The sequence below is a fragment of the Ensifer sp. R1-3 genome, assembly GCF_056739175.1.
The window spans coordinates 2598639-2656309 of the sequence record NZ_CP096515.1; the positions used below are offsets into that span (position 1 = coordinate 2598639).

50 protein-coding genes (2 of these 50 cut by a window edge) are annotated in these 57671 nt (G+C 64.0%); 20 read left to right on the top strand and 30 right to left on the bottom strand.

Translation table 11 applies throughout. The features are described from left to right. From M1D43_RS12555 to M1D43_RS12565, 3 genes are all read left to right on the top strand, one after another. Positions 1–951, top strand: partial view of an efflux RND transporter periplasmic adaptor subunit gene (locus M1D43_RS12555; protein WP_481133378.1) — the 3' portion only. The gene continues 261 nt to the left of window position 1, outside the view; the window shows 951 of its 1212 coding nt (coding positions 262–1212); its start codon lies off the left edge, out of view; it ends in the stop codon at positions 949–951. Positions 952–961: 10 nt separating this feature from the next. Then, a complete protein-coding gene (locus M1D43_RS12560) occupies positions 962–4108 on the top strand; it encodes a multidrug efflux RND transporter permease subunit (protein WP_153320546.1) in 3147 nt (1048 codons plus the stop codon). A 61-nt stretch (positions 4109–4169) separates the two neighbouring features. Then, the gene (locus M1D43_RS12565) at positions 4170–4820 is read left to right on the top strand and encodes a TetR family transcriptional regulator (protein ID WP_003531892.1); all 651 of its coding nucleotides are present in this window, start codon (positions 4170–4172) and stop codon (positions 4818–4820) included. Here the strand turns inward: M1D43_RS12565 and M1D43_RS12570 are convergent. From M1D43_RS12570 to recF, 3 genes are read right to left on the bottom strand one after another with little or no spacing between them, the layout of a single operon-like run. Beyond that, on the bottom strand, positions 4813–5283 hold the full coding sequence (locus M1D43_RS12570) for a GNAT family N-acetyltransferase (RefSeq protein ID WP_153314040.1): 471 nt from the start codon (positions 5281–5283) through the stop codon (positions 4813–4815). The two genes, M1D43_RS12565 and M1D43_RS12570, sit on opposite strands and share 8 nt — an antisense overlap. A gap of 7 nt (positions 5284–5290) precedes the next feature. Continuing rightward, a complete protein-coding gene (locus M1D43_RS12575; protein WP_003531896.1) occupies positions 5291–6067 on the bottom strand; it encodes a molybdopterin-synthase adenylyltransferase MoeB in 777 nt (258 codons plus the stop codon). A 26-nt stretch (positions 6068–6093) separates the two neighbouring features. After that, positions 6094–7218: a DNA replication/repair protein RecF gene (gene recF / locus M1D43_RS12580; protein WP_153314039.1), complete on the bottom strand. Its 1125-nt coding sequence runs from the start codon at positions 7216–7218 to the stop codon at positions 6094–6096. A 234-nt stretch (positions 7219–7452) separates the two neighbouring features. Here recF and M1D43_RS12585 point away from each other — a divergent pair, with 234 nt between their 5' ends. From M1D43_RS12585 to M1D43_RS12600, 4 genes are all read left to right on the top strand, one after another. After that, on the top strand, positions 7453–8097 hold the full coding sequence (locus tag M1D43_RS12585) for a DUF47 domain-containing protein (protein WP_003531900.1): 645 nt from the start codon (positions 7453–7455) through the stop codon (positions 8095–8097). Then, the gene (locus M1D43_RS12590) at positions 8097–9101 is read left to right on the top strand and encodes an inorganic phosphate transporter (RefSeq protein WP_153314038.1); all 1005 of its coding nucleotides are present in this window, start codon (positions 8097–8099) and stop codon (positions 9099–9101) included. The genes M1D43_RS12585 and M1D43_RS12590 overlap by 1 nt, the downstream gene beginning before the upstream one ends. Positions 9102–9214: 113 nt before the next feature. After that, a complete protein-coding gene (locus tag M1D43_RS12595) occupies positions 9215–9850 on the top strand; it encodes a DUF1326 domain-containing protein (RefSeq protein ID WP_003531903.1) in 636 nt (211 codons plus the stop codon). Between the two features lie 4 nt (positions 9851–9854). Then, positions 9855–10739: a DUF2182 domain-containing protein gene (locus M1D43_RS12600; protein WP_153314037.1), complete on the top strand. Its 885-nt coding sequence runs from the start codon at positions 9855–9857 to the stop codon at positions 10737–10739. A 171-nt stretch (positions 10740–10910) separates the two neighbouring features. Here the strand turns inward: M1D43_RS12600 and dnaJ are convergent, their stop codons facing one another. From dnaJ to M1D43_RS12615, 3 genes are all read right to left on the bottom strand, one after another. Further along, positions 10911–12050: a molecular chaperone DnaJ gene (gene dnaJ, locus M1D43_RS12605; RefSeq protein ID WP_003531907.1), complete on the bottom strand. Its 1140-nt coding sequence runs from the start codon at positions 12048–12050 to the stop codon at positions 10911–10913. A gap of 274 nt (positions 12051–12324) precedes the next feature. Further along, entirely contained in the window at positions 12325–14250 is a 1926-nt protein-coding gene (dnaK, locus tag M1D43_RS12610) for a molecular chaperone DnaK (protein WP_003531910.1), read from the bottom strand. Positions 14251–14467: 217 nt separating this feature from the next. Continuing rightward, positions 14468–16729 (bottom strand): transglycosylase domain-containing protein, encoded by a 2262-nt coding sequence (locus M1D43_RS12615; protein ID WP_192923458.1) that lies wholly within the window; start codon positions 16727–16729, stop codon positions 14468–14470. Between the two features lie 502 nt (positions 16730–17231). On the opposite strand from M1D43_RS12615, the gene M1D43_RS12620 reads away from it, so the two are divergent. Beyond that, positions 17232–18155 carry a DMT family transporter gene (locus M1D43_RS12620; protein WP_318853522.1) on the top strand — a complete coding sequence of 308 codons (924 nt, stop codon included), beginning with the start codon at positions 17232–17234 and terminating at the stop codon, positions 18153–18155. Positions 18156–18254: 99 nt separating this feature from the next. Further along, positions 18255–18746: a hypothetical protein gene (locus M1D43_RS12625; RefSeq protein WP_153314035.1), complete on the top strand. Its 492-nt coding sequence runs from the start codon at positions 18255–18257 to the stop codon at positions 18744–18746. A gap of 72 nt (positions 18747–18818) precedes the next feature. Here the strand turns inward: M1D43_RS12625 and M1D43_RS12630 are convergent, their stop codons facing one another. The 3 genes from M1D43_RS12630 to M1D43_RS12640 all read right to left on the bottom strand — a co-directional run bounded on the left by M1D43_RS12630 (position 18819) and on the right by M1D43_RS12640 (position 22065). Beyond that, a complete protein-coding gene (locus M1D43_RS12630; protein ID WP_153314034.1) occupies positions 18819–19766 on the bottom strand; it encodes a lysylphosphatidylglycerol synthase transmembrane domain-containing protein in 948 nt (315 codons plus the stop codon). Between the two features lie 363 nt (positions 19767–20129). Next, complete coding sequence (locus M1D43_RS12635) at positions 20130–21524, bottom strand: M20/M25/M40 family metallo-hydrolase (RefSeq protein WP_153320545.1); 1395 nt, start codon at positions 21522–21524, stop codon at positions 20130–20132. A 97-nt stretch (positions 21525–21621) separates the two neighbouring features. Further along, positions 21622–22065, bottom strand: coding sequence for a MarR family winged helix-turn-helix transcriptional regulator (locus tag M1D43_RS12640; protein ID WP_003531925.1), 444 nt, complete (start codon positions 22063–22065; stop codon positions 21622–21624). A 472-nt stretch (positions 22066–22537) separates the two neighbouring features. On the opposite strand from M1D43_RS12640, the gene polA reads away from it, so the two are divergent. Continuing rightward, complete coding sequence (polA, locus tag M1D43_RS12645; RefSeq protein ID WP_153314032.1) at positions 22538–25552, top strand: DNA polymerase I; 3015 nt, start codon at positions 22538–22540, stop codon at positions 25550–25552. 141 nt (positions 25553–25693) lie between these two features. Here polA and M1D43_RS12650 read toward each other — a convergent pair whose 3' ends face one another. Continuing rightward, positions 25694–26698 carry a 2-hydroxyacid dehydrogenase gene (locus M1D43_RS12650; protein WP_003531928.1) on the bottom strand — a complete coding sequence of 335 codons (1005 nt, stop codon included), beginning with the start codon at positions 26696–26698 and terminating at the stop codon, positions 25694–25696. Between the two features lie 252 nt (positions 26699–26950). Between M1D43_RS12650 and M1D43_RS12655 the strand changes: the two genes are divergently transcribed. Beyond that, positions 26951–27454 (top strand): SH3 domain-containing protein, encoded by a 504-nt coding sequence (locus M1D43_RS12655; RefSeq protein ID WP_227692134.1) that lies wholly within the window; start codon positions 26951–26953, stop codon positions 27452–27454. A gap of 20 nt (positions 27455–27474) precedes the next feature. On the opposite strand, the gene M1D43_RS12660 is transcribed toward M1D43_RS12655, so the two are convergent. From M1D43_RS12660 to M1D43_RS12670, 3 genes are all read right to left on the bottom strand, one after another. After that, positions 27475–27990, bottom strand: a complete 516-nt coding sequence (locus M1D43_RS12660) for a P-loop nucleotide/nucleoside kinase family protein (RefSeq protein WP_192923457.1) — start codon at positions 27988–27990, stop codon at positions 27475–27477. 37 nt (positions 27991–28027) lie between these two features. Next, positions 28028–29020 (bottom strand): adenosine kinase, encoded by a 993-nt coding sequence (locus M1D43_RS12665; protein WP_010968402.1) that lies wholly within the window; start codon positions 29018–29020, stop codon positions 28028–28030. Positions 29021–29160: 140 nt separating this feature from the next. Further along, positions 29161–29586 (bottom strand): VOC family protein, encoded by a 426-nt coding sequence (locus M1D43_RS12670; protein ID WP_153314031.1) that lies wholly within the window; start codon positions 29584–29586, stop codon positions 29161–29163. Between the two features lie 67 nt (positions 29587–29653). Here M1D43_RS12670 and M1D43_RS12675 point away from each other — a divergent pair, with 67 nt between their 5' ends. Continuing rightward, the gene (locus M1D43_RS12675) at positions 29654–30247 is read left to right on the top strand and encodes a TetR/AcrR family transcriptional regulator (protein WP_003531933.1); all 594 of its coding nucleotides are present in this window, start codon (positions 29654–29656) and stop codon (positions 30245–30247) included. Between the two features lie 76 nt (positions 30248–30323). On the opposite strand, the gene nth is transcribed toward M1D43_RS12675, so the two are convergent. Then, the gene (gene nth, locus M1D43_RS12680) at positions 30324–31115 is read right to left on the bottom strand and encodes an endonuclease III (protein WP_102903160.1); all 792 of its coding nucleotides are present in this window, start codon (positions 31113–31115) and stop codon (positions 30324–30326) included. A 22-nt stretch (positions 31116–31137) separates the two neighbouring features. Here nth and M1D43_RS12685 point away from each other — a divergent pair, with 22 nt between their 5' ends. Continuing rightward, positions 31138–31635: a DUF2244 domain-containing protein gene (locus M1D43_RS12685; protein ID WP_003531937.1), complete on the top strand. Its 498-nt coding sequence runs from the start codon at positions 31138–31140 to the stop codon at positions 31633–31635. Positions 31636–31711: 76 nt separating this feature from the next. Further along, positions 31712–32584, top strand: a complete 873-nt coding sequence (locus M1D43_RS12690; protein WP_003531939.1) for a methylated-DNA--[protein]-cysteine S-methyltransferase — start codon at positions 31712–31714, stop codon at positions 32582–32584. 429 nt (positions 32585–33013) lie between these two features. Here the strand turns inward: M1D43_RS12690 and M1D43_RS12695 are convergent, their stop codons facing one another. The 6 genes from M1D43_RS12695 to mepA all read right to left on the bottom strand — a co-directional run bounded on the left by M1D43_RS12695 (position 33014) and on the right by mepA (position 39082). Next, the gene (locus M1D43_RS12695; RefSeq protein ID WP_003531941.1) at positions 33014–33649 is read right to left on the bottom strand and encodes a 2,3-bisphosphoglycerate-dependent phosphoglycerate mutase; all 636 of its coding nucleotides are present in this window, start codon (positions 33647–33649) and stop codon (positions 33014–33016) included. A gap of 30 nt (positions 33650–33679) precedes the next feature. Next, the gene (gene dapB / locus M1D43_RS12700) at positions 33680–34498 is read right to left on the bottom strand and encodes a 4-hydroxy-tetrahydrodipicolinate reductase (RefSeq protein ID WP_010968395.1); all 819 of its coding nucleotides are present in this window, start codon (positions 34496–34498) and stop codon (positions 33680–33682) included. 17 nt (positions 34499–34515) lie between these two features. Beyond that, a complete protein-coding gene (locus tag M1D43_RS12705; protein ID WP_003531944.1) occupies positions 34516–36321 on the bottom strand; it encodes an ABC transporter ATP-binding protein in 1806 nt (601 codons plus the stop codon). A 108-nt stretch (positions 36322–36429) separates the two neighbouring features. Beyond that, positions 36430–37449 (bottom strand): glucokinase, encoded by a 1020-nt coding sequence (locus tag M1D43_RS12710; RefSeq protein WP_107607870.1) that lies wholly within the window; start codon positions 37447–37449, stop codon positions 36430–36432. A 61-nt stretch (positions 37450–37510) separates the two neighbouring features. Further along, positions 37511–37891 (bottom strand): methylglyoxal synthase, encoded by a 381-nt coding sequence (locus tag M1D43_RS12715; protein ID WP_003531955.1) that lies wholly within the window; start codon positions 37889–37891, stop codon positions 37511–37513. Between the two features lie 123 nt (positions 37892–38014). Continuing rightward, positions 38015–39082: a penicillin-insensitive murein endopeptidase gene (gene mepA / locus M1D43_RS12720; protein ID WP_027991131.1), complete on the bottom strand. Its 1068-nt coding sequence runs from the start codon at positions 39080–39082 to the stop codon at positions 38015–38017. A 292-nt stretch (positions 39083–39374) separates the two neighbouring features. Here mepA and M1D43_RS12725 point away from each other — a divergent pair, with 292 nt between their 5' ends. From M1D43_RS12725 to M1D43_RS12745, 5 genes are all read left to right on the top strand, one after another. After that, positions 39375–41234, top strand: coding sequence for an extracellular solute-binding protein (locus M1D43_RS12725; protein ID WP_107607869.1), 1860 nt, complete (start codon positions 39375–39377; stop codon positions 41232–41234). A 180-nt stretch (positions 41235–41414) separates the two neighbouring features. Next, positions 41415–42497, top strand: coding sequence for a microcin C ABC transporter permease YejB (locus tag M1D43_RS12730; protein ID WP_003531958.1), 1083 nt, complete (start codon positions 41415–41417; stop codon positions 42495–42497). Continuing rightward, the gene (locus M1D43_RS12735) at positions 42497–43630 is read left to right on the top strand and encodes an ABC transporter permease (protein ID WP_153314030.1); all 1134 of its coding nucleotides are present in this window, start codon (positions 42497–42499) and stop codon (positions 43628–43630) included. Before M1D43_RS12730 ends, M1D43_RS12735 begins: the two co-directional genes overlap by 1 nt. An 8-nt stretch (positions 43631–43638) precedes the next feature. Beyond that, entirely contained in the window at positions 43639–45267 is a 1629-nt protein-coding gene (locus M1D43_RS12740) for an ABC transporter ATP-binding protein (RefSeq protein ID WP_127597121.1), read from the top strand. A gap of 10 nt (positions 45268–45277) precedes the next feature. Further along, positions 45278–46237 carry a 2-hydroxyacid dehydrogenase gene (locus M1D43_RS12745; protein WP_153314029.1) on the top strand — a complete coding sequence of 320 codons (960 nt, stop codon included), beginning with the start codon at positions 45278–45280 and terminating at the stop codon, positions 46235–46237. A gap of 236 nt (positions 46238–46473) precedes the next feature. Here the strand turns inward: M1D43_RS12745 and M1D43_RS12750 are convergent, their stop codons facing one another. The 3 genes from M1D43_RS12750 to M1D43_RS12760 all read right to left on the bottom strand — a co-directional run bounded on the left by M1D43_RS12750 (position 46474) and on the right by M1D43_RS12760 (position 49161). Continuing rightward, complete coding sequence (locus M1D43_RS12750) at positions 46474–47328, bottom strand: C40 family peptidase (protein ID WP_153314028.1); 855 nt, start codon at positions 47326–47328, stop codon at positions 46474–46476. 8 nt (positions 47329–47336) lie between these two features. Continuing rightward, the gene (locus M1D43_RS12755; RefSeq protein WP_003537743.1) at positions 47337–47681 is read right to left on the bottom strand and encodes a MarR family transcriptional regulator; all 345 of its coding nucleotides are present in this window, start codon (positions 47679–47681) and stop codon (positions 47337–47339) included. Positions 47682–47769: 88 nt separating this feature from the next. After that, the gene (locus M1D43_RS12760; RefSeq protein WP_153314027.1) at positions 47770–49161 is read right to left on the bottom strand and encodes a leucyl aminopeptidase family protein; all 1392 of its coding nucleotides are present in this window, start codon (positions 49159–49161) and stop codon (positions 47770–47772) included. Positions 49162–49291: 130 nt separating this feature from the next. On the opposite strand from M1D43_RS12760, the gene M1D43_RS12765 reads away from it, so the two are divergent. Continuing rightward, a complete protein-coding gene (locus M1D43_RS12765) occupies positions 49292–50116 on the top strand; it encodes a tetratricopeptide repeat protein (protein ID WP_153314026.1) in 825 nt (274 codons plus the stop codon). 340 nt (positions 50117–50456) lie between these two features. Here the strand turns inward: M1D43_RS12765 and M1D43_RS12770 are convergent, their stop codons facing one another. The 7 genes from M1D43_RS12770 to cpaB all read right to left on the bottom strand — a co-directional run. Next, complete coding sequence (locus tag M1D43_RS12770; RefSeq protein ID WP_010968386.1) at positions 50457–51440, bottom strand: type II secretion system F family protein; 984 nt, start codon at positions 51438–51440, stop codon at positions 50457–50459. Positions 51441–51447: 7 nt separating this feature from the next. Continuing rightward, positions 51448–52458 carry a type II secretion system F family protein gene (locus M1D43_RS12775; RefSeq protein WP_153312943.1) on the bottom strand — a complete coding sequence of 337 codons (1011 nt, stop codon included), beginning with the start codon at positions 52456–52458 and terminating at the stop codon, positions 51448–51450. A gap of 58 nt (positions 52459–52516) precedes the next feature. After that, complete coding sequence (locus M1D43_RS12780) at positions 52517–53986, bottom strand: TadA family conjugal transfer-associated ATPase (protein WP_192923369.1); 1470 nt, start codon at positions 53984–53986, stop codon at positions 52517–52519. Between the two features lie 61 nt (positions 53987–54047). Then, on the bottom strand, positions 54048–55334 hold the full coding sequence (locus M1D43_RS12785; protein ID WP_107607863.1) for a CpaE/TadZ family protein: 1287 nt from the start codon (positions 55332–55334) through the stop codon (positions 54048–54050). Between the two features lie 22 nt (positions 55335–55356). Further along, positions 55357–56037 (bottom strand): CpaD family pilus assembly protein, encoded by a 681-nt coding sequence (locus tag M1D43_RS12790; protein ID WP_164819179.1) that lies wholly within the window; start codon positions 56035–56037, stop codon positions 55357–55359. A gap of 56 nt (positions 56038–56093) precedes the next feature. Beyond that, positions 56094–57629 carry a type II and III secretion system protein family protein gene (locus tag M1D43_RS12795; protein WP_318853523.1) on the bottom strand — a complete coding sequence of 512 codons (1536 nt, stop codon included), beginning with the start codon at positions 57627–57629 and terminating at the stop codon, positions 56094–56096. Positions 57630–57642: 13 nt separating this feature from the next. Further along, positions 57643–57671: the final stretch of a Flp pilus assembly protein CpaB gene (gene cpaB, locus M1D43_RS12800; protein WP_017269038.1), read on the bottom strand. The gene runs 781 nt beyond the window's last position; only the last 29 of its 810 coding nucleotides appear in the window; its start codon lies off the right edge, out of view; its stop codon occupies positions 57643–57645.

Below are 57671 nucleotides of genomic sequence, written 5' to 3' on the forward strand. Positions count from 1 at the left end.
GAAGGCGACGTGCTCTACCGCATCGACCCGGCACCGTTTCAGGTCAAGGTCGACAGCGCCGAGGCGACGCTGAAGCGCGCTCAGGCGGTGGTCGATCAGGCCAAGCGGACGGCCGACCGCCAGTCGCGGCTGAAGGAGGCGCAGGTCACCGCGGTGCAGCAGTACGACGATGCCATCGCGGCCCTCGCCCAGGCCGAGGCCGATGTCGGCATCGCCGAGGCAGGGCTCGCGGAGGCCAAGCTCAATCTGCAGTATACGAACGTCACGGCTCCGATCAGCGGCCGGATCGGCCGGGCGCTGATCACCGAAGGCGCGCTCGTCAACACCAACGATCCGCAGAACCTTGCGACGATCCAGCAGCTCGACCCGATCTATGCCGACTTCACCCAGTCGGCGACCGACCTGATCCGCCTGCGCAAGGCGCTGAAGGACGGCCAGTGGATGAGTGCCAAGAACGAGGCCGAGGTTCAGTTGATCCTCGACGACGGAACGCCCTACGCGCTCAAGGGCAGGCTGCTCTTCTCCGAAGCCGCCGTCGACGCGACGACAGGCCAGGTGACGCTGCGCGGCGAATTCCCCAACCCGAACAACGATCTGCTGCCGGGCATGTATGTCCGCGTCCAGATCCAGCAGGGTTTGGAAAAGGACGCGATCACCGTGCCGCAGCAGGCCGTGCAGCGCAACAATGCCGGCCAGTCGCAGGTCTATGTGGTGAATGCCGACAACAAGGTTGAATTCCGCAACGTCACGCTCGGACGCACCGTCGGCGAGCGCTGGCAGGTGACCTCCGGCCTCAAGCCCGGCGAAAAGGTCATTGTCGAGGGTTTCCAGAAGGTCGGCCCGGGCGCGCCCGTGCAGCCATCCGACTGGGACCCGAATGCAAAGCCCGCGCCCGAACAGGCCAGCGCTTCGGCAGATGCCGGCGAAAAGCCCGCCACCGAAGTGAAGTGAGACCTATATCATGCCCAGTTTTTTCATAGACAGGCCGATCTTTGCCTGGGTGGTGGCGATCTTCATCATGATCGCCGGCATCATCGCTATCCCGCTCCTGCCGGTTTCGCAGTATCCGGATGTCGCACCGCCGCAGATATCGATCAATACCAACTATCCCGGCGCCTCGTCGCAGGACACCTATCAGAGCGTCACGCGGCTGATCGAGGATGAGTTGAACGGCGTCGAGGGGCTGCTTTACTTCGAATCGTCGACCAGCTCCTCCGGCTCGGTCTCGATCGACGCCACCTTCCAGCCGGGTACCGATCCGAGCCAGGCCTCGGTCGACATCCAGAACCGGGTGCAGCGCGTCGAACCGCGCCTGCCCGATCCCGTCAGGCAGCAAGGCGTACAGGTGGACGAGGCCGGCGCCGGCTTCCTGCTGATCATCTCGCTGACCTCGACCGACGGTTCGATGGACGCGATCGGGCTTGGCGATTATCTCAGCCGCAACGTGCTCAGCGAAATCCAGCGCGTGCCCGGCGTCGGACGCGCCCAGCTCTTCGCGACCGAGCGCTCGATGCGCGTCTGGCTCGACCCCGACAAGATGCTCGGCCTCAACCTGACGGCGGCCGACGTCACGGCGGCGATCCAGGCTCAGAACGCCCAGATCGCCTCGGGCTCGATCGGCGCCCAGCCGAATCCGATCACGCAGCAAGTCACCGCACCGGTCGTCATCAAGGGTCAGCTTTCGAGCCCCGAGGAATTCGGTGCGATCGTGCTCAGGGCGAATGCCGACGGCTCCGCCGTGCGGCTGCGCGACGTCGCGCGCCTCGAGATCGGCGGCGAAAGCTACACCTTCTCCACCCGCCTCAACGGCAGCCCCTCGGCGGCCATCGCCGTGCAGCTCTCTCCGAGCGGCAACGCGATGTCGACCTCGGCAGCGATCAAGGCCCGCATGGACGAGCTCGCGGAGTTCTTCCCGGAGGGGCTCGAATATTCGATCCCCTACGACACCTCGCCCTTCGTCGCGGTGTCGATCGAGAAGGTGCTGCACACCCTCGTCGAGGCCGTCGGCCTCGTCTTCCTGGTGATGTTCCTGTTCCTGCAGAACGTCCGCTATACGATCATTCCCACCATCGTCGTGCCGGTCGCCCTGCTCGGCACCTGCGCGGTCATGCTGGCGATGGGCTTCTCGATCAACGTGCTCACGATGTTCGGCATGGTGCTGGCGATCGGCATCCTCGTCGACGATGCGATCATCGTCGTCGAGAACGTCGAGCGCATCATGTCGGAAGAGGGCCTGACGCCGAAGGATGCCACCCGCAAGGCGATGAAGCAGATCACCGGTGCGGTGATCGGCATCACGCTGGTGCTGGCTTCTGTGTTCATCCCGATGGCCTTCTTCCCGGGCGCCGTCGGCGTGATCTATCGCCAGTTCAGCCTGACCATGGTCGTTTCGATCCTGTTCTCGGCGCTGCTTGCGCTCTCGCTGACGCCGGCACTCTGCGCGAGCTTCCTCAAACAGGTTCCGAAGGGTCACCATCACGCCAAGCGCGGCTTCTTCGGCTGGTTCAATCGCGGTTTCGACCGGACGTCGCACGGCTACACGCGCGCCGTCGGAGGCATCGTCAGGCGGACCGGCCGCTTCATGGTCATCTATCTGGCGCTGCTTGCCGGTCTCGGCTGGGCCTTTCTCCAGCTTCCTTCGTCCTTTCTGCCGGACGAGGACCAGGGCTTCGTCATCGTCATGATGCAATTGCCTTCGGAAGCGACTGCAAACCGCACCACGGAGGTGATCGAGCAGACCGAGAAGATCTTCGGCCAGGAAAAGGCGGTCGACACGATCGTCGCGATCAACGGCTTCTCCTTCTTCGGAAGCGGGCAGAATGCGGGGCTCGCCTTCGTGACGCTCAAGGACTGGAGCGAGCGCGATGCAGACAACGCCGCCCAGTCGATCGCCGGTCGCGCCACCATGGCCATGAGCCAGATCAAGGACGCGATCAGCTTCGCGCTGTCGCCTCCGGCGATCCAGGGCCTCGGAACGACGGGCGGATTCTCCTTCCGCCTCCAGGACCGTGCGGGTCTCGGCCAGGCGGCACTCGCCGAAGCGCGCGACCAGCTTCTCGGCCTCGCTTCCCAGAGCAAGGTCCTGACCGGGGTCCGCTTCGAGGGCATGCCCGACGCGGCGCAGGTCAGCGTCAATATCGACCGCGAGAAGGCCAATACCTTCGGCGTGACCTTTGCCGACATCAACTCGACCATCTCGACCAATCTCGGTTCGTCCTATGTCAACGACTTCCCGAATGCCGGCCGCATGCAGCGCGTGACGGTGCAGGCGGACGAGACGAAGCGCATGCAGACCGCTGACCTCCTGAACCTGAACGTCCGCAACTCCAACGGCGGCATGGTTCCGCTCTCGGCCTTCGCGGACGTGGAATGGGTCAAGGCGCCGACGCAGACAGTGGGCTACAACGGTTACCCGGCGGTCCGCATCAGCGGCGAGGCCGCTCCCGGCTACTCCTCCGGCGATGCGATCGCCGAGATGGAGCGTCTGGTGGCTGAGCTTCCCGCGGGTTTCGGCTATGAGTGGACGGGACAGTCGCTGCAGGAAATCCAGTCGGGCTCGCAGGCGCCGCTCCTGATAGCACTCTCCTGCCTGCTCGTCTTCCTCTGCCTGGCGGCACTCTATGAGAGCTGGTCCATTCCGGTCTCGGTCATCATGGTCGTGCCGCTCGGCGTCATCGGCGCCGTGCTCGCCGTGACGATGCGCGACATGCCGAACGACGTCTACTTCAAGGTCGGCCTGATCGCGATCATCGGGCTTTCGGCGAAGAACGCGATCCTCATCATCGAGTTCGCCAAGGAACTCCGCGATCAGGGCAAATCGCTCATCGACTCGACGCTGGAGGCTGCGCATCTGCGCTTCCGGCCGATCCTGATGACCTCGCTCGCCTTCACCCTCGGCGTTCTGCCGCTGGCGATCGCGACGGGCGCAAGTTCCGGCAGCCAGCGCGCCATCGGCACGGGCGTCATGGGCGGCATGATCTCGGCGACGGTGCTGGCGATCTTCTTCGTCCCGGTCTTCTTCGTGTTCGTCATGAAGATCTTCGAACGCGGAAGAGCGGCGCCGGAGGCGGCTAAGCCCGCATCCGAAACCACCAGCCCGGCCGAGTAATATCGAAGACGGCCCGCCCACCTACGGCGGGCGGGCCGTCGCTCAAGGAGAATTTGAATAAATGCGCCGAACCAAGGCCGACGCCGAGGCTACAAGACAGAAGATCCTGTGCGCCGCCGAGCGGATGTTCTACAAGAAGGGCGTTCCCAACACGACGCTCGAGGAAGTGGCGAAGGAGGCTGGCGTCACCCGCGGCGCCATCTACTGGCATTTCGCCAACAAGACGGATCTTTTCCTCGCCCTTTACGAGGCCGTGCCGCTGCCCCACGAAGACATGATCGCACGCGAGATCGAAACGGAAGCCTTCGACACGCTCGCCATCGTCGAGAGCGCGACCAGCGACTGGCTGACGACCCTGGCCGCGGACGAGCAGCGGCAGCGCATTCTCGCGATCATGCTGCGCTGCGACTACGACAATGACATGTCCGCCGTTCTCGTGCGCCAGCGCGAAATCGAGGAGCGCCACGATGCCCTTCTCGAGCTTGCCTTCGCCCGCGCACTGGAAAGGGGTCAGTTGCAGGAGCACTGGGCGCCGCCGACTGCGGCGCGGGCCCTGCGCTGGATGATGATGGGGCTCTGTACCGAATGGCTGCTCTTCGGCCGCCGCTTCGACCTCGTGGCCCAGGGGAGCGAAGCACTCCAGTCTCTCTTTGCGGGCTTCCGGCGGGTGCCGGCTCGCGGCGATACCTCCTCCCGCCTCGGCCCTAACTGAGCACTTTGCGCATCTCGACCGAGGTCGGGCGGGTGAAGCCGGGATGGGCGGTTCGCGCCGTCTCCACGAAGCCCCAGGCCGCGAAAGTGGCTTGGTTTCCGGCGAGCTCGATGCGTGTCTGGAGCCTCAGCGCAGGCAGGCCCAGATCGCGCGCCGTTTCCTCGGCGGCGGCGATGAGCATCCTCCCTACTCCCTTTCCCTGGCGGCCGGGAGCGACGGCGAGTTTGCCGATATAGAGACAATCCGCTTCCGGCTTGCAGAAGATGCAGCCCAGGACCTCACGCCCGGCGACGGCCGCGAAGGCGATCTCGTCTCTTGCTTTCCGGTTGAGGGACGCCGCCGTCAGCGCATGGGCCGACGAGGGCGGATCGATACGGCCGTCCATATAGGCGAAGGACGCACGGATCAGCGACAGCAACTCCTCGTAACGGTCGAAGCCCTCGTCGATGCGGACGGTCTCCATGCCGTCCTCAGCGCGTGCCGCGCCGATAGCGGATCGTGTTGAATTGGGCGGCGAGCGCATCGTAGAGCAGCAGACGGCCGATCAGCGGCTCGCCGATGCCGGTGACGAGCTTGATTGCTTCCATCGCCTGCAGCGTGCCGATGACGCCGGTGAGCGCGCCTAAGACGCCCGCTTCGGCGCAGGTCGGTACGGTGCCCGGCGGCGGCGGCTCCGGGAAGAGGTCGCGGTAGGAGGGGTTCGGGTGCCCCTCCGCATCGGTCCCGTAGGGCTTCAGCACGGTGACGGAGCCGTCGAAGCGTCCAACGGCACCGGTGACGAGCGCCACGCCTGCCGCCTCGGCCGTATCGGCGGCGAGATAACGCGTATCGAAATTATCCGACCCGTCGACGACGAGATCGTATTGCCGGAAGAGCGCATCGGCATTTGCGGGGCCGAGCCTGACCGGGTGCGCCACGACCTTCACATGCGGGTTGAGGGCGTCGATCGCCGCTGCGGCGCTCTCGACCTTCGGCCGCCCGATATCGGCGGTGGCATGGATCACCTGACGCTGCAGGTTCGACAACGAGACCACGTCGTCGTCGACGATCCCGAGCGTGCCGACCCCGGCGGCCGCCAGATATTGCAGAGCCGGCGCGCCGAGCCCGCCCGCGCCGATGACGAGCACGCGCGCGGCCTTGAGTTTCTGCTGCCCCGGGCCGCCGATCTCCGGCAGCACGATGTGGCGTGCGTAGCGCGCAATCTCCGAAGGAGCGAGCGTCGCATCGGTCGTCATGTGCGTCTCCATGTAATTTTCGCGCAGGGCGCTGCATGTCACCCCGAAACGCGGCCGTTTGCAACGGCCAGATATTGAGCGCGCTCGCCAAGGGCGTCGAACATCGCCCGGTCGGTGCCCGTCATGAAGGACTGGCCGCCGAGCCCATCGACCAGATCGAAGAGGGCGGCGCGGCGTCCCTGATCGAGATGGGCGGCGATTTCGTCGAGCAGCAGCACCGGGGCGTGGCCGGTCATGTCCCCGACGAGCCGTGCATGCGCAAGCACCAGGCCGACGAGCAGCGCCTTCTGCTCGCCGGTCGAGCAACGCTCGGCCTCGATGTCCTTTTCCCGGTGGCGGATCAGGAGATCGCTGCGGTGCGGCCCGTCCAGCGTGCGGCCCGCGGCCGCATCGCGGGCACGGCCCTCGGCGAGCATTGCCAGATATCGCTCTTCGAGTTCAAAGGCGGGAATGCCGGCACAGTCATCGAGAAAGCCGGCGAGCGACAGGCTTGCGGACGGAAAGGTCCCATCGCTCCGGCTGCGCTCGACGAGGGCCAAGAGCAGGCCGAGCATCTCCTGACGGGCAAGCGCCATGGAGATGCCGAGCCCGGCCATTTCGCGCTCGATGGCCGACAGCCAGGCGGGATCGGGCCGGAAATCCGAGAGAAGCCGGTTGCGGCTGCGCATGGCGCGGTCGAACTCGCTGGCGCGGCGGCCGTGTTCGGGATCGAGCGACAGGACCAGCCGGTCGAGAAAGCGCCTGCGGTCGGCGGAAGGGCCGGTGAAGAGGCCATCCATCGCCGGAGTGAGCCACAGCACCCTGAGGTGATCGGTGAGTTCGTCGACGGTGCGGGCCGCAGTGCCGTTGATCCTGAGGCGGCGCGACTGCCCCTCCTCGGTCCCTTGAGTGCCCGTGCCGATCTCCACCGACCCTTCCATGCCGTCGACGGCGGCGAAGACCGAGAAACCATCGGGGGCGCCGACGCGGGCGACATCCGCATAGGCAGCGCGCCTCAAACCGCGCCCGGGCGAAAGAAAGGAGACCGCCTCCATCAGATTGGTCTTGCCCGCACCGTTCTCGCCGGTCAGCACCACATGGCGCTGGTCGAGGTCGAGCGCCAGCGTTGCATAGTTGCGGAAGTCGCTCAGTTTCAGGCGTGTAAGAAAGACCTTGTGGGGCATTGCAAGTCCGATATCGACGTTGCTGTCAGGTAGGATGAAAGCCCGGCCAAGGCAAGGCGGAAAGGGTGTTCTGTCCGCCTCTCCCCCGCCTGCGGCGATTCCGTATCCGGGCTGCGCATTTCCGCCCCAATCGCCTGTGGGAAAGCCGTTTTTTTCAGCCGCATCGGAACTTTCCCCGAGCGCGCAAGTACAATATGACAACTGCGTGACAATCGACAGTTGGATGGATCGCTGATGCTCGGCCTGTTTCGCAAGCTCCTCCCCCGGGAAGACCGTTTCTTCGACCTCTTCGCCGATCATTCGCGCACCGTCATGGGTGCGGCGGAGGCACTGAACGCGTTGCTTGCCGGCGGCCCGGACATCGAAAGCCATTGCGACCGCATCGTCGCGCTCGAGAATGAGGCCGACGAAATCACCCGCGAGGTTCTGCTGGCCGTCCGCCGCAGCTTCATCACCCCCTTCGACCGCGGCGACATCAAGGATCTCATCCAGTCGATGGACGATGCGATCGACATGATGCACAAGACGGTGAAGACCATCCGTCTCTACGAGCAGAAGAGCTTCGATCCCGGCATGCAGGCCATGGGTGCGGCGGTCGTCGAGGCCGCCCATCTCGTCGCCGAGGCCATTCCGCTCCTCAGCCGGATCGGTGCCAATGCTCATCGCCTCAGCGCCATCGCCGAGGAGGTGACGCATGTCGAGGATAGATCCGACCAGCTGCACGAGCAGGGCCTGAAGGATCTCTTCCGGCGCCATGGCGCTTCCAACCCCATGGCCTATATCATCGGCAGCGAGATCTACGGCGAACTGGAAAAGGTCGTCGACCGCTTCGAGGATGTGGCAAACGAAATCAGCGGCATCGTGATCGAGAACGTCTGATGGATGCGACGCTCGCCTTCCCGCTGCTCGTGGGGCTCATCGCCGTCGCGCTTTTCTTCGACTTCCTCAACGGGTTGCACGACGCGGCCAATTCGATCGCGACCATCGTATCGACGCGCGTGCTCCGGCCGCAATATGCGGTCTTCTGGGCGGCGTTCTTCAACTTCATCGCCTTCCTCTTCTTCGGGCTGCACGTCGCCGAAACGCTCGGAACCGGCATCATCGATCCGGGTATCGTCACGCCGCAGGTGATCTTCGCGGCGCTGATGGGCGCCATCACCTGGAACATCGTTACCTGGGTCTTCGGCATCCCGTCGAGTTCCTCGCACGCGCTCATCGGCGGTCTCGTCGGCGCCGGCCTGGCCAAGACCGGTTTCAGTTCCATCGTCTGGCAAGGCCTGCTGAAGACGGCCGGCGCCATCGTCATGTCGCCGGGCATCGGCTTCGTTCTGGCGCTGCTGTTGGTGCTGATCGTCTCCTGGCTGTTCGTTCGCCAGACACCCTTTGCCGTCGACAGCACCTTCCGGGTGCTGCAATTCGTTTCGGCTTCCCTCTATTCGCTCGGCCATGGCGGCAACGATGCGCAGAAGACCATGGGCATCATTGCCGTGCTTCTCTTCTCGCAGGGCTATCTCGGCTCGGAATTCTACGTGCCCTTCTGGGTGGTCATCACCTGCCAGGCGGCGATCGCGCTCGGCACGCTCTTCGGCGGCTGGAGAATCGTCCACACGATGGGCTCGAAGATCACCAAGCTCAACCCGATGCAGGGATTCTGCGCCGAGACGGGCGGCGCCATCACGCTGTTCGCCGCGACCTGGCTCGGCATTCCGGTTTCGACCACCCACACGATCACCGGCGCGATCATCGGCGTCGGCGCGGCGCGGCGCGTATCGGCGGTGCGGTGGGGGCTTGCCGGCAACATCGTCGTTGCCTGGGTGATCACCATGCCGGCGGCAGCGTTGATCTCGGCGCTCTGCTATTTCGCCGCGGGCCTCGTCGCCTGACGCTTTCGCCGGGCACCCCGTTGGCATTGCCGGCGGCGGGGAGTATATTTCCGCGATCTAATGGAATTGCATCCGGAGAAGAGTGAACTTCCATCGTATCTGGGGAGGAAACGATGACGGACGTCGAGTGGACGATCAAGGGCCGCGAATTCATCCATTGCAATTGCGCCTATGGCTGCCCGTGCCAGTTCAACGCACTGCCCACCGAGGGGCATTGCCGCGCGATCGGGATCGTCGACATCGACGAGGGGCACCATGGCGATACCCGGCTCGACGGCCTGAGGTGCGGCATGATCGTATCCTGGCCCGGTGCCATTCACGAGGGCAGGGGCGCGGTGGTTCCGATCATCGACGAGCGTGCCTCCGACGAGCAGCGGGAGGCGCTGCTGCGGATCATGAGCGGCCAGGACACCGAGCCCGGCGCCACCTTCTTCCAGGTGTTCGCGACGACTTTCGAGACCTTCCACGATCCGGTTTTCGCGCCGATCGATTTCGAGATCGACGTCGAAAGACGCTCGGCGCGGGTCAATATTCCGGGATGGATGGAGGCTCGCGGCGAGCCCATCGTCAATCCGGTGACCGGTGAGGAGCATCACGCGCGCATCAACCTTCCGCACGGGTTCGAATATGACCGCTGCGAGGTGGGGCGCGGCTGGGCCGAGACGAGCGGGCCGCTGGCAGTTTCGCTCGCCGATTCGCACGCCCACTTCGCCAGACTGCACATGACCGGAAGCGGCGTGGTTCACTGACGCCATGCCGCCCGACACCGCGCTTGAAAGCTTGCTGCGACGGGATCGGGCAATCGTGGCAGCGTCGCTCGCCGCATTGACGGTGGTCGCCTGGACATACACGCTCTGGCTGGCAGCAGCCATGAACATCGACGGCATGAGCATGTCCGCTCCCGGCATGGAAGCGGACATGAAGATGGACCCTGCCATGGATATGGATGGCATGGAGATGGGATCCGGTGGCGCCCTGTCGCTCGGCACCGTCCTCGGCATCTCGCCGCGTCCCTGGAGTTCCGTGGAAGCCGGCGTCACCCTGACCATGTGGATCGTGATGATGGTCGGCATGATGCTGCCTTCGGCAACGCCGATGATCCTGCTCTACGCCCGGGTCGGCCGGCAAAGCCGGATGGCGGGCAAGCCCTTTGCCGCGACCGGTTTCTTCGCCGGCGGCTATCTCCTTGCCTGGGCGGGATTCGCCCTCGTCGCGACGCTTGGACAATGGCTCATGGAGGGAACCCTGCTGACGCCGGCGCTGGCAAGCGCCAGTCGCATCTTCAGCGGTGTCGTGCTGGTGATCGCGGGTCTTTACCAATGGACGCCGCTCAAGGATGCCTGCCTCAGCCAATGTCAGACGCCGATCGTCTTCCTGCAGCGGCACGGCGGTTTTCGCCGCGATCCCGCGGGAGCCGTCGGACTGGGCCTGCGCCACGGGGTCTATTGCATCGGCTGCTGCTGGGCGCTGATGACGCTTCTTTTCGTCGGCGGCATCATGAATGTGCTCTGGATTGCGGCAATCGCCATCTTCGTGCTCGCGGAGAAGGTGATACCGACCGGCCGCGTTCTCTCACGCGTCGCCGGATCTCTGCTCGCGGCGTTCGGCCTTTGGCAGCTCATTTCGGCTTCGATTTAAGTGATAGCGCCGCGGCTTGGCCCCTCATCCGCCTGCCGGCACCTTCTCCCCGCAAGCGGGGCGAGGGGACTGGTAGCGCCGCCGCTTGTCCCTTCTCCACGTCAGAACGGGGAGAAGGTCGCGGCAGCGGGATGAGGGGCTGCGCGCGGCGTAATCGCCCAGAGCATTGGCTCACTCGCTCAACGTGTCGAAGAAATCCTTCATCCGGGAGAAGAAGCCCGTCGATTCGGGATTGTTCTCCTTGGACGAGATCTGCTCGAATTCCTGCAGCAACTCGCGTTGGCGCTTGGTGAGCTTCTGCGGCGTCTCGATTTGAATCTGGATATAGAGATCGCCGGTCTGGCTGGAGCGCAGCACCGGCATGCCCTTGCCCTTGAGGCGGAACTGCTTGCCGGCCTGCGTGCCTTCCGGCACGGTGACGCGCGATTTGGTACCGTCGAGGGTGGTGACGTCGAACTTGCCGCCGAGCGCCGCCGTCGTCATAGAGATCGGCACGGCGCAATAGAGATCCGCGCCGTCGCGCTGATAGAATTCGTGCGGCTTCACTGAGAGGAAGATGTAGAGGTCGCCCGCCGGGCCGCCGCGAAGGCCGGCCTCACCCTCGCCGGAAAGCCGGATGCGCGTGCCGTCCTCGATACCGGCCGGAATGTTGACCGAGAGCGTCCGCTCCTCCACGACGCGGCCCTGGCCGTGGCATTTGGTGCAGGGGTCGGCGATCGTCTGGCCGCGGCCGCCGCAGGTCGGGCAGGTCCGCTCGATCGAGAAGAAGCCCTGGGCCGCGCGGACGCGGCCGGTGCCCTGACAGGTGCCGCAGGTCTTCGGGCTGGTACCGGGCTTGGCGCCCGTGCCGGTGCAGACGTCGCAGGTGATGGACGTCGGCACGCGGATCTGCGCCGTCTTGCCGGAATAGGCCTCCTCGAGCGAAATCTCCATGTTGTAGCGCAGGTCCGCGCCGCGCTCGCGTCCGCCTGACGAGCGGCGCTGACGGCCACCCATCATCTCGCCGAAGATGTCCTCGAAAATATCGGAGAAGCCGTGCGCTCCGCCGCCGGCGAAGCCGTTGCCGAAGCCTGCGCCCATGCCGCCCTGCTCGAAGGCCGCATGGCCGTAGCGGTCATAGGCCGCGCGTTTCTGCGGATCCTTCAGCGTCTCATAGGCTTCGTTGATTTCCTTGAAGGACTTTTCCGACTCCTGGTCGCCGGGATTCCTGTCCGGGTGATATTTCATCGCGAGTTTGCGAAAGGCGCTCTTCAGCTCCTTTTCGTCCGCGTTTTTTTGAACGCCAAGCGTTTCGTAAAGATCACGTTTCATGCTTCAAAGATCGTCCTGTTATCAGCGACAGGGCTTGCCAGCGCGAAGGATCCGACGGCTGCCTGATTATCTTGCCACAGGATTTAGTAAACCTTTAAGCGCGATACCATAGCCAAGTCGGGGCGGAAGCGGTTTTTTGTCGGAAAACGGCGGTTTCGCAGCCACTTTCCTCCGCAGGGTCGGTTCGCTTCCGCGCCTTGCGACTGCAGCCGGTGAACCATCTATGAAAAAGCCCGGGATCGCTCCCGGGCCCGTTCATCGAAAGGCGAAGCCGTCAGGCCGACCGCTTACGGTCGTCTTCGTCCTTGACTTCCTCGTAGTCGGCGTCGACCACGTCATCGCCGGAGCGCTTGGCGTCGGCGGCGGCATCCGCATGGGCGGCGTCCGTCTGCTGAGCCTCATAGATCGCCTGACCGAGCTTCATGGAGACTTCCATGAGGGTATTGGTCTTGGCCTTGATGTCCTCGGCGTCCGGCTCGGAAACTTCGACGGCGCTCTTGAGCGCTGCGATTGCATCCTCGATCGCCTTACGGTCCGTCTCGGAAACCTTGTCGCCATGTTCCTGGAGCGACTTCTCCGAAGAATGGACCAGGCTTTCGGCCTGGTTCTTGGCCTCTACGCCTTCGCGGCGCTTCTTGTCGGCTTCCGCATTGGCTTCGGCATCCTTGACCATCTTCTCGATCTCGGCGTCGGAAAGACCACCGGAGGCCTGGATGCGGATCTGGTGCTCCTTGCCTGTGCCCTTGTCCTTGGCGGACACCTGCACGATGCCGTTCGCATCGATGTCGAACGTGACCTCGATCTGCGGCACGCCGCGCGGTGCCGGCGGAATGCCGACGAGATCGAACTGGCCGAGCAGCTTGTTGTCGGCCGCCATTTCACGCTCGCCCTGCGAGACGCGGATCGTCACGGCGGACTGGTTGTCGTCGGCCGTCGAGAAGACCTGGCTCTTCTTCGTCGGGATCGTGGTGTTGCGCTCGATCAGGCGGGTGAAGACGCCGCCAAGCGTTTCGATGCCGAGCGATAGCGGGGTGACGTCCAGCAGCAACACGTCCTTGACGTCGCCCTGCAGAACGCCGGCCTGGATCGCGGCGCCCATGGCAACCACTTCATCCGGGTTGACACCCTTGTGCGGCTCCTTGCCGAAGAGCTGCTTCACCGTCTCCTGAACCTTCGGCATGCGGGTCATGCCGCCGACGAGAACGACTTCGTCGATCTCGGCAGCCGAAACGCCGGCATCCTTGAGCGCGGCTTTGCAGGGCGCGATGGTCTTCTGGATCAGGTCTTCGACCAGGCTCTCGAATTTGGCGCGGGACAGCTTCATCGTCAGGTGCTTCGGACCGGAAGCGTCCGCCGTGATGAACGGCAGGTTGATTTCGGTCTGCTGCGAGGACGAGAGCTCGATCTTCGCCTTTTCGGCAGCTTCCTTCAGGCGCTGCAGCGCGAGCTTGTCGTTCTTGAGATCGATGCCCTGCTCCTTCTTGAACTCGGAGGCAAGATATTCGACGAGGCGCATGTCGAAGTCTTCACCGCCAAGGAAGGTGTCGCCGTTGGTCGACTTCACTTCGAAGACGCCGTCGCCGATTTCGAGAACCGAGATGTCGAACGTGCCGCCGCCAAGATCGTAGACGGCGATCGTCTTGCCTTCCTTCTTGTCGAGGCCGTAGGCAAGTGCCGCTGCGGTCGGCTCGTTGATGATGCGCAGCACGTCGAGACCGGCGATCTTGCCGGCATCCTTCGTGGCCTGGCGCTGTGCGTCATTGAAGTAGGCCGGAACGGTGATGACGGCCTTTTCGACCTTTTCACCGAGATAGGACTCGGCCGTTTCCTTCATCTTCTGAAGGATCATCGCGGAGATCTGCGACGGAGAGTAGCTGGTGCCGTGGGCTTCGACCCAGGCGTCGCCATTGTCGGCCTTGACGATCTTGTAGGGGACCATCCCCTTGTCCTTCTGGGTCGTGGGATCCTCGAAGGTGCGGCCGATCAGGCGCTTGATCGCAAAAAGCGTATTTTCTGGATTGGTCACCGCCTGGCGCTTGGCCGGCTGGCCGACGAGACGTTCGCCGTCTTCGGTGAATGCCACCATGGAGGGGGTCGTGCGCGCGCCCTCCGCGTTCTCGATCACCTTCGCGTCCTTGCCGTCCATGACGGAGACGCAGGAGTTGGTCGTTCCCAGGTCAATACCAATAACTTTAGCCATGTCGTTCTCTCCTTGCAGCGGACTGTCGGAACCCGGTCAGGCATTCGTGGGACAGCCCCCTAACGGGATGGTCTTTGTGTCTCATCGCAGCCGCGGCTGCATCGATGCGGCGTATATAAGGACCGGCGTTTCGGACTGCAAGGCATTCTGCGGGGGGATCGACGGCAAATGCAAGCCGTCTTCCACAAACACCCGGCGGCGGCCCGCTGCCGCTGGTTCAGCCGCCGGTCAGCAGGTCGAACAGCGTCGTTCGGCGGGTTCCACCGGTGGTCTCTCCGACGCCGGCCGGCGGGATTGGCCCTCCGGCCTGTTCTGCAGGCCGGACCTGATCGACGGCGGCCATGCCGTCCATGCTTTCGACGCCGTCCATGCCTGCCGGACGCTCGGGGAAGACATCGGGACTACCCGCGTCGAAGCCATCGGCCGGCATTTCGCCGGCAGCAGCGATGCCGCCCTCGTCGAAGACCGGCTGCACGCCCGTCGTGCCGAAGAGCGGCGAGGGCGAAAGACCCTCATGCGCCGCAACCATGAAATCGTGCCAGGCCCTGGCGGGAAGGCCGCCGCCGGTGACCTTTTTCATAAATTTTCCGTCGTCGTTGCCGAACCAGATGCCGGTCGCGAGGTTGGAGGTGTAGCCGACGAACAGCGCGTCGCGGAAGGACTGCGTCGTTCCGGTCTTCCCTGCCGCCTCCCAGCCCGGCAGGCGCGCATTTTTGCCGGTGCCGTCCGTCAGCACGCGCACCATCATACGGTTCATCTCGCTGACGATCGCCGGATCGAGCACCCGCGGCGGGTTGTCGTAGGTGTTTTCGTAAAGCACGGTGCCATCGGCGGTGGAGATGCGCCGGATGACGTGCGGCGTCGCCTTGAAGCCGCCATTCATGAAGGGCGCATAGGAGGACGTCAGCTCCACCAGCGTCACTTCCGACGTGCCGAGCGCGATCGATGCATTGGCCTGCATGTCGGAATCTATGCCCAGCCGGTGCGCGAGCTTGACCACGTTCTGCGGCCCGACCTCCATCACGAGCTGGGCGGCGATGGTGTTCAGCGAATTGGCGAGCGCATCGGCGAGCGTCACCTCGCCGCGGTACTTCTGATCGTAGTTCTCAGGTGTCCAGTTGCCGATCCGGACCGGCGCGTCGTTGCGCACGGACATCGGCGTGCGGCCGATCTCGAGCGCCGCCGCATAGACGAAGGGCTTGAAGGCCGAGCCCGGCTGGCGCTTCGCCTTGGAGGCGCGGTCGAACTGGCTCTCGGCATAGTCCCTGCCGCCGACGAGCGCCCGGATGGCGCCTGTGCCGTCGATCGAGACGAGCGCCGCCTGGGAGGCGTTGAGCTTGCCGCCTTCGGTCTCGAGCCTCTCGGCGAGCACCTCCTCCGCCTTCTTCTCGAGCGTAAGGTCGATGGTCGTATCGATGACGAGATCTTGCGTGACTTCGCCGATCATGCCGGGGACCTGGTCCATCACCATGTCGGCGACATAGTGCTCGGCGCCGGACCAGAAGCTCTTTGCCCGTGTCGGTGCCTGCGACATGGCCGTCTTGATCTCGGAATCGCTGATGAAGCCTTCCTCGCGCATTGCGCCGAGCACGAGCTGTGCGCGCTCCTCCGCCGCTTCGGGGTCTCGGGCCGGCGACAGCCGTGAAGGAGCTTTCAGAAGGCCCGCGAGCAGCGCCGCTTCGCCGAGATTGACGTCGCGCGCCGACTTGTTGAAGTAGCGCCGCGAGGCCGCCTCGACGCCATAGGCGTTCGACCCGAAGAAGACGCGGTTGAGATACATCGCCAGGATCTGGTCCTTGGTGTATTTCTGCTCCAGCCAAAAGGCGAGCAGCACCTCCTGCACCTTGCGCTCCAGCGTCCGCTCCGGCGAGAGAAACAGGTTCTTGGCAAGCTGCTGGGTGAGCGTGGAGCCGCCCTGGACCATGCGGCCGCTCATGACGTTCGTGAGCATGGCGCGCGCCAGCCCCAGCGGATCGACTCCGAAGTGCGAATAGAAGCGGCGATCCTCGATGGCGATCACCGCCTGCGGGATATAGGGCGACATGTCTTCGAGAGCGACCGCCTCGCCGCCGGTCGCGCCCCTGTTGGCGATTATGTCGCCATTCGTCGCGAGAATCTTGACGTTGGGCGGCCGTTCGGGGATCGACCAGCTCGTCGCGCTCGGCATGCGCGCGCCGTAATAGAGCACGAGCCCGCCGACGCCGATCGCACCCCATATGCCGAGCACGACGCACCAATAGGCGAGCCGCCGGACGAGGCCGAAGAACCCGCCGCCGGAACCGCTTCTCCCGGAGCCGCGGCCGCCGGCGCGCCTGCCGCGCTTTTCTCGCTTGGCGCCGCGTTCGGGCGACTTGGCGCGCCTCGGCTTGCTGCCGCCGCCCGCGACCCGATCGCTCGCATCGACGCGCAGGTCGCCGCCGTCGCCGTCGTTACCGCCGAAGGAAGGCTCAATCCGCTGTCCTGATTTGCCGCTCGCCATGCCGGAAGGAAATATCCCTTTGGGGCCGGACCGGGTGCCCATCGCCCGCAAGCGATCCCGGCCGTGCCGTTGTCGTGCGGGAGGCTCCACCCCCTCCGCTGGTGCCGATCCGTTGTACTTTAAATGCGGCAATTTAAGGGGGAGTTAAGAGCTCTCTTGCGAAAAAGGCAGATTGTTCAAAACCTTGCAGCGGCGCTGGCTTCCCGGGTCCGGACCTTTGGAAGGCTGAACGCCGTCTTGCATCCGGTGCAATGCTGCAATGCAACATTCGCACTATTACCTCAGCGAGAATGATCTATTCTTCTCCTTGTCGAAGCGCTGTACCTCCTCCCACGGCGCCCGGCATTCGGTCGGTTCACTCCTCCTCCCAGAACCGATCAAGTTTAAGACCCCGAGCCACCTCCTCCCGGCTCGGGGTCTTTCTGTATCTGGCGATGCCTAAAACGCGTGGCGTTCGCGCGACGCGCTTCGGGTCAGGCGAGATGCATAGGGCGAAAAACTCGTGGCTGCGGCCGCAAAGCGCGTGTATCACCACCCCATGAGATCCAAGGCAAACGGTTACGTCTTCGCGCTTCTGGCGATCGTCATCTTCTCGATCCAGGACGGCATCTCGAAGCATCTGGGCGCCATCTACCCGCCGGTCTTCGTGGCAATGATCCGCTACTGGGCCTTTGCCGGGTTCGCTGCGGCCATTGCGGCGCGGGCGCCGGGCGGTTTTGCCGCGACCGCGGTGACGAAAAAGCCGCTCATTCAGCTCCTGCGGGGCGTCCTGTTGCCCGTGCAGATCGTCGTGGTGATCACATCCTTCACCATCGTCGGGCTGGCGCATTCGCAGGCGATCCTCGCCGCCACCCCGCTCTTCGTGGCGCTCCTGTCGATGCCGCTGCTCGGCGAACGGGTCGGATGGCGGCGCTGGTCGGCGATTGCCGTCGGACTCCTCGGCGTTCTTCTGATCCTGAGGCCGGAAGACGGCTCGTTTGACCTGAACTTTCTGCTGCCGCTGGCCGCAGCCGTGATGTTCGCCTTCTATGTCATCACCACCAGGCTTGCCAGCCGTGAGGACTCGGCGATGACCAGCTTCTTCTACACCGGCATCGTCGGCGCCTTCGCGATCAGTCTCGTCGGGCCCTTCTTCTGGGCGACGCTTTCGGGGGCGGATTGGGTCTGGATGGTGCTGCTCTGCATCACCGGCACGTCGAGCCATTATTTTCTGATCCGCGCCTACGACATGCTCGATGCCGCCGCGGTTCAGCCGCTTACCTACCTGCAGCTCGTCTTCGCCTCCATCATGGGGGTGACCATCTTCGGCGAGACGCTGACGACTGGCATGATCATCGGCTCGGTGCTGGTGGTCGCCGCCGGCATCTTCACCCTCTGGCGCGAGCATGTCGTCGGCCGGCAGAAATCCCGCCTGCCGCCGCGGTAAGGTCTTCTCCTTCGACTCAAAATCGTCGGGTTCGTGCCGGACACTCGCGATCGCGCCGGCTTCTCGGCCGGCGGGCTCGTCCGTTCGAAAGGAGAGAGTATGAGGATTCGCTGCACCGCTCTGATTGCCCTTGCCGCCCTTGCCGCGCAGGGTATCGAGGCCAGGGCACAGGAAGAATTCCCCTATGTCGACGACCGCTCCGACGGCGCGGCGCTCGTCCGCTCGCTCTACAACGCGGTCAATCGGAAGGAATATGCCAGGGCCTATGGCTACTTCGGCGCGTCGAAACCCGTCGGCGAATTCAAGGCCTTCGCGGAGGGTTACGCGAAGACGGTGTCAGTGGAAGCGAAGTTCGGCAAGGTCCTCACGGAGGGCGCTGCCGGCAGCATCTATTCTGCCGTTCCGGTCGCGATCAAATCCATCGAAGAAGGCGGAAAGGCCCGCTTCTTCTCCGGCTGTTACGTGACGAGGATCATCAATCCGTCGCTGCAGGTGCCGCCCTTCACGCCCTATCAGATCGAGACGGCCCGGCTCGACGAAGCCGAGGGCCCCATCGAGAAGGCGATCCCCGCCACCTGCAACGTCCCCTGATGCCTCGAGCAATTCCGGGAAGAGTGCGTAGCGGTTTTCCTGGAAGTGCACGTTTCAACCTGCGCCGAAACCCTACGGCTCCTTGGCGCCCCGCTCGGCCAGAAAGCGGGAATGCTCGAAGACGAGGATGACCACGAGCGCCATCACGAAAGGGACGAGGAGGTAGAGCAGCCGGAAAATGGCAAGCGCGGCCAGAACGTCGGCCGGGTCCATTTCCGGCAGCGCCGCGATGAAGACGAATTCAAGCACACCGAGGCCGCCCGGCGCATGGGAGAGCAGCGCGGCGGAGAAGGATGCGAGGAAGATGCCCAGAATGACCACGTAGCCGGGATTGCCGGCTTCCGGCAGCGCGAAATAGATGATGCCGGCAGCGCCCAGGAGCTCGACGGGGGCGATGATCAATTGCCTCAGCACGATGGAGGGCCGCGGGTAGTGCAGCTGGAACCAGCGCGTGCGCAGCGGCCGCATGCCGACCAGGCTGCCGAGGACGTAGAGCGCGATGAGCGCGAGAATGAGGCAGCCCGTCGTCAACGACATTTCGATCGGCAGGAACTCCGAAAATCTCTCGATGATATTCGGCCTCAGGAGCAGCACGATGGCCGAGAGCATCAGCGTGCCGAGCGTGAAGGTGAAGGAGCAGAAGGCGACGAGCACGCCCACCTCTCCGGGCGTCAGGCCCTTCGACCGATAGGCGCGGTAGCGCACCACCGCGCCGGAAAAGACAGAGGCGCCGAGATTGTGCGAAAGCGCATAGGTGGTGAACGAGCAGAGGGTGATGAACCACAGCGAGATGCGGTGGCCGAGATGATCGAGCGCCAGCCGGTCATAGGCGGCAAGCGCCGCATAGGCGACAAGCGTCGAACCGATCGCGAGCAGCCAGCTTTCGAGCGATATGGCCTGGAAGCTCGCCAGGAATTCGTTGAGAGACAGGCCGCGCAGTTCATCGACGAGCGCGCGCACCGAAATCAAAATCGCCGCCAGCCCGACGACGGGCCAGAAATATGCCTTGAGCCGTTTCATGCCGGGGCTTCTGCGCGATTCCCCGGCGGAAATCGATTTACAAGCGAAGTGTCGCGGCGATGCGCGTGTCCATCAGCAGCGGCCGGTTGGAGGCACGCCAAGCGCATCGCAGTTCTGCCGAGGTGGCGATGCCCATTCTGCGTATTGAAAGAAACATGCTCGGGACGAGGTGTCCCGATCCTTGCACTTGCCAACAGCCCATTTCCCACTTTGATTTGTTTTCAAAAAGGGAAGCATCCCAAGGCAGGCAGGTCAAGCAAAGTCGACTTGATATCCGTCAAGCGGGTGCGATTTGTCATTCAGGGCTGAAGGCGGTGGACAATGGCCGAACGGTGTTCACCATAGCCCCCCGCCTGCAATGCCTTACCGCGTGCCGAGTGCGTCGAGAATGCGGACCCACGAGCGGATGCCCTTGTGGAAGGACGTGAGCTCGTATTTCTCATTGGGCGAGTGGATGCGGTCGTCGGAAAGACCGAACCCGACGAGCAGCGATTCCATGCCGAGCATGCGCTGGAAATCGCCGACGATCGGTATGGAGCCGCCCATGCCGATGACCACAGCGGGCTTCGGCCATTCATCCGAAAGTGCCGCCTTCGCCGTGGTCAGCAGCGCCGAATCATAGGGCAGATGAATAGCCGGCGAACCGCCATGCGCATGAAATTCGACGGAGCAGTCCGCCGGGATTTTCGAGCGCACATAGGCGCGGAAGCTTTCGCGGATCCTGGCCGGGTCCTGCTTGCCGACGAGGCGGAACGAAACCTTGGCGGAGGCTTCCGCGGCGATCACCGTCTTGAATCCTTCGCCGGTATACCCACCGGTGATGCCGTTGATCTCCGCGGTCGGCCGCGCCCAGGTGAGTTCGAGCACGGAGCGGCCCCTTTCGCCGGAAGGGATCGAGAGGCCGATCTCGCCGAGGAATTTCTCGGCGGTCTGGCCGAGCGTTTCCCACGTAGCCTTGATCTCCGCCGGCGTCTCCTCGACGCCTTCGTAGAAATCGTCGAGCGTCACGCGGCCGGTCTCGTCGTGAAGGCCGGCGAGAATCTCGGCCAGGATGTGGATCGGGTTCGCCGCCGCGCCACCGAAATAACCGGAGTGCAGGTCGCGGTCCGCCGCCTTGACGACGACCTCCTCGCCGACGAGGCCCCGCAAGCCTGCCGAAATCGCGGGCGTCTCCCGGTCCCACATGCTGGTGTCGCAGACAAGCGCGTAGTCGGCCTTGAGTTCCCCGGCATTGGCTTCGAGGAAGGGCTTGAGCGACGGAGAGCCGGATTCCTCTTCGCCCTCGAAGAGGATGGTGATGCGGCAGGGCAAGACACCACGGGCTTCCTTATAGGCGCGCACTGCCTCGACGAAGGTCATCAACTGGCCCTTGTCGTCGGCCGTACCCCGGCCGGTAATGATCTTGCGGCCGGGCTCGACCTCCTTGAGGGAGGGCTCGAAAGGCGGCGTCTCCCAGAGGTTCAGGGGATCGACCGGCTGTACATCGTAATGGCCGTAGAAGAGCAGGTGCGGAGCGTCCGCCTTCCCGGCAGCGTGATGGGCGACGACCATCGGATGGCCGGGCGTGTCGCGCACCGAGGCTTCGAACCCAAGCGTTCCGAGTTCCGCCACCAGCCACTCGGCAGCCTTGCGGCACTCCGCCTTGAAGGCGGGATCGGTGGAAATCGACTTGATGCGGACGAGGTCGAAGAGCCGCTCGAGGCTCTGCGAGAGATTTGCGTCGGCTCGCTCGAGAACCGGGGTGATATCTGCCATCATGCGAATCCTTTTTGGTTTCGCGGCAAAACTAGAATCGAAACCCGGCGGCTTTAAGCGAAAACTTTTGATGCAACGATAAATTGTCAGATGAAGAGAATCAGGAGGCGTCGCCGTGGCGCGCCGTATTCGCGAGCGCCATCCGCATGTATTGGAGCATCAGTTCTTTCTCGAAGCGGCGAAAGCCGGAAAGCAGCGACTGCTCCGCTGCTGCAGCAGCCTCCTTCGCGGCCGCCTCCATCTTACGGGCTCGTTCCGTCAGGAATATCTGCTGCGAACGCTTGTCGTTCGGATGCTTGCGGCGGACGATAAGGCCGTCGCGCTCCATTCGGGCGAGCGTATTGGCCATGGTTGCCTGCTCGATGTCGAGCCGGTCGAGAAGCTGTCTCTGCGTCAGCCCTTCCTCGGACCATAATTCCAGGAGGACCGGGAATTGCCCGGGAGCAAAGCCGAGTTTCTGACCGCGCTCCTGCAGGGCGCGCGAGAAACCCCTCGCCAACAAGCTGGCCAGGTAAGTCGCAGATTCCATACGATTGAAGGCCATGCCTATGCCTACGCGGGAAGGAGCACGAAGACAAGTTACAATGCCTGCAATGAAGCCGAACTGCGCCGACTTCACGGGGATTTGAGACTGCGTGGCGATACGTTTTCGACTGGCGGGCAAAGGCAACAAAAAACCGCCACGGCGCGGAGGCTGCGCCGTGGCGGCTCTTTGAAAGCGGGACAAAGGCCCGGAGAGGGGGATGAGGCCTTTGTCCTCATCTGGTGCGGGCGGGGGACAGGCCAATCACCAGACTCACGGCATTGTATGAGTGCCGCTCGACATGATTTGTGGATTGAAATGTGGCATTTCAAGGATAGGCCGACCGAATCGCGCATTACAAATGCGTAACGTTTGCGTGAGTGTTCGGCGCCCGAACTTCAGGGCTCCGGCGGGCCTCTGCCGCTCGACTTAATAGGGTAGTGCGGGAAAAGCGCAATGGACCTTTCCCCTGCCTCGCGCTATCCATGGCCGCATGAAAAACGGTGATCATCTCTTCCTCGTCGACGGCTCGGGCTTCATCTTCCGGGCGTTCCACGCCATCCCGCCGCTCAACCGCAAGTCGGACGGACTTCCCGTCAATGCGGTTGCGGGATTCTGCAACATGCTCTGGAAGCTTTTGACCGACGCGCGCGACACCTCCGTGGGCGTGACGCCGACACATCTGGCCGTGATCTTCGACTATTCCTCGAAGACCTTCCGCAACGGGCTCTACGATCAGTACAAGGCCAACCGGACAGCGCCGCCGGAGGATCTGATCCCGCAGTTCGGGCTCATCCGCCACGCCACCCGCGCCTTCAACCTGCCCTGCATCGAGAAGGAAGGCTACGAGGCCGACGACCTCATCGCGACCTATGCGCGGCTTGCCGCGGAGGCGGGCGCCGACGTGACCATCGTTTCCTCCGACAAGGACCTCATGCAGCTCGTCACGCCGAAGGTGTCGATGTACGACAGCATGAAGGACAAGCAGATCACCGTTCCGGACGTGATCGAAAAGTGGGGCGTGCCGCCGGAAAAGATGATCGATCTCCAGGCCATGACCGGCGATTCGACCGACAACGTGCCGGGCATCCCCGGGATAGGGCCGAAGACGGCAGCCCAGCTCCTCGAAGAGTATGGCGATCTGGACACGCTGCTTGCGCGGGCCGGCGAGATCAAACAGCAGAAGCGGCGCGAGTCCATCATCGCCAATGCCGATCTGGCGCGCCTTTCGCGTGAGCTCGTGACGCTGAAGAAAGACACGCCGCTCGACGTTCCGCCCGAGGACTTCAGGCTCGATTCGCAGGACGGCCCGAAGCTCATCGCATTCCTGAAGGCGATGGAATTCACCACGCTCACGCGCCGCGTCGCAGCGGCGACGGATACGGATGCAGAAGCGATCGAACCGGCTCATGTGCCGGTCGAATGGGGCGCGCAAGCGCATGGGCCGGATCTAGACGTCGGAGAGGCCGGCGGCCCGCCGCCGTCGCCGCAATCATCGAGCGCGACGCCGCCTAGGGGAAATGCGGCCAGGGCGGCTGTCTCGTTCCTCTCCTCCGGCCAGGATGCCGATACGACCGGCGCGACGCCCACCGGCCTCGCCGAGGCGCGTGCGGCCTATTTCGGCAAAGCCCCGTTCGACCATTCCGGATATCGCACGATCCGCGATATCGATACGCTCGAGCGTTGGATCGCAGACGCCCGCGAGGCGGGGCTCGTCGGCTTCGATACCCAGGCGACGTCGCCCGACGCCATGCGCGCCGACCTCGTCGGCTTTTCGCTCGCGGTCGCCGATTACGCGAACGACCCGTCGGGCTCGAGGATCAGGGCGGCCTACGTGCCGCTCGCCCATAAGAGCGGCGTCAGCGACCTCCTGGGGGGTGGACCTGTCGACAGCCAGGTTCCGGTCCGGGAGACCTTAAGCCGGCTAAAGGAGCTGTTGGAGGACCCGTCCGTCCTGAAGGTGGGGCAGAACCTGAAATACGGCTACCTCGTGATGAAGCGGCATGGCATCGCCATGCGAAGCTTCGACGACACGATGCTGATGTCCTATGTGCTCGATGCCGGCAACGGCGCCCACGGCATGGATTCGCTTGCCGAGCGGTGGCTTGGCCACACGCCGATCGCCTATAAGGACGTCACCGGCACCGGCCGGTCTTCGCTCACCTTCGACTTCGTCGACATCGACAAGGCGACGGCCTATGCGGCGGAGGATGCGGATATCGCGCTGAGGCTTTGGCATGTGCTGAAGCCCCGGCTCGCCGCCAAGGGACTGACGCGCGTCTACGAGCGGCTGGAGCGGCCGCTGATCTCCGTCCTTGCCGGGATGGAGGAACGCGGCATAACCGTCGACCGGCAGATTCTGTCACGCCTCTCCGGCGAGCTGGCGCAGGGGGCGGCGGCGCTCGAAGACGAGATCTATCGCCTCGCCGGCGAGACATTCACCATCGGCTCGCCGAAGCAGCTCGGCGACATTCTCTTCGGCAAGATGGGTCTTCCGGGCGGCTCCAAGACCAAGACCGGGCAATGGTCGACCTCCGCGCAGGTGCTCGAGGACCTCGCGGCCGCCGGACACGACTTGCCCCGCAAGATCGTCGACTGGCGGCAGCTGACCAAGTTGAAATCGACCTATACCGACGCCCTGCCCGGCTTCGTGCACCCGGAGACGAAGCGCGTCCACACCTGCTTTGCAATGGCTGCGACGACGACGGGGCGGCTTTCCTCCTCCGATCCGAACCTGCAGAACATTCCGATCAGGACCGGCGAAGGCCGCAAGATCCGCACGGCCTTCGTGGCAACGCCGGGACACAAGCTTGTCTCGGCGGACTATAGCCAGATCGAGCTGAGAGTGCTCGCCCATGTGGCCGACATCCCGCAGCTGCGCCAGGCTTTCGCCGATGGCGTCGACATCCATGCGATGACAGCTTCCGAAATGTTCGGCGTGCCGGTGGACGGCATGCCGAGCGAGATCCGCCGCCGCGCCAAGGCGATCAATTTCGGCATCATCTACGGCATCTCCGCCTTCGGGCTCGCCAACCAGCTTTCGATCGAGCGTTCGGAGGCGGGGGATTACATCAAACGCTATTTCGAGCGCTTCCCCGGCATCCGGGACTATATGGAGAACACCAAGGCCTTTGCCCGCGAGAACGGCTATGTCGAGACGATTTTCGGCCGCCGGGCCCACTACCCGGACATCCGCTCGTCCAATCCGTCGATGCGCGCCTTCAACGAGCGCGCTTCGATCAACGCCCCCATCCAGGGCTCGGCCGCCGACATCATCCGCCGCGCCATGGTGAAGATGGAACCGGCACTCGAAGCGGCGAAGCTCTCCGCACGAATGCTGCTTCAGGTCCATGACGAGCTGATCTTCGAGGTGGAGGATGGCGAGATCGAGCGGACCATTCCGGTGATCATCTCGGTGATGGAGAACGCCGCGATGCCCGCGCTCGACATGAGGGTGCCGCTCAAGGTCGATGCGCGCGCGGCACACAACTGGGACGAGGCGCATTAAGGCCTGTCGAGATTCGGGATACCCGCAGCGGCTTGTTCGATTACCTCATCCTGCGCTCGTCACAGGGATGAGGTAAGAGGAGACTGCAGTCCTCCGATACCTTTCCGATAGCGCCGCGCGTCCTATCGGACGCGCAAAGGTTTAGTCCCGCCCCGGCAGGACCCTGTCCGGCGGGCGATGGCCGTCGAAGAAGGTGCGGATGTTGATCACCACCTTCTCGCCCATGTCGATGCGGCCTTCGAGCGTCGCCGAACTCATATGCGGCAGGAGCACGACCTTTCCCTCGCCGGCAAGCTTGATGAGCTTCGGATTGACGGACGGCTCGTTCTCGAAGACGTCGAGCCCGGCGCCGGCGATCTTGCCCTCGCGGAGGCTCTTGATCAGCGCCGCCTCGTCGATGATGCCGCCGCGCGCGGTGTTGACGATGTAGCTGTCGGGCCGCATCAGCGCCAGCCGCCGGGCCGAGAGCAGATGATAGGTCGCCGGAGTCGACGGGCAGTTGACGGAGACGATGTCGACGCGGGCAAGCATCTGGTCGAGGCTGTCCCAATAGGTCGCTTCCAGCATCTCCTCGGTTTCCGGTTTGACGCGGTGGCGATTGTGATAGTGGATCGAAAGCCCGAAGGCCTTGGCACGGCGGGCGACGGCGGTGCCGATTCTCCCCATGCCGACGATGCCTATGCGTTTGCCGGCAATGCGCCGGCCCAGCATCCAGGTGGGAGACCAGCCTGCCCACTCCCCCTTGCGGTCGGTCAGCACCTGCGCACCTTCGGCGAGCCGGCGCGGCACCGCGAGGATCAGCGCCATGGTCATGTCGGCCGTGTCCTCGGTCAGGACGTTCGGCGTGTTGGTGACGGTTATGCCCTTGCGTGCGGCCGCATCCACATCGATGTTGTCGACGCCGTTCGAGAAGGCGGCAATCAGCTTCAGCTGCGGCCCGGCCTGCTCGATCAGCGCCGCATCGATCCGGTCCGTCACCGTCGGCACGAGCACGTCGGCCCGCTTGACCGCGGCGACCAGCTCCGGCTGGCTGCGCGGCGTGTCATCGATGTTCAGCTCCGCGTCGAAGAGCTCACGCATCCTGGTTTCGACGACATCCGGCAGTTTGCGGGTGATGTAGACCGTTGGCTTTTTCTTGCTTGTCATTGCTGTGAGCGGCGCCCTCGTTGACGGGTCCTTAACCAAGTCGGGTGATAGTTCTCCCCATAGCCGCAATTTCTACCAGACCCGGTGGGGAACACAATTGAAAGTCGCCGCCCCGTGCGGGGATTTGAAAAGTGCGGGGATTTGCGAGCGCCTGGCCGGTCAGCACCGCAAGGGCTTTCGCCAAGTCCTGCTTACGTTCGGAAGATGAGCTTCGTCATGCGTCACTTCATTTCACGAGTTTCCACCCTCACGATGGCAGCCTTGCTCGGAGTGGTCTTGACGGCCGGCACCGCCCAGGCGCAGGCGGCGAAGGGGCCGAGCGGCCTTCCCCTCCCCCGCTTCGTCAGCCTGAAGGCGAAAAGCGTGAACTTGAGAATCGGTCCGAGCGTCGACTATGCCGTCGCCTTCCGCTATCTCAAATCCGGCGTGCCTGTCGAGATCATCCAGGAATATGACAATTGGCGCCGTATCCGCGACGCCGACGGAACCGAGGGCTGGGTCAACCAGGCGCTTCTGTCCGGCGACCGCACGGCGCTGGCGGCCCCGTGGATGCGCAGCAAGGGAGAGGGTGTGTTCGTCAACATGCGGCGCGATCCGCAGGGGACGGCGTCGATCGTCGCGCGCGTCGAACCAGGCGTCATGCTGCACATCGGCGAATGCAACGGCGACTGGTGCCACGCCGAAACTCAAGGGGTCGAAGGCTGGATTGCCCAGAGCGAGATCTGGGGAGCCTATCCCGGCGAGGCCTTCAAGTAAGCGTTTCGGGCGGGACGGCGTCAGCTCCCTGGTTTTTGGCGTTCGAGCTTGGAAATAAGATCGGCGACGAGCTCGTCGGGGTTCTTCTTCGCGGTGTCGATGACGAGGGGTCGCGATCCCCAATCTTCGTAAACGCGATCGGTGATCTCTTCCCAGGTCGGTTTCGTCAGACCCGGTACGTCGGAAAGCCGGGTTTCCGCGCGGCGGCGATGTTCCGCCTTGTCCGAGCAGACGACCTCCAACTCGATGGCCGGCGCCGCCGACCGGTCTGCTACCGCGAGCCAGGCGGCTCGCGTCACACCCAGGCCATTGACGGAATCCGCGATGACGGTGTGGCCGAGCGTGAGGTTGTCTTCAGCCACCCCGTAGGCCGTTACATATCCTGCGGCGCCGACGACGGAACCCGGTACGCCCGAAGCCCGAATGCATTGCTCGATCGTATCGACGCGCACATGCACCGCGCGTAATCGCTTCGCCAAAGCGCGAGCAATCGTCGTCTTCCCGGATCCGGGCAAGCCTCCCAAGATGATGAGCATCAACGCGTGCTTTCGATTCGTCGCTCGGACGAGAGCCTCAGACGAGAGCTGCCTGGCGGGCGGCGGTTGCAAGCGAGACCAGCGGCCGCGGGCCGATCTGGCCAATGACGATACCGGCGGCCAGATTGCCGAGCTTGCTGCACTCCTCGAGCGAGCGGCCGCTGGTATACCCGAAGAGGAAACCGGCGGCATAGAGATCGCCGGCGCCGGTGGTGTCGACCACCTGCTCCAGAACGCTCGCACCGACGCGTACGCGCTCAGCGCCGCGCACGACGACGGAGCCTTCCTCGCTCAGCGTGACCGCCGCAAGCTTGCAGTCCCTGGCCAGCAGCTCGAGCGCGCGATCGAAGTCCTCGGTCTCGTAAAGCGCGAGCGCCTCCTGACGGTTGGCGAAGACGATATCGACCGTGCCCGAGCGCATGAGCTCGAGAAACTCGCTCCGGTAGCGATGCACGCAGAAACTGTCGGACAGCGTCATCGCCGTTTCCCGCCCATGGGCATGGGCGATGCGCGCCGCTTCGCGGATCGCATCCTTGGCGCGTGGCGGGTCCCAAAGATAGCCTTCGAAATAGGTAACCTTCGACTGGGCGACGACGTCGTCCTCGACATCCTCCGGGCCGAGCTCGACGCAGGCGCCGAGATAGGTGTTCATCGAGCGCTCGCCGTCCTCGGTCACGAAGATCATCGAGCGGGCCGTCGGGGGATGGCCGTCGAGCGGCTTCGTCTGGAAATGGACGCCCTGTGCGCGGATGTCATGGGTGAAGATTTCGCCGAGCTGGTCGTCGGCGACCTTGCCGAAATAGGCGGCGCGGCCGCCGAGGCTCGCGACGCCTGCCGCCGTATTGCCGGCGCTGCCGCCGGAGGCTTCGACTGCCGGTCCCATTCTCGAATAGAGCAACTCGGCGCGATCGGCATTGATGAGGTTCATCGCGCCCTTGATGATGCCGTTTTCTTCGAGAAAGCTGTCATCGCAGCGCGCAATGATATCGACGATCGCGTTGCCGATCGTCAGAACGTCGTATTTTGCCATGAACTCCGTCCGGGTTTCCTTAGTGACCGGTGTTCGTTAATAGCGGTTTTCCGGCCATTTGGAAGACGCAACAGCGTTATGCGTCTTTTCAAATGCAGTAAGGCTCCCGCATGCAGCGGAAATTCCGGGGATGCCGACGATCACGTCGGCAACGCCTTTGCGTCATAGGCGGCGGCGAACTCGGCGCTCGGCGGGATCGGCTTGATGATGTCGATCATCACGCCGTTCGGATCGGCCGTGATGAAATGACGCTGGCCGAAGTCTTCGTCGCAGATCGGCTTGAGGATGGGCAGGCCCGCTTCACGCATCTGGGTATAGAGCCGATCGGGATCTTCCACCTCGAAATTCAGGAGCAGGCCCTGCACCGGCGCCCGGTGCCGTTCGGGCACCGTCTCATGACGGTAATCGAGGACCGCGAGCGTCACATGTTCGTTCTCGGTCGACTGGAGGTGCATGTACCAATCGCTTACGAAAAGCGTCTCGAAGCTTAGATGCCTGACGTAGAAGTCCGCCGTCTGCCGAACGTCCTGCGTCATGATCACCGGATAATAGCTTGTGGATTTCATCCTTTCCCTCCGTTGTTCGACCACATACAATCTGCATGTATCCTTCAATAACATACAGGCTGCATGTATGCAACAGAGAGAAACAAGACGCTCCAACCGGGAGCGCTCCGATGCAACCCGCACGGCGATCCTCGATGCCGCACGCGCGCTCTTCGTCTCCAGGGGCTACGCCGAAACCGCGACGCCGGACATCGTTGCCGCAGCCGGGCTCACGCGCGGCGCGCTCTATCATCACTTCGAGGACAAGAAGGCGCTGTTTCGGGCGATCGTAGAACGGGAAGCACGCGAGGTCGCGGCTATGATCGAGCAATTGGCCGGTGCTCCCCTCCCACCCCGCGAGGCACTGCTTGCAGGAGCGGCGGCCTATTTCGACGCCATGGCCGTTCCGGGCAGGGTACGCCTGCTGTTGCTCGACGGGCCGGCCGTGCTGGGCGTCACCGAAATGGCGGCTCTCGACGCCGCCCATGGCGGCAGAACGCTGGAGGAAGGCCTCGCCGCCGCCATGGCTCCGCACCGCCTGGAGGAGAAGACGGTCAAGGCGATGGCATTCCTGTTGTCCGCCGCCTTCGACCGCGCTGCGCTCGAGATCGATGCGGGCGCTGCACGGGCCGACTATGCCTACGCCATCGACAGGCTGATCGACCGCCTGATCGCTCAATGAGGAAAGTGATTGAGATCGGATGAGGAAAAGTGTGTGCGGTTTTCCGCCCGTGATTTTAGGTCGACCCGACCTGAAATCATCGTGATCTGGCGGCGACGGAGATCGCCTGCGGCGGCAATTCCACCAGCGGGGCCGGGATATCGCAGGTCTTTTCCGGCGATTTGCAGAGGTCCGCTATCACGCAGCGCTCGCATTCCGGCCGGCGCGCCTTGCAGACATAACGGCCGTGCAGGATCAACCAGTGATGGGCATGGAACAGATAGTGCTCGGGGATCACCCGCAGGAGGTGCGCTTCCACCTCGTCCGGCGTCTTGCCCGGCGCAAGACGGATGCGGTTGGCAATGCGGAAGATATGGGTGTCGACGGCCATCGTCGGCTGACCGAAGGCCATGGAGAGCACGACATTGGCGGTCTTTCGCCCGACGCCGGGCAGCGTCACGAGCTCCTCGCGCGTGCGCGGCACCTCGCCGCCGAAGTCGGTGATGAGCTTCTCGGAGAGGGCGATGACGTTTTTCGCCTTGTTGCGGTAGAGGCCGATCGTTTTGATATAGTCGCGAACCCGTTCCTCGCCGAGCGCCAGCATCTTCTCCGGCGTATCGGCGACAGCGAAGAGCTGCCGGGTCGCCTTGTTGACGCCGGCATCCGTCGCCTGCGCCGAGAGAGCGACCGCCACGACGAGCGTGAACGGATTGACGTGCTCGAGCTCGCCCTTCGGCTCCGGACGCTGCACCGAAAAGCGGCGGAAGATTTCCTCGACTTCCGCGGTGCGGTAGGCACTGCGTGGCCCCGTGCGGCCTCCCGTGCGGCGCGTTGTCGCTTTCGCCGGCTTTGGCTCTTGTGGTGGCGATTTGAGCTTCACGTTTTTCATGCTGCATCTATAGTCAAGGGTCATGATCAAAGGCAACGCCGCGCCAAACATCGATGACGAGCCGATCTTTGCGGCCGAACTCACCCCCTACCGCTCGCTGGGATACAGGGGCTTCAAGATTTTACTGATGATCGCCGGCATCATGAGCCTGATGCACATCGTCGTGTTTCTGGTCATCGGCGCCTGGCCGATCGTCTTTTTCTTCGGCCTCGATTTGATCCTGCTCTTCGGTGCCTTCTGGCTCAACTACCACGCTGCGCGGGCCCGCGAGGAGGTCAGCGTTTCGCGCACCGACGTTTCGGTCAGGAAGTTCGCGCCGTCGGGGAGGATGATCGAACACCGCTTCAACACCTTCTGGGCGCGCTTCAGCATCAAGCGTCATCAGGAGATCGGCATCGTGTCGATGAAGATAAGTGGCGGCGGCCGGCAGACCGATATCGGCTCCTTCCTCAACCGCGATGACCGCGAAACCTTCGCCGCCGCCTTCGCACGGGCGCTGGCGACCGCCAGGTCGCGCTGAGCCGGCCGGCCGGCCGACAAGAATCGGGTGGTTATAGGATCGCCCGCATGATTATCTGTGGCACAAGGAGATGATCATGAACGTCGTTACATCCATTCCCACCGACATCACCCCGGAAGGCACCGACTACGACACGGTCCGGCGTGTGATCGCGATGCTGACCGAAGATTATCGCGAGCAGCCGTCGCTCGAGTCGCTCGCCCGGCGCCTCGGCCAGTCGCCGACGCAGCTCCAGAAGGTCTTCACCCGTTGGGCCGGTCTTTCGCCGAAGGCCTTCCTGCAGGCGGTCACCCTCGATCACGCCAAGCGCCTCCTGCGCCAGGAGGACATGCCGTTGCTCGAGACCAGCATCGAGGTCGGTCTTTCAGGTCCGAGCCGGCTGCACGATCTCTTCGTCACCCATGAGGCCATGTCGCCCGGCGAGTGGAAGGCGCGCGGCGCCGGCCTCACCATCCGCTACGGCTTTCACCCCTCGCCCTTCGGCACGGCCCTGGTGATGGTGACCGATCGCGGCCTCGCCGGCCTTGCCTTCGCCGATTCGGGCGAGGAGCGCGCGAGCTTCGAAGACATGGCCGCCCGGTGGCCGAACGCCACCTATGTCGAGGACAGCGCGGCGACGGCGCGCTATGCGGCACGCATTTTCGACCCCGACCGCTGGTGCGCGGAGGAGCCGCTCCGAATTTTCCTAATCGGTTCGGATTTCCAGATCCGCGTATGGCAGACCCTGCTGCAGATTCCGCTCGGCAAGGCCACGACCTATTCCAGGATCGCCGAAAACCTCGGCCAGCCGACGGCCTCGCGTGCGGTCGGCGCCGCGGTCGGGCGCAACCCGATCTCCTTCGTCGTGCCCTGCCATCGTGCGCTCGGCAAGACCGGCGATCTCACCGGCTATCACTGGGGATTGACGCGCAAGCGCGCGATCCTCGGCTGGGAGGCGGGGAAGGCTTGAGGGGTTGCCCTCCAGCGCCGCGCGTCTTATCAGACGCGCAAAGATCGCTGTAGCACTTTGATCTGCTGCATGTTTTTGTCCTTTAATTGGATACGATTAAAGGAAACATGCAGTAGATTGCCCCTCATCCGCCTGCCGGCACCTTCTCCCCGCAAGCGGGGCGAAGGGACAAGCGGCGCCGACTGAACCTCGCATTCTCCGCCCGCCCGAGGGAGCGAGCGGGCGCGGCATATCCCTTCTCCCCGCCTGCGGGGAGAAGGTGGCGGCAGCCGGTTGAGGGGCAATCCCTTCCCTCGAACCCGCCAGGTCTGCAAAGGGCAAATCTCGAGGATGACGACCGAGGGCGGTTGAGGCGGTTGGGTTCCCGAGGGATCCCGGGATCCATTCATCAGCAGTATCCGCCGCACCAGCCCGCAAGAGATGTGTGCCTCAATGCGCCCCGGACATATCCCCGAGCACTTCCTTCGAAGCGACGGTCGAATCCGCGTTCAGCTTGTAGACCATCGGCACGCCGGTCGCGAGATTGAGCTTGAGGATCTGCTCCTTGGTCAGCTTGTCCAGCACCATGACGAGGGAGCGCAGCGAGTTGCCATGGGCGGCGACGAGCACCTTCTCGCCCGAAAGCACGCGCGGCAGGATGTCGGTCAGGTAATAGGGCCAGACGCGCGCGCCGGTGTCGCGGAGGCTCTCGCCGCCGGGCGGCGGCACGTCGTAGGAGCGGCGCCAGATATGGACCTGCTCTTCGCCCCATTTCGCCCGCGCATCGTCCTTGTTGAGACCGGAGAGGTCGCCGTAGTCGCGCTCGTTCAGGGCCTGATCGCGGATCGTTTCGAGCGACGACTGGCCGACGGCGTCGAGGACGAGCTGGCAGGTACGCTGGGCCCGGATGAGGACGGAGGTGAAAGCGATGTCGAATTTGATGCCGTAATCGGCAAGCGCCTTGCCGCCGGCCTTTGCCTCCTCGATGCCGAGTTCGGTGAGGTCGGGATCGCGCCAGCCGGTGAAGAGGTTCTTCAGGTTCCAGTCGCTCTGGCCGTGCCGGACAAGGACGAGGGTGCCGCTCATTTCGATTTCCTCTTTGTGAATTATCGGATGTCAGTCGAGCCCGAGAACGTCGAGCATGGAGTAGAAGCCTGGCTTCCGGCTCCGCCCCCAGAGGGCGGCAGCGACGGCGCCGCGGGCGAAGATGGAGCGGTCGGTCGCACTGTGCGAAAGGGTGACCATTTCACCCTCTCCGGCAATCACCACCGAGTGCTCGCCGATGACGGAGCCGCCGCGGAGCGTCGCAAAGCCGATTGACCCTTCGGGCCGCGCACCGGTGTGGCCGTCGCGGACCCGCACGGAGTGATCCGCAAGATCGATGCCGCGCCCCCTGGCCGCCGCTTCGCCGAGAAGCAGCGCCGTGCCCGAGGGCGCATCGACCTTGTGTTTGTGGTGCATTTCGAGGATCTCTATGTCCCACCCCCCGGCCGGAAGCGCACGCGCCGCCTTTTCCGTGAGCACGCCGAGCAGGTTGACACCCAGGCTCATATTGCCCGACTTGATGACGCGGGCGTGACGGGCGGCGGCGCGGATCCTCGCCTCGTCATCCGCCGAGCAGCCGGTCGTGCCGACGACGTGCACGATGCGCGCCTGCGCCGCGAGGCCGGCGAATTCCACCGTGGCGGCGGGCGCCGTGAAATCGAGGACGCCTTCGGCCTCGACGAAGGCTTCGAGCGGCTTGTCGGTAACGGCGACCCCCATCGGGCCGGCACCGGCAAGCTCGCCGGCATCGCGGCCGATAAACGGCGAACCGGTCCGCTCGATCGCGGCATGAAGGCGCACGCCGGCGGTCTCGTGAATGATCCGGATCAATGTCTGGCCCATACGGCCGGCCGCGCCGACCACAACGAGCTTCATGTCCGTTTCGTTCATCGTGCAATTCCCTTGTGCTACAGGATCTGTGCCTCGGCGACCGTATCCGCTCCGCTGCCCTGGAGATTGTGGAGGCGAGCGTAAAGACCGTCCGGACGCCGCGCAAGCTCCTCATGGGAGCCTTCCTCGACGACGATGCCTTCCTTCATGACGACGATCTTGTCGGCATTCACGACGGTGGAGAGCCTGTGCGCGATGACGATCACGGTGCGGCCGCTCATCGCCTCTTCGAGTGCCTTCTGAACGGCCGCTTCCGACTCGGTGTCGAGCGCCGAAGTCGCCTCGTCCAGAAGCAGGACGGGCGCGTTGCGGACGAGTGCGCGGGCAATCGACAGGCGCTGACGCTGGCCGCCGGAAAGCGTCACGCCATGCTCGCCGACGGGCGTGTCATAGCCCTGCGGCTGCGCCAGGATGAAATCATGCGCGTAGGCCAGCCGCGCCGCTTCCTCGATCTCGTCATCGGTCGCATCGGGCCGGCCGTAGCGGATGTTGTCGCGGATCGAGCCTTCGAAGAGATAGGGCTGCTGCGAGACATAGGCGAGGCCGGCACGGAGCGACTGCTTTGTGACGCCGGCGATATTCTGGCCGTCGATGAGTATCTCGCCGGACAGGGGATCGTAGAAGCGCGGGATCAGGCTGATGATCGTCGACTTGCCGGCACCGGAGGGGCCGACGAGCGCAGTGGTCTTGCCGCCCTCCGCACGGAAGCTGACGCCTTTGAGGATCTCCTCGCCGGTGCCATAGGCGAAGCGCACGTCGCGCAATTCGACGGTCGCCTCGCCGAGCCTCAGCTCGGTGGCGTCCGGACGGTCGCGCTGGTGCGGCACCGTGTCGAGAATCTCGTAGATCATGCGGGCATTGACGGCCGCGCGCTCCATCGAAACCTGCAGGCGCGCGAGACGCCGAGCCGGATCATAGGCCATGAGCAGGGCGGTGACGAAGGCGAAGAACGCTCCGGGCGGCACGTTGTGATAGATCGTGCGGAAGGCCGCATAGGCAAGCACGCTGGAGATCGCCAGTCCCGCAAAGGTCTCGGTCATCGGCGCCGTGCGCTCGCTCAGGCGCGCGATGCGGTTTGCCCGGTTCTCTGCACGATCGATGATCGACTCGACCTTGCGCCGCAATTCGTTCTCCATCGTGAAGGCCTTGACGATGGTGATGCCCTGGATGGTCTCCTGCATGGCGCCGAGAACCCGGCTGTTGACCTCGACGGCCTCGCGCGTCGCCAGGCGCAGGCGCCTCGAAATGTAGCGGAGCCCGAGGAGCAATGGCGGTGCGACGAAGAAGACGATCAACGACAGGAGCCAGTCCTTGCTGAACATGACCACGACCAGGCCGATCAGTGTCAGGAGGTCGCGGGCGATAGACGTGACCGTCATGTTGAGCACGTCGCGGATGCCGCTGACGTTCTGGCTGACTTTGGCGGCGAGCTGGGCCGAGCGGTGCTCGTGGAAATAGCCGACGCTGAGCGCCATCAGATGCGCATAAAGCCGGCGCTGATAGCGCGCCACGATGTTGTTGCCGATCTTGGAAAGGGCGACCGCCTGCCCGTAGGTCGCAAGCCCCCTGAGGACGAAGGCGGCGAAGATCGCACCGCAGATCAGGAGCACGATGTCGGCGCGCCTGTTGGCGAAAGCCTCGTTGACGACCGCCTCCATGATCCAGGCGGTGAAGCCGGTCGTCGCCGCCACCACGACAAGGCATGCGATTGCGAAAGCATAGCCGCGGATGTGGTCGCGGCCGTTTTCGGCGATGACGCGCTTGAGGATTCCCGTGATCGTCTCGGAATCGACTGCGCGCTTGTTTCTATCCTTGGCGTTCAATAAGCCCGTCTTCCCTGAGCCCGCTCGCGTACCGCACCCCGGCATCGCTTTCGGGGGCTCTATAGTGCTTTGCTGCCGTTTTGGCGAGTCTCTGCGCCGGCCGCAGCGTCACCTTCTCCAACGGCGTCCCTCCATTGCAACACCGAAGTCCCTCGGCGTGCGGGCAAAGGCCGCGAGGCCGGAGAGCGCCGCCATGGGGTGAATGACGGCGAAGGTCGGAATCGTCCGCATCAATGCCGAATGAGGCGCCTTGTCCTCGAAGGCCGCGCGAAATTCGGGCTTCGTCAGTGCCGGCAGTATCTTCTGCGAAATGCCGCCGGCAAGGAATACGCCGCCGCGCGCCATGAAGATCAGCGCCATGTCGCCGGCAACGCGCCCGAGATAGGTCGCAAAGAGCGACACGGTTTCGACCGCCGCCGCATCGGCGCCGGAGAGCGCGCTCGTCGTCACTGCCGCCTGATCCGCAAGAACCGCTTCCTCGCCATTGGCGGCGCAGACAGCGCGATAGAGATTCATGATGCCGCGGCCGCACAGGATCTGCTCGCCGGCCATGCGTCCCTCGATCGGTTCGAGGAAGGGCCAGATCCGGAAGTCGCGCTCCGTCCGGGGACCTATATCGACATGACCGCCCTCGCCGGGCACGGGTATCCAGGTATGCTGCGCATAGACCAGTCCGGCGACGCCCAGACCTGTTCCCGGGCCGAGCACGACGCGCGAATGGAAGGGCCGGACGGCGCCGCCGCCGATCTGAACGACATCCTGATCGGCCGGCGCGGCGATGGCGAGCGCCTGGGCCTCGAAGTCGTTGATGACCAGCACATCCTCCAGCCCGAGGCTCGCCAGCATGTCCTTCGGGCGAATCACCCAGCCGGCATTCGTCAGCGGTATCTCGTCGCCCTTGATCGGCCCGGCCACGGCGAGGATCGCCGAGCGCGGCTGGACGGAGGTCTTGTCGAGGATGCTTTTCTGCATCGCCTCCTCGATCGTGGCGAAATCGCCCGTTCTGATCGGGGCCAACTGCTTCGGTTCGCCGTAGGCGTCGGTGAGCAGTGCGAAGCGGGCATTGGTGCCGCCGATGTCGCCGATCAGGATCGGAAAGGGAAAGCTGTGTTCACTCGCATTGGGCATGGAAGAAGTCCGTCCTGGTCGCGGTGTGCGTGTCGCGGCGTGAAGGTCCCGGGATTATGTATCAGTTGCGCCTGAAGTCGATCAACTGCTCGGCAGTCGCGCGGTTGAGCGCCATCGGGATGTCATAGACGATCGCCAGGCGCATCAGTGCCTTGACGTCGACGTCGTGCGGCATGGCCGTCAACGGATCGACGAAGAAGATCAGGCAGTCCACGTCGCCCGTGGCGATCAGCGCGCCTATCTGCTGGTCGCCGCCGAGCGGACCGCTCTTCAACCGGACGATGTCGAGCGCCGGACACACGTCGAGAACACGGCCGCCGGTGGTCCCCGTGGCGACGATCTTCCACTTGGACAGGACCGCCTCGTTCGCCTTTGCAAAAGCCGCGAGGTCATCCTTCTTCTGATCATGGGCGATCAGGGCGAGACATTTCCGATCTGCCATGCGAGAGCCCCCCGGCGAAAGATCATGGAGCGGTTCAGGGCGCGGCTCAACTGGCGCGCGCAAACGAACCGTTTAAATCGATTTGAAGGGCCTATACATGAGCACCGGGAATTTGCAAAGGCGCTATTGCAGCCCGGGCCGCGGCGAGGGTACCGGAATGTTCGCGAGCGGCGCTTCGCCGGCCGCCTCGATCACGGCCTCTATGCTGGTCGCGGCAGCGGGAATTGCGGCAGGGGCGCGATAGGCGGTGCCGTAGGTAGCCTCCTGTTCGGAAGCGGGTGCGGGGCCGTTCAGCACCAGCGCGCAGGCCTTCGGCAGATCGGCAAGCTTTGCGAATTTCGGCTTCGGCGGCTTCGCTCCGGGTTTCTGCTTCGGCTTTGCCCAGGGCTCGTCCGTGAACCACCAGGCGAGCGACTTGTCGCAGCCGTCACCCGCCGGAACCACGGCCTGGTCCTTGCAGCCCTTGGAGCCTTCGGGGCATTTGATCCGGATGTGGAAATGATAGTCGTGGCCGTAGATCGGCCGGACCTTGCCGAGTGCGGCGCGGTCGCCGCGCCAGGTGTCGCAGAGCTTCTTCTTGATGGCGGGATTGACGAAGACCCGTTCGACCTGCGGGTAACTCGCCGCCATCATGATCAGCCGGGCGTGAGAGGGTGTCCAGATGGAGGGATCGACCGTCAGGAACTTGCTCTTGTCGAGCATGGACGTCGCGGAAATCGTCTCGCGTTCCTGGTAGCTCAGCGTTCTTTGCGGCATCGGCGTCAGCCAGATATCGGCATCGAGCCCGATCTGATGCGAAGCGTGGCCCGAAAGCATCGGACCGCCGCGCGGCTGCGAGATATCGCCGAGCAGAAGGCCGGGCCAGCCGATCTTCTCGACGGCATCGTGGGAGAACCGCTCGATCAGCGCGATCATCGCGGGATGCCCCCAGCGGCGGTTTCGCGAGAGGCGCATCGCCTGCCATGTCGGGCCGTCGGTGGGGATGGCGACCCCACCGGCAAGGCAGCCCTTGGAGTAGAACCCGAACGAAGCCGGCGCCGCCTGCATCGGCAAGTCCTTGGCGCCGAAGAGCTCCTTGGCCGGGGGAGCGTCGTTCGCAGCCGCCTCGGCGGAGACGAGGCTCACCCCCATGATCAGAGCCAGGACGGTCGAACCGCAGCGCCGAAGCGCAGCACGCGCATCAAATTTCATTCCATTCCCCATGACCTTGCTTGCTGCATGTTTTCTTGCTCGTCCCGATCAAAGGACAAAACATGCAGCAACCTGAAGCGTTGCAGCGACCTCTGCGCCTCTGACAGGACGCGCGGCGTCCTCAGTCCGCTGCCCTCTCCTATCCTGATTCGCCGCGGTTGCAGCAGCCTTGCGACTCACCGGGATGTGACCGAAGAATTTCGCCTGATTTTGGGCAAGTCCTGTCAATTGCCCTGATTTCGCCTATGTTCGTTAAAAAAGAACATTGAGACAAAAAAGGGGTACCGGCCGGATGCCAAACTTCTGCAGGACCGTGAAGCCTGGCCTCGCGGCCTCGCTTCTGACAGCAGCGCTTCTCCTCCTTCCTCCTGCGTCCAATGCCGAGGAACAACCCGTCTGGCACCACGCTACGTCGTCGATCGGAGAACCCAAATACAAGGACGGCTTCGCGCGCTTCGATTACGTCAACCCGGATGCTCCAAAGGGCGGAGAACTGCGGCTCTCGGAGAGCGGGACGTTCGACTCGTTCAACCCGATCCTCGCCAAGGGCGAGGTGGCGACGGGCGTTTCTTCGCTGGTCTTCGAAACACTCCTGAAATCCGCCGAGGACGAGATCACCACCTCCTACGGCCTGCTCGCAGAGGGCATCTCATATCCGGACGATATTTCCTCCGCCACTTTTCGCCTGCGGGCAGAGGCCAAGTGGGCAGACGGCAAACCGGTGACGCCGGAGGATGTCGTCTTCTCCTTCGATATGGTGAAAGAGCACAATCCGCTTTTTTCCAACTACTACCGCCACGTGATTTCGGCGGAAAAGACAGGCGAGCGCGACGTCACCTTCCGTTTCGACGAGAAGAATAACCACGAACTGCCGAACATTCTCGGCCAGTTTCCGATCCTGCCGAAGCACTGGTGGGAAGGGCAGGACGCCAAGGGCAGCAAGCGCGATATCAGCCGCACGACGCTGGAGCCGGTCATGGGCTCCGGCCCCTATAAGATCGCCTCGTTCCAGGCGGGCGGCTCGATCCGCTTCGAATTGCGGGACGACTATTGGGGCAAGGATCTCAACGTGAATGTCGGCCGATATAATTTCCGCACCATCAATTACGCCTTCTTCAGCGACAGGAGCGTGCAGTTCGAGGCCTTCCGTGCCGGCAATGTCGATTTCTATCAGGACAACAGCGCAAGCCATTGGGCCACGGCCTACGACTTTCCGGCAATGAAGGACGGCCGGGTGATCCGAGAGGAAATCGAAAACCCGCTGCGTGCTACCGGCATAATGCAGGCCTTCGTGCCCAATATGCGCCGCGAAAAATTCAAGGACCAGCGGGTGCGCCAGGCGTTGAACTATGCCTTCGACTTCGAGGATCTGAATCGCAGCCTCGCACACAATGCGTTTCAGCGCGTCGACAGTTATTTCTGGGGCACGGAGCTTGCCTCCTCCGGCTTGCCCGAAGGGCGCGAGAAAGAAATCCTTGAAGAACTGAAAGACAAAGTTCCTGCTGCCGTTTTCACCACGCCCTACAAGAACCCTGTCAACGGCGATCCGCAAAAGGTGCGCGACAACTTGCGCAAGGCGCTCGCACTCTTCAAGGAGGCGGGTTACGAACTGAAGGGCAGCCGATTGGTGAACGCGAAGACCGGCGAGCCGTTCAGCTTCGAGATCCTTCTGTCCAATCCTACCTTCGAGCGTACGGTCACACCGTTCGTGAACAGCGTGAGGAAGATCGGGATAGATGCTCGCATCCGCACCGTCGACGACTCGCAATACACCAACCGCGTCAGAAGTTATGACTATGACATGATCTACGGCATCTGGGCGCAAACGCTCGTGCCGGGCAACGAACAGAGCGACTATTGGGGTTCGGCCTCAGTCAACCAGCCGGGATCAAGGAACTATGCCGGCATCGCTGATCCGGCGATCGACGAACTTATCCGGAGAATTGTCTTCGCGCCGAACCGCGAAGAGCTGGTCGCGACAACACGGGCACTCGACCGCGTCCTTCTCGCGCATCACTACGTCGTGCCGCTCTTCTACTCGAAGGCCTTGCGCGTTGCCTACTGGAACCACCTGGCCCGCCCGAAGGAGCTTCCCTATTACGGGTTGGATTTCCCGGATGCGTGGTGGTCGAAAAACACGGCTGCAAAATGAAGCTCTTGCGCTCAGGCGCTCTCTCGATTCCAAATGCGGGAAACGAATCACGAAACACGAACGGCTCCGCAGAGGCCGCAGCCGCTGGGAGATGCAGGATTTGAGGCACATTAGAGCAATTCCAGTCGACGCTGCGCCGGTCTGCTTCGCCAGCAATTCGTCGATCCAGAGGTTCGCCTGATGGGTGCCTATATCCTGCGCCGGCTCTTGCTGATGATCCCGACGATCGTCGGCATCATGGCGATCTCCTTCGCCGTCGTGCAGTTTGCGCCGGGCGGGCCGGTGGAACAGGTGATCTCCGACCTCACCAACGCGGCAGGCTCTGACAGGCTTTCCGGCAATGCCGGCGACCTCATGCCTGTTGGCGGTGGCGACGGCGGGCAGTACCGCGGGGCGCAAGGGCTCGATCCCGATTTCATCGCCAAGCTCGAAAAACAGTTCGGCTTCGACAAGCCGCCGCTCGAGCGCTTCGTCACCATGATGTGGGACTATATGCGCTTCGACTTCGGCGAGAGCTTCTTCCGCAATACGCCGGTCATCGACCTCATCATTCAGAAAATGCCGGTTTCGATCTCGCTCGGGGTCTGGATCCTCATATTTTCCTATGCCATCTCGATCCCGCTCGGCATCAAGAAAGCGGTCTCCGACGGTTCGACCTTCGACGTCTGGACCTCGGGCGTCATCATCGTCGGCTATGCGGTGCCGAGTTTCCTCTTCGGCATTCTCCTGATCGTGCTTTTTGCGGGCGGATCCTTCTTCGACTGGTTCCCCTTGCGCGGCCTGGTCTCGGACAATTTCGACCAGCTTTCCTGGTACGAGAAGATAATCGATTATTTCTGGCACATGACGCTGCCGCTGATCACGCTTCTGCTCTCCGCCTTCGCGACCACCACGCTGCTCACGAAGAATTCCTTCATCGACGAGATCAAGAAGCAATATGTGACGACGGCGCGAGCCAAGGGCCTGACCGAGCGGCGCGTTCTCTACGGACATGTGTTCCGCAACGCGATGCTGATCATCATTGCGGGCTTTCCCGGCGCCTTCATCTCCGCCTTCTTCACCGGGTCGCTGCTCATCGAATACATCTTCTCGCTCGATGGGCTGGGGCGGCTCGGCTATGACGCGGTCGTCAAGCGCGACTATCCGATCGTCTTCGCGACCCTCTTCATCTACTCGCTGATGGGGCTTGTCGTGAGCCTCGTCTCCGACCTCATCTATACCTGGGTCGACCCGCGCATCGATTTCGAGCGGAGGGACGTCTGATGAGCACCGCTACCGCCTATGCCGGCGCGCCGGAAAAGGGCTGGCTTACGCCGATCGGGCGCCGCCGCTGGCAGAACTTCAAGGCCAACCGCCGCGGCTACTGGTCCCTCTGGCTCTTCCTCCTCCTCTTCGGCCTCAGCCTGTTTGCCGAGTTCATCGCCAACGACAAGCCGATCCTCGCCTCCTATAAGGGCGAGATCCTGGTGCCGGTGCTGTTCGATTATCCGGAAGAGAAATTCGGCGGCTTCCTCGCCGAAACCGACTATCGCTCCGACTTCATCCGCGACGAGATCGGGGCGAACGGCTGGATGATCTGGCCGCCGATCCGCTATTCCTACCAGACGGTCAATTCCAGCATCCCCCATTCAGCGCCCACGCCGCCCTTCTGGCTGATGAGCGAGGAGGAGCGCTGCTCCGCCTACCCGCAAGGGGCCGACGACCCCGGATGCATAACCGGCAACCTGAACTGGCTCGGTACCGACGACCAGGCGCGCGACGTGATGGCGCGGATGATCTACGGGTTTCGCATCTCGGTCCTTTTCGGTCTCGCGCTGACAATCGCCTCGGCGGTCATCGGCGTTTCGGCCGGTGCCGTGCAGGGCTATTTCGGCGGCTGGACGGATCTGCTCATGCAGCGTTTCATCGAGATCTGGTCGTCGATGCCGGTGCTCTACATCCTGCTCATCATCGCCGCCATCCTGCCGCCGGGCTTCTTCATCCTGCTCGGCATCATGCTGCTCTTTTCCTGGGTCGGCTTCGTCGGCGTCGTCAGGGCGGAATTCCTGCGCGCCCGCAATTTCGAATATGTCAACGCGGCGCGCGCGCTCGGCGTCGGCAACGGCACTATCATGTACCGGCACCTGCTGCCGAACGCGATGGTGGCGACGCTCACCTTCCTGCCCTTCATTCTTTCGGGCTCGATCACCACGCTGACCTCGCTCGACTTTCTCGGCTTCGGCATGCCTCCGGGTTCCCCGTCGCTCGGCGAGATGATCGCGCAGGGCAAGTCCAACCTGCAGGCGCCCTGGCTGGGGCTGACCGCCTTCTTCGCCATGTCGATCATGCTGTCGCTTTTGATCTTCGTCGGCGAAGCGACGCGCGACGCCTTCGACCCGAGAAAGACGTTCCGGTGAGCGCGACGATGACAGATACCCTCCTCTCCGTGCGCGACCTCTCCGTCGCCTTTCACCAGGGCGGCGAAACGTCGCTTGCGGTCGACCGCATCTCCTTCGACATCAAGCGCGGCGAGACCGTGGCGCTGGTCGGGGAGTCCGGTTCGGGCAAATCGGTCTCCGCCAACTCGATCCTGAAGCTCCTGCCCTACCCCGCCGCAAGCCATCCGAGCGGCGAAATCCTCTTCAACGGGAAGGACCTCCTGAAGGCGAGCGACGACGAGCTCAGGCATGTTCGCGGCAACGACGTCACGATGATTTTCCAGGAGCCGATGACGTCGCTCAATCCGTTGCACACGATCGAGCAGCAGATCGGCGAAATCCTGGAGATCCATCAGGACCTCAAGGGTGCGGCCGCCCGCGCGAGAACGCTGGAGCTCCTGGAACAGGTCGGCATCCGCGAGGCGGAAAAGCGCCTCGGGGCCTACCCGCATCAGCTCTCGGGCGGCCAGCGCCAGCGCGTAATGATAGCCATGGCGCTTGCCAACCGTCCGGAGCTCCTGATCGCCGACGAGCCGACCACGGCGCTCGACGTCACGGTGCAGGCGCAGATCCTCGAGCTTTTGAAGTCGCTCAAGGACGAGCACGGCATGTCCATGCTGTTCATCACCCACGACCTCGGCATCGTCCGCAAGATCGCCGATCGGGTCTGCGTGATGACAAAGGGCAAGATCGTCGAGACCGGGCCGACCGCCGAGATCTTCGCCAATCCGCAGCACGCCTACACCCGCCACCTGCTTGCCTCCGAGCCGCGGGGCGAACCGCCGCCCTCGGATGCCTCGAGGCCGATCGTGATCGAAGCCAAGGACATGAAGGTCTGGTTTCCCATCAAGGCGGGCTTCCTGCGCCGGGTGGTCGACCACGTCAAGGCGGTGGACGGCATCGACCTGACGCTCCGCGCCGGTCAGACGCTGGGCGTGGTCGGCGAGTCCGGTTCCGGCAAGACGACGCTTGGCCTTGCGCTGACGCGGCTGATCTCGTCCAAGGGCCGCATCGCCTTCGTCGGGGAAGACATCGACGCCTACAGTTTCCGCGAGATGCGGCCGCTCAGAAACCGGATGCAGGTGGTCTTCCAGGATCCTTACGGATCGCTGAGCCCGCGCATGTCGATCGCCGACATTATCGGCGAGGGTTTGAAGATCCACGAGAAGGCGCTGACGGACGGCGAGCGCGACCAGCGCGTCGCCGCAGCACTGGAAGAGGTCGGCCTCGATCCCGCCACGCGCTGGCGCTATCCGCACGAATTTTCCGGCGGTCAGCGCCAGCGCATCGCGATCGCCCGGGCGATGGTGCTGAAGCCCCAGTTCGTCATGCTCGACGAGCCGACCTCCGCCCTCGACATGAGCGTGCAGGCCCAGGTGGTCGATCTCCTGCGCGATCTCCAGCGCAAGCACAATCTCGCCTATCTCTTCATCAGCCATGATCTCAAGGTCGTGCGCGCGCTCGCCAACGAGGTGATCGTCATGCGGCTCGGCAAGGTCGTGGAACAGGGACCCGCCGAGCGCATCTTCGAGGCACCGACGGAAGACTATACCAAGGCGCTGATGGCCGCCGCTTTCAACCTCGAAGCGGTCAATCTCGCCGCCGTTCATCAGTAGAGTTTCTCCCATGCCCGCCAAGAGCCCCGTGATCGTCGACCTGAAATTCATTCCCGAGGAGGTCGAAGCCGCGCTTGCGGGCGCCTTTCCCGGCCGCGAGGTGATCGATCTCGCCGACCCGGCGCATCAGGAGCGTGACCTCTCCGGCATCGACTATGCGGTGGTCTGGAAATCCGCGCCCGACCTCTTCTCACGCGCACCGGACCTCAAGGTGGTCTTTTCCGGCGGCGCCGGCGTCGACCACGTGCTGACGCTGCCGGGCCTGCCCGACGTGCCGCTGGTGCGCTTCGTCGACCGGACCCTGACGACAAGGATGAGCGAGTGGGTGGTGATGCAGTGCCTCCTGCATCTTCGTCAGCACCGCGCCTACGAGACGCTGGCAAAGAAGCACGAATGGCGCGACCTCAGCCAGCCGGAAGCAGCCGACGTGACCGTCGGCATCATGGGCATGGGCGTACTCGGCCAGGACGCCGCCCGCAAGCTCGCCATGATGGGCTTCAAGGTGATCGGCTGGTCGCGAAGCAAGCGGGTGATCGAGGGTGTTGAGACCTACGACGCCGCCGGACTGGACGCATTCCTCGGCAGGACGGATTTTCTCGTCGGCCTGCTGCCGCTGACGCCGGATACCAGGGGTATCTTCAACGCCGCCCTCTTCGCCAAGCTCAGCCGGAACGGGCCGTTCGGCGCGCCCGTTTTCATCAATGCCGGTCGAGGCGGCAGCCAGGTCGAGGCCGACATCCTGGAGTGCATCGATTCCGGTGTTCTGGGAGGCGCCTCGCTCGATGTCTTCGAACGGGAGCCGCTCTCCCCGGAAAGCCGCTTCTGGGACATGCCGAACGTCTATGTGACGCCGCATGTCGCCGCCTCGTCCGACGTCAGGGCGCTCTTCGTGCATGTGGAGCACCAGATCGCGCGCTTCGAGAGCGGGCTGCCCCTGGAGCATGTAGTGGATAAGGTGGCCGGCTATTGATTAGGCGCGCAGCGATCGCCGCTCACCCTAACCTTCTCCCCGCGCGCGGGGACGACCGCCCCTCACCCTAACCCTCTCCCCGCATGCGGGGAGAGGGGACGTACGCCACGGCGCGCCTGCGTGTGGAGATGGTGCGAAGGCGAACCCGCGATTCCCTTCTCCCCGCATGCGGGGAGAAGGTGCCGGCAGGCGGATGAGGGGCGGCTGCGGCTCAAGAAAGCCGCAAAATCCGGGGATCAAGGCCGCCGGTACCCCGTCGGCTGCGCATACAGCCAGCCGATGCGCCGGATGGCGTCTTCTAGGCCTTCACGCGCCACCGTCATCGTGTGTCCGTTGGCATGCACCAGGGTCTTCTCGTCCTCCATGATCGCCACATGGCCCTTCCAGAAGACGAGGTCGCCGCGCGTGAGTTCCTCGCGCTCTATGGCGCGGCCGAGGCCGCTTGCCTGCATGTCGGAATCGCGCGGCGCGTTGCGCCCGGCCATCTGCATCGCGAGTTGCACGAGGCCGGAACAGTCTATGCCGAAGCCGGAGCGGCCGCCCCAGAGATAAGGCGTTTCAAGAAAGCGGGCCGCGATTGCGACATAGTCTTCCGTGAGCGCGCCGGCTGCGGGAATGCAATGATCGGCGACGATCGCCAGCCCGCCATCCAGCAGAAAATAGCGCGTGCCGCGCGTCTCGGCCTCGCCGACGACGGCAATCCGGCTTCCCATGGAAAGGGCAAAGGCCTGGGGAAAGCGCAGATCCGCGCCGCGATAGACGAATGTCCGCGGCACCGCCACGAGGTGCGTCGCCGGCGCTTGCGGGGGCTGCACGACATCCTCCGGTACGTAGCCGACATAGCCGTCGAGGTCGGACCTGACCCACGCCCATCCGTCGGCGACGTCGAGCACGCGCACCGTCTCGCCATAGAGAAGCTCCGTATCCGTGCCGCAGCCGGCCTCCGGCCTCGCCCGCAGCGGCGTCACCGGAACGGATACGGCCGCCGGCTTTCCTTCCACGAAGCGCTTTGCCTCGACGAGACCGCGCAGACGTGCCTCGGCGATATCCTCGCGATAGGCATTGAGTCGGCGGTCGAGGACTTCTGGCATGGATAAGCTCACATTTTCCGGCCCTGATTGATGATCAAATCGCCGAATTTTTCAAGATAAAGCGCGCCTTCGACGGTGCGCTTTATGATGACGTTGCGCCTGTCGCGCTCGTCGCGGATCCGGTCGACCAGGCCGAGCGCACCCATGGTGTCGAGCGCGCGCGTGATCACCGGCTTCGTCACGCCGAGCGACGCTGCGAGGCCGCGCACCGTATGGGGCGGCGGCACGAGGTAGATCTGTAACAGGATCGCCATCTGGCGCAAGGTCAGATCGCGGCTGTCGACGCGCACCTGTTCGAGCGACACGGCATGCCAGAGCCCCAGCGCCTGAGAAGGGGTAAGTTCGACCGGCAAAGGAAACTCCTGCGTGGATCACGTGTGCGGGAGCATAGCCGGCGACCGTTACGCAAGCGTTTCTTTTGCAGCTCGATTGCGCGAATAGCTACCCCGCCATCCTCCCGATGTGATGATAAAGCGCCCGGATCGCCTGGGCTTCGCCGCCGATCGGCGAATGCGGGCGCTCGGACTGCGCCCAGCCGAAGATGTCGAAATGGACCCAGCTTTTCGCGTTCGTGACGAAACGCTTGAGGAACAGCGCCGCCGTGATCGAGCCGGCCATGCCGCCGGACGGGGCGTTGGTGAGGTCCGCTATGCGGGCGGAAACATCCTTGTCGTAGCCCCTGTAGAGCGGCATCCGCCAAACCGGATCGTCCGCGGTCAGGCTCGCCTCGGCGAGATCGCGGGCGAGATCATCGTCATCGGTGAAGAAGGGCGGCAGGTCCGGGCCCAGCGCCACACGGGCGGCGCCCGTCAGGGTCGCCATGTCGACGACGAGGTCCGTCTTCTCCTCGTCCGCATAGGCGAGCGCATCGGCGAGGATCAGCCGTCCCTCCGCGTCGGTGTTGTCGATCTGAACCGTCAGGCCCTTGCGGCTCTTGTAGATGTCGCCGGGACGGAAGGCATTCGCCGAGATCGAGTTCTCGACCACGGGAATGATGACGCGCAGGTCCACCTTGAGCTTTGCATCCATGATCATCAGCGCGAGACCCATGACGTTGGCAGCGCCGCCCATGTCCTTCTTCATGAGCAGCATCGACGCGGCCGGCTTGATGTCCAGCCCTCCGGTATCGAAGCAGACGCCCTTGCCGACGAGCGTCACCTTGCGGTGGCCCTTCCTGCCCCAGCGCATTTCAAGAAGCCGCGGCGCTTCGGCGCTGGCGCGGCCGACCGTGTGAACGAGCGGGAAGTTCTCGGTCAGCAGGGCTTCGCCGGAGATGACCGATACGTCGGCCTTGTAATGGGCGGCCAGCGCCCGGAATGCGGCCTCCAGCGCTTCCGGTCCCATATCGTTGGTCGGCGTGTTTATGAGGTCGCGGGCCAGGAACACGCCGGCGAGCTGCCGCTTGATATCGGTCGCATCCGAATCGGCCGGAATGAGCAGCGTCGGCGCGTCCGTCTTCGCCGATTTGTAGCGCTCGAAACGGTAGGAACCGAGGCCGTAGCCGAGAGCCAGCCGATTGGCGGTGAGCGGCGCCGTCTCGATATGCCATTTGCCGGCCGGAAGCGCCCGGGCGAGCTTGCCGGTCAGGAAAGGCGCGTCGGACGGATTGGCACCGAGCCCGAAAAGCGCGCCGCCGAGATGACCATCGGCCGAGGGGATGAGCAGCACCGCGCCGGATTCCGCCTTGAAACCGGCTTTCTTCGCCCAGTCGAGCGCGATCGGATCGATGCTCCCCGTTTCGATATGCGCCGGCGTCACCGCAAAGATAGGCAGCGTCTTGCCGTTGCTGGTGTTGAACGGCGATTGCCGCTCGATGAACTGAAAGGGGGCCATGGGAATCCTCGACTGGCGGATACGAACAGGTGCGATTAACGCTCCGTTAGGGTTAACAGATTATTGCTGGAGTGAAAGTTGCGCCGCTTTTGTCTGGAGTTCCGGTGCAGGACTGGATGCTGGGGCTTCGATGACGATGCAAGACAATTTCTCCTCCTCTTTGCGCCGGCTCGCAACGGGGGTTGCCGTTGCGATGGTGGCGCTGTCGCTCTCCGCCTGCGCCGGACAACAGGGCAGGAAGGAGCTGACGACCGGATCCATCCCGAAGCTCACGAGGCCGGTGCAGTCGATGAACGCGACTGAACTGGCGGCCGCCGCCGAACGCATCGGCCAGGCCTATGAGCGCAACCCGAAGGACCGGGAGGCCGGGCTCAACTACGCCAATCTCCTGCGCATGACGGGCCGCAACGAACAGGCGCTTGCCGTCATGCAGCAGGTGGCGATCTACCATCCGGCGGACCGCGAGGTGCTCGGAGCCTACGGCAAGGCCCAGGCCGCAGCCGGTCAGCTGGAACAGGCGCTCGCAACGATCAGCCGCGCCCAGACGCCGGACCGGCCCGACTGGAAGCTGAAATCCGCGGAAGGCGCCATTCTCGACCAGCTCGGCCGTTCCGCCGAGGCACGGCTGCGCTATCGCGAGGCTCTGGACCTCAAGCCCAACGAGCCTTCGGTCCTCTCCAATCTCGGCATGTCCTATCTGCTGACGAAGGATTTGCGGACCGCCGAGACCTACCTCAAATCCGCGGCGAGCCAACCGGATGCCGGCAGCAGCGTGCGCCAGAACCTCGCGCTTGCCGTCGGCCTGCAGGGCCGCTTCCAGGAAGCGGAAACCATCGCCCGCCAGGAACTGACATCCGAGCAGGCCGAGGCCAATGTCGCCTATCTGCGCTCCATGCTGTCGCAGCAGGGAGCATGGAAGCAGCTGGCGAAGGCGGATGAGGCGAAGGCGGATTGAAGGTTGATCGGCCGGCACTGCCACCCCGCACCGGACGGCGGCACCCGCCCCTCATCCCGCTGCCGCGACCTTCTCCCCGCAGGCGGGGAGAAGGGATATGCCGCCCTCTCTACAGCGCCGCGCGTCTTATCAGACGCGCAAAGGTCGCTGTAGCACTTTGATCTGCCGCATGTTTTTGTCCTTTAATCGGATACGATTAAAGGAAACATGCAGTAGGTCCCCTCTCCCCGCCTGCGGGGAGAGGGCTAGTCCTCGGGTTAAACCCGAGGAGAGGGGCCAGCACAGCCGGCAAGAGGCGGCAATACCTTCAAGGGCGGGTAAACCACCCTCGCCTTTCACCCTAAAACTTGTCCGCCACCTGTATCCCCGCGGGGCCGAGGATGACGGCGACGAGGACCGGCAGGAAGAACAGGATCATCGGCACCGTCAGCTTCGGCGGCAGTGCGGCCGCCTTTTTCTCTGCGGCGGTCATCCGCTGGTCGCGGCTTTCCTGCGCCAGCACGCGCAGCGCCTGGGCGACGGGCGTGCCGTAGCGGTCGGCCTGGATCAGCGCCTGCGTCACCGATTTCACCTCGTCGAGGCCGGTGCGCAGGCCGAGATTTTCGAGCGCGATGCGCCTTTCGGGCAGGAAGGAGAGTTCCGCGGTCGTCAGCACCAGTTCCTCCGCCAGCGGCGGCGACTGCACGGCTATCTCGTCGGCGACGCGGCGCATGGCGAGCTCCATCGAGACGCCCGATTCGACGCAGATGAGCAGGAGATCGAGCGCATCCGGCCAGGCGCGGCGAATGGACTGCTGGCGCTTGGAGATCGCATTGGCGATGAAGATGTTCGGCGCGTAGAAGCCGACATAGGCAAATCCGATGGCGAAGGACACCCTGACCATGATCGGCTTGTCGGCGAAATTCCCGAGCACGAAAATATAGAGAACCGCAACGGTCAGAAACAGGAACGGCAGGCAGAAGCGGGCGAAGAGGAAGGTGTTGAGCGCGTTTTGCGAGCGGTAGCCGGCCGTCTTCAGGCGGTTGACGGTGTTGTCGTCCACCAGAGCCTTTCTGAGGTTCAGCCGCTCGACGATCTCCCGGACGGAGGTGTTGTGCTGTGCCCTGAGGCTTGCCCTGCCGGTCGTCGCCTCGGCATTGAGCCGGGCGCGCTCGCGGGCGCGAATCTGCTCCCGTTCGGTGGCGACCGATTTCATCCGCTTTGCGAGGTCTCCCCGCTCGAGCAAGGGCGCCACGAGCGAGTAGAACGTGGCGAGCACGGCCATCGAGACGAGCGCCGCGACGAGGATGTTCGGATCGGTAAGCGTCTCTATCCAGCCGGCCACGGGATCCTCAGATGTCGAAGTTGATCATGTTGCGCATCACCCAGATGCCGATGCTCATCCAGACGGCGGAAGCGCCCATGATGATGTGGCCGCGCGGGTCGGTGAAGAGAACCATCATGTAATCGGGCGAAGTCAGATAGACGAGGGTTGCGACGATGAAGGGCAGCGCGCCGATGATGCAGGCGGACGCCTTGGCCTCCATCGACAGCGCGCTGACCTTCGCCTTCATCTTCCTGCGTTCGCGCAGCACCTTGGAGAGATTGCCGAGCGCTTCGGACAGATTGCCGCCCGCCTGCGCCTGAATGGCGATGACGATCGCGAAGAAGTTCACTTCCGGCAGCGGGATGCTGTGAATCATGCGGGCGCAGGCTTCGGGAACGTTGAGACCCACCTGCTGGGACTCGACGACACGGCGGAACTCCGTCCGGACCGGCTCCTGCCCGTCGCTGGCGATCAGCCGCAAGGCGTCGTTCAGCGGCAGCCCCGACTTGATCGAACGGACCATGACATCGAGCGAATTCGGAAACTCGTCGAGAAACTTTGTGCAACGGCGTTTGACCATGGAGCCGACGATCCATCGCGGCAGGCCGGCCGCGCCTATCAGGGCAACGCCCGCGGCAATGAGCAGCCCCGCCCCTGCCAGCAGGACGACGAGGAAAGCGAACAGTCCGAAAAGCGCGCTGAACAGATAGAACTGCGCGATCGATATCGAAAGACCGGCCTGCAGCAGGCGCTTCTTCATCGAAGGCGCCGTATTGGCGGATTTTTCCTGCTGCTTCTTCTCGAGTTCCTTCAGCGAATCCTGAACCGATTTGCGCCGCTTCGACATCTCGTTGACGCGGTCGCGCGCCGCCTTGATCTTGGTGCGGTCCGTCTCCGAGGCGCTGACCCGGCGCAGGCGGCCCTCCGCCTTCTTCTCGGTCTCGATCTGGGGGTAGAGCACACCATAGGCGAGTGCCGCCGCCGCCAGGGCGACGAGGCCGGCCAATCCCAGGACGGTGATGTCTATGCCGAACATCGCTCGGTCTGTCCCTTCGCGTCGAAGGCATGCGGAACCGCAGCCTGCCTGTACCGCTCTATTGTTGCTTTTCCATCGCGTCGAGGGTCGCAGCGAGCCGCTTGTCCTCGTTGAAATAACGGGCCCGGTCCCAGAAATGCGGCCGGCCGATGCCGGTCGAGATGTGGCGGCCGACGATCCGGCCATTGGCGTCCTCGCCGTCGATCTCGTAGCGCATCAGGTCCTGGGTGATGATCACGTCGCCTTCCATGCCGGTGACCTCGGTGATGTGGGTGATCCGGCGCGATCCGTCACGCAGGCGCGAGGCCTGGATGATCACGTCCACCGAGCCGGAGATGATCTCGCGAACAGTCCTGGCCGGCAGGGTATAGCCGCCCATGGCGATCATCGATTCCATGCGGCTCAGGCATTCGCGCGGGGTATTTGCGTGGATCGTTCCCATCGAGCCGTCATGGCCGGTGTTCATCGCCTGCAGCAGGTCGAAGACTTCCGGGCCGCGCACTTCGCCGACGATGATGCGCTCCGGGCGCATGCGCAGGCAGTTCTTCACGAGGTCGCGCATGGTGATCTCGCCCTCGCCCTCGATGTTCGGGGGGCGCGTCTCGAGCCGGACGACATGCGGCTGCTGCAGTTGCAATTCGGCCGAGTCCTCGCAGGTAATGATCCGCTCGGTGCTGTCGATATAACGCGTCAGGCAGTTGAGCAGCGTCGTCTTGCCGGAGCCGGTGCCGCCGGAAATGACGATGTTGCAGCGGACGCGGCCGATGATCTGCAGCAGGACGGCGGCCTCGGGCGTGATCGAGCCGAAGCGCACCAGCTGCTCCAGCGTCAGCTTGTCCTTCTTGAACTTGCGGATGGTGAGCGCCGTACCGTCGATCGCGAGCGGCGGCGCGATGACGTTGACGCGTGACCCGTCCGGCAGACGCGCATCGCAGATCGGGCTCGATTCGTCGACGCGCCGGCCTACCTGGCTGACGATGCGCTGGCAGATCGACAGCAGTTGCCCGTTGTCGCGGAACCGGATCTCCGATTCCTCGACCTTGCCGCCCACTTCGATGAAGGTTTGCCCGGCGCCGTTCACCATGATGTCGGCGATGTCGTCGCGCGCGAGCAATGGCTCCAGCGGTCCGTAGCCAAGCACGTCGTTGCAGATGTCGTCGAGCAGTTCCTCCTGCTCGGAGATCGACATGGCGAAGTTCTTGATGGTGATGATATCGTTGACGATGTCGCGGATTTCCTCGCGCGCGCTCTCGATATCGAGCTTGGAGAGCTGCGACAGGTCGATCGTGTCGATCAGCGCGGAGAAGACCTGCGATTTCGTATCGTAATAATCTTCCGCCCTCGGCGCGCGGCGCCTCTGGGGCGGCGCTGCCGCTTGCGGGCGGGATGGCGCAGCGACCGTCTCGCCGAGGACGGGCGCGGCGGAACGCTCCACCGGTACCGGCTGGACGGCGGGCATCGGGGGCGCAGGCGAGAAGCCGCGCGCACCACCCTTGCCAGGACCTTCATTTCCGCGTTTGCCAAACATCACTTCATTCCAGTTGCTTCATCGATCCCCGCCCTGCGGGTGCAGGATCGGAAATATTCCGCTACCGCCTGCCGAGCTTCGCCAGAACCTTGCCGAGCCCCCCCCGGCGCGCCTTCTTTATGGCGGTGCGCCCGGTCAAGAGGTGGGACAGCTGCGAGAAGGTCTCGGCGGCCGGCGACTTCCGGTCGATCTCCGCGATCATGCGGCCGCTGTTGGAGGCATTGCCGAAGAGAACCGCATCGAACGGAATGATCGCGGCGGCCTCGATCTCCAGTGACGCGCAGAACTCATCGGGAGCGATCTCCGGACGCTTGGGCACGCCTACCTGGTTGAGCACGAGATGCGGCACCTTGTCGTTCGGCCTCAGCTTCTTCAAGGCATCGAGCAGGTTCTTCGCGTTTCTGAGACTTGCAAGGTCCGGGGCGGCGGTGATGACCACCTCGTCGGCCGCGGAAAGCACCGAGCGGGTCCAGTCGGTCCAGCCGTGCGGCAGGTCCAGAACGGATACCGGCGCGCTGCGCTGGAGGATTTCCAGGATCGGCTGAAAGGCACCCGTCTCGAAATCATAGGCGCGGTCGAGCATGGAGGGGGCGGCGAGCAGCGACAGATGCTCGGAGCACCTGGTCAGGAGCCGGTCGAGAAAGACTTCGTCCAGCCGTTCCGGCGCGAATACGGCCTCGGCGATCCCCTGTGGCGGGTCCTGGTCGAAGTCGATATTGGCTGTTCCGTAGGGCAGATCGAGATCGGCAAGGATCGTCTCGGTCGAGAAAAGATTGGAAATGCCCCAGGCGCAATTATGGGCGATGACCGACGAGCCGCAGCCGCCCTTTGCGCCGATGAAGGCAAGGCTGCGTCCGAGCGGCTCCGCCTCCGGATCCACGAAGATCGCCGAGACGGCGCTCAGCATATCGGCCATTCCGACCGGCGCGACCATATATTCGGAAATGCCGTTGCGGATCAGCTCGCGATAGAGCGCGATGTCGTTGTGACGCCCGATGACGATGACCCTGGTGCTCGGATCGCAGACCTCGGCGAGCGGCGCCAGCTCCGAAAGCAGCGAGCCGGGCTCGGTGGCGGTTTCGAGGATGATCAGATTGGGCGTCGAGGCGCCGGCGAAGGTATTCGCGGCGGCTGCGATGCCGCCGCCGGTAACCCGCAGGCTCACCTTCGCCATGCGGCGATCCTGGCCGCAGCGCTCCATGAGCCGCTGCACGGCTTCGCTTTCGCAGAAGGCATGGATCGAGATGCGCGGCAGGGGCCGGAGCTGCTCGAGGTCGCCGGGGCGCGTTCCGTCCGCGGGCCAATCGCCGGTTCCGCCGCTGTCGATCGTGTATTCAATGGCGTTCATCGTTTTTCCTCGAAGGCCCGTATCAGTTGAAGACGATCGTCGTTCCGCCGTCGCCCTTTTCCGTGCCGCGCCAGCTGTCGATCACCTGGCCCCGCTGCTCGGCATCGATCGGCGACATCTGGCGCGGGCCGACGAGGTCCGTCGGGTTGGCGATCTGTGCCGCGAGATTGGACTGGGTGGCGCAGCCGAAATTGTAGTAGTTGCGGTTTTCCAGCGTGTTCAGCGCCAGATCTTCCGGCCACGCGCCGCAGGGCGCGGTCTGCGCAGTTATCGCGACATAGCTCAGGCGGATCGGTGCGGCGTCGCCCGTCACGGAGGCGTCATAGGTGGTTTCGATCATCTTCTTCGGCGATACGCCGCCTGCGGCCAGCACGCGGCGAATGTCCTTGCGGACGATCTGCGCGGCATGGCCGTTCACCGATCCGCGCGGCAGCATGATCTGAATGACGCCGCTCGAGGCATTGCGATATTCGGCGGCAAAGCCGCGGATGACGTCGCGCGTCCCCTGGGTGAGCCGCGTATCGCCCGAGGCGACGGGAATGTCGATCGTCCGCTCGCCTTCCGTCAGCACGATCGGATGCCGGGTGCGGTAATCGTCCGGAAGTGCACCGGTCGCGAGCTTGTCCTTGCTGGCGCAGCCTGCCATAAGGGCGGCGACGATCGCATACAGGGCCACACGATGCGGCAAGCGGTTCAGGGCCATCGGGGGCTGCCTTTCAAGACGGGTTCGAGCTGCGCTTCGCTTCTGCATGGCCCTGCCTATTTGTAGATGAAGCCGACATTGCCGTGGTAACGGCCGGCGGGCGGCTGAGCCTCGGGGCGCCCATAGATCCGGTTGACCCGGCCGAGGAAAAAGCTTTCGAGATCGTTCGCCGGGTTGAAGTTGTCGTCCGGACGCGAGATCGCGCTGCGGGCGATGGGCCGCACGAGATAGGGCGTTGCGATGATGACGAGCTCCGTCTCGCTGCGCTGGAAGTCCTTGCTGCGGAAGAGCGTGCCGAGGATCGGGATCTTCGAGGCGGCGGGAAGGCCCGACATCGCCTGACGGACATTGTCCTGGACGAGGCCCGCGATCACGATCGAGCCGCCGGACGGCAGTTCGACGCTGGTCGAGGCTTCGCGCCGGCGGATGCCGAGGAAGGTGTTGCCGGGAATGGCGGTCATGCTGTTGCCCGTGACCACCGAGCCCTCATAGGTCGGCTCCGAGACATCGGTTTCGATCTGCAGGCTGATGCGGCCAGGGCCGAGAACGACCGGCTTGAAATTCAGCCGGATGCCGTATTCCACGTCGTTGACCTCACGCTCTACCGTGGTTTGGCCGGTCTCGTCGTCCGTCGAGACCTCCTGCACGCCGGCAAGCCGGAACTCGCCGCCGACGTAGAACTTCGCCTCCTGGCCGGAGATCGCCGTCAGGCTCGGCTCGGCGAGCGTGCGCATGACGCCTGCCTGTTCCATTGCGTTGATATAGCTCGAAATGGTTGTGGGGCCGATCGAACCCTTGATGAGGGCATTCGTGCCGACGGCGATCGCGTCGCCGAGATTGGCCGGGTTACGGAAGCTGATGCCGCTTTCGCCATCGGAGACGCGGCCGTTGAAGCCGAGCTGCTTCAGTACCTGGCGGCTGACCTCGGCCACGGTCACCTTCAAAGTCACCTGGTCGTCGCCCTCGATCGTCAACAGATTGACGATCTGCGAGTTCTGCCGGTCCTCGGCAAAGATATCGGCATCGCCGTTATTGCCCTGGGCAGTGATGTTGCGCGTGGTCGCCTCGCCGCCCTTCAGGAAGGCGCGTGCGAGATCGACGGCCCTGGTCGAGTCGAGGGGCGTGCGGACCGTGCCTGTCAGCACCACGTTGTCCGAGATGATTTCGACATTGATATCAGCATCGGGAATGAAGCGACGCAAATTGGATTCGAGACCGGCGACGTCGCGCTCGACGGCGACCTCCAGGCTGACGATCTCCTCGCCGCCTGGGCCGAAGACGAAGATGTTCGTTTGGCCGACCGACTTGCCGAAGAGATAGATGCGGCGCGAGGTGCGGGTGATCGCGTCGGCGAGCGAGGGATCCGCAACGAGAATGTCGTGAGCGTCGCTCGGCAGATCCACCACGACCGCCTTGTTGAGACCGAGATTGATGGTCTTCCGGGCGCCCGGGCCGCTATCGACGATCCTCACGACCGAGGAGGAGGCGGCCTCGGCGACCGGGAGGGTCGGCGACGCCATGCCCGAAAAGGTCAGACAGAAGGAGAGGCCGGCTGCGAGAGACGCCCGAAACTTTTTTGCGATCCGTTTCACCTTGCGCCCCGTCCTACTTCTGGTTCTGGAGGGCCACACCGT

Bases quoted from the DNA above. Each gene is read 5' to 3' on its own strand.
- M1D43_RS12560 (WP_153320546.1), top strand. From the start codon at position 962: ATGCCCAGTTTTTTCATAGACAGGCCGATCTTTGCCTGGGTGGTGGCG.
- M1D43_RS12565 (WP_003531892.1), top strand. From the start codon at position 4,170: ATGCGCCGAACCAAGGCCGACGCCGAGGCTACAAGACAGAAGATCCTG.
- M1D43_RS12570 (WP_153314040.1), bottom strand. From the start codon at position 5,283: ATGGAGACCGTCCGCATCGACGAGGGCTTCGACCGTTACGAGGAGTTG.
- M1D43_RS12575 (WP_003531896.1), bottom strand. From the start codon at position 6,067: ATGGAGACGCACATGACGACCGATGCGACGCTCGCTCCTTCGGAGATT.
- recF (WP_153314039.1), bottom strand. From the start codon at position 7,218: ATGCCCCACAAGGTCTTTCTTACACGCCTGAAACTGAGCGACTTCCGC.
- M1D43_RS12585 (WP_003531900.1), top strand. From the start codon at position 7,453: ATGCTCGGCCTGTTTCGCAAGCTCCTCCCCCGGGAAGACCGTTTCTTC.
- M1D43_RS12590 (WP_153314038.1), top strand. From the start codon at position 8,097: ATGGATGCGACGCTCGCCTTCCCGCTGCTCGTGGGGCTCATCGCCGTC.
- M1D43_RS12595 (WP_003531903.1), top strand. From the start codon at position 9,215: ATGACGGACGTCGAGTGGACGATCAAGGGCCGCGAATTCATCCATTGC.
- M1D43_RS12600 (WP_153314037.1), top strand. From the start codon at position 9,855: ATGCCGCCCGACACCGCGCTTGAAAGCTTGCTGCGACGGGATCGGGCA.
- dnaJ (WP_003531907.1), bottom strand. From the start codon at position 12,050: ATGAAACGTGATCTTTACGAAACGCTTGGCGTTCAAAAAAACGCGGAC.
- dnaK (WP_003531910.1), bottom strand. From the start codon at position 14,250: ATGGCTAAAGTTATTGGTATTGACCTGGGAACGACCAACTCCTGCGTC.
- M1D43_RS12615 (WP_192923458.1), bottom strand. From the start codon at position 16,729: ATGGCGAGCGGCAAATCAGGACAGCGGATTGAGCCTTCCTTCGGCGGT.
- M1D43_RS12625 (WP_153314035.1), top strand. From the start codon at position 18,255: ATGAGGATTCGCTGCACCGCTCTGATTGCCCTTGCCGCCCTTGCCGCG.
- M1D43_RS12630 (WP_153314034.1), bottom strand. From the start codon at position 19,766: ATGAAACGGCTCAAGGCATATTTCTGGCCCGTCGTCGGGCTGGCGGCG.
- M1D43_RS12635 (WP_153320545.1), bottom strand. From the start codon at position 21,524: ATGATGGCAGATATCACCCCGGTTCTCGAGCGAGCCGACGCAAATCTC.
- M1D43_RS12640 (WP_003531925.1), bottom strand. From the start codon at position 22,065: ATGGCCTTCAATCGTATGGAATCTGCGACTTACCTGGCCAGCTTGTTG.
- polA (WP_153314032.1), top strand. From the start codon at position 22,538: ATGAAAAACGGTGATCATCTCTTCCTCGTCGACGGCTCGGGCTTCATC.
- M1D43_RS12650 (WP_003531928.1), bottom strand. From the start codon at position 26,698: ATGACAAGCAAGAAAAAGCCAACGGTCTACATCACCCGCAAACTGCCG.
- M1D43_RS12655 (WP_227692134.1), top strand. From the start codon at position 26,951: ATGGCAGCCTTGCTCGGAGTGGTCTTGACGGCCGGCACCGCCCAGGCG.
- M1D43_RS12660 (WP_192923457.1), bottom strand. From the start codon at position 27,990: ATGCTCATCATCTTGGGAGGCTTGCCCGGATCCGGGAAGACGACGATT.
- M1D43_RS12665 (WP_010968402.1), bottom strand. From the start codon at position 29,020: ATGGCAAAATACGACGTTCTGACGATCGGCAACGCGATCGTCGATATC.
- M1D43_RS12670 (WP_153314031.1), bottom strand. From the start codon at position 29,586: ATGAAATCCACAAGCTATTATCCGGTGATCATGACGCAGGACGTTCGG.
- M1D43_RS12675 (WP_003531933.1), top strand. From the start codon at position 29,654: ATGCAACAGAGAGAAACAAGACGCTCCAACCGGGAGCGCTCCGATGCA.
- nth (WP_102903160.1), bottom strand. From the start codon at position 31,115: ATGAAAAACGTGAAGCTCAAATCGCCACCACAAGAGCCAAAGCCGGCG.
- M1D43_RS12685 (WP_003531937.1), top strand. From the start codon at position 31,138: ATGATCAAAGGCAACGCCGCGCCAAACATCGATGACGAGCCGATCTTT.
- M1D43_RS12690 (WP_003531939.1), top strand. From the start codon at position 31,712: ATGAACGTCGTTACATCCATTCCCACCGACATCACCCCGGAAGGCACC.
- M1D43_RS12695 (WP_003531941.1), bottom strand. From the start codon at position 33,649: ATGAGCGGCACCCTCGTCCTTGTCCGGCACGGCCAGAGCGACTGGAAC.
- dapB (WP_010968395.1), bottom strand. From the start codon at position 34,498: ATGAACGAAACGGACATGAAGCTCGTTGTGGTCGGCGCGGCCGGCCGT.
- M1D43_RS12710 (WP_107607870.1), bottom strand. From the start codon at position 37,449: ATGCCCAATGCGAGTGAACACAGCTTTCCCTTTCCGATCCTGATCGGC.
- M1D43_RS12715 (WP_003531955.1), bottom strand. From the start codon at position 37,891: ATGGCAGATCGGAAATGTCTCGCCCTGATCGCCCATGATCAGAAGAAG.
- mepA (WP_027991131.1), bottom strand. From the start codon at position 39,082: ATGAAATTTGATGCGCGTGCTGCGCTTCGGCGCTGCGGTTCGACCGTC.
- M1D43_RS12725 (WP_107607869.1), top strand. From the start codon at position 39,375: ATGCCAAACTTCTGCAGGACCGTGAAGCCTGGCCTCGCGGCCTCGCTT.
- M1D43_RS12730 (WP_003531958.1), top strand. From the start codon at position 41,415: ATGGGTGCCTATATCCTGCGCCGGCTCTTGCTGATGATCCCGACGATC.
- M1D43_RS12735 (WP_153314030.1), top strand. From the start codon at position 42,497: ATGAGCACCGCTACCGCCTATGCCGGCGCGCCGGAAAAGGGCTGGCTT.
- M1D43_RS12740 (WP_127597121.1), top strand. From the start codon at position 43,639: ATGACAGATACCCTCCTCTCCGTGCGCGACCTCTCCGTCGCCTTTCAC.
- M1D43_RS12745 (WP_153314029.1), top strand. From the start codon at position 45,278: ATGCCCGCCAAGAGCCCCGTGATCGTCGACCTGAAATTCATTCCCGAG.
- M1D43_RS12750 (WP_153314028.1), bottom strand. From the start codon at position 47,328: ATGCCAGAAGTCCTCGACCGCCGACTCAATGCCTATCGCGAGGATATC.
- M1D43_RS12760 (WP_153314027.1), bottom strand. From the start codon at position 49,161: ATGGCCCCCTTTCAGTTCATCGAGCGGCAATCGCCGTTCAACACCAGC.
- M1D43_RS12765 (WP_153314026.1), top strand. From the start codon at position 49,292: ATGACGATGCAAGACAATTTCTCCTCCTCTTTGCGCCGGCTCGCAACG.
- M1D43_RS12775 (WP_153312943.1), bottom strand. From the start codon at position 52,458: ATGTTCGGCATAGACATCACCGTCCTGGGATTGGCCGGCCTCGTCGCC.
- M1D43_RS12780 (WP_192923369.1), bottom strand. From the start codon at position 53,986: ATGTTTGGCAAACGCGGAAATGAAGGTCCTGGCAAGGGTGGTGCGCGC.
- M1D43_RS12785 (WP_107607863.1), bottom strand. From the start codon at position 55,334: ATGAACGCCATTGAATACACGATCGACAGCGGCGGAACCGGCGATTGG.
- M1D43_RS12790 (WP_164819179.1), bottom strand. From the start codon at position 56,037: ATGGCCCTGAACCGCTTGCCGCATCGTGTGGCCCTGTATGCGATCGTC.